The sequence below is a fragment of the Geomicrobium sp. JCM 19055 genome (assembly GCF_000698185.1).
Lineage (GTDB): Bacteria > Bacillota > Bacilli > Bacillales > Marinococcaceae > Geomicrobium_A > Geomicrobium_A sediminis.
This window is the reverse complement of the sequence record NZ_BAXL01000014.1, coordinates 55,857-112,839: the sequence shown is the minus strand read 5'-3', so window position 1 is coordinate 112,839 and position 56,983 is coordinate 55,857. Positions and strand designations below refer to the sequence as shown.

Genomic DNA, 56,983 nt, shown 5'->3' with positions numbered 1-56,983 from the left:
ATGCTGGTCTTAAAAAGATTAGCATGGAACTTGGTGCGAACTCACCGTTTCTCGTTTTTGCAGATGCAGATGTAAAAAAGCAGCGAAAGCCGCGGTTTCTGGGGCGTTTGCAGCAGGAGGACAAAATTGTCTTAGCGTCCAACGAATGCTCGTGAGCGAGCAAGTGGTTGAAGACTTCACGAAGTATTGTTTGGAAGAAACAGCTGCTCTTCAATTTGGAGATAAAAAGAACGAACAAGATGATGTGGGCCCATTAATTAACGAACGAGAAGCAAACCGAGTGATTGAGTGGGTTGATGCAGCCGTTGATGCTGGTGCTACCGTTTTAACGGGTGGAAAGAAATACGGAAATTATGTCGAGCCAACCATTATGCAAGATGTTCCGAGAGATTCGTTATTGTATCAAGAAGAAATTTTTGGTCCTGTAGCGATGATTCAACCGTTTACAACGTACGATGAAGCGATGACACTGGCAAATGAAGTCAATTACGGGTTGCAAGCGGGCGTCTTTACAACGTCGTTGCAAACGGCGCACAACACAATACGTGACTTACACGTTGGTGGTGTCATGATTAATGATAGCAGTGACTTCCGCATTGATGCGATGCCGTTTGGCGGTACGAAAGGATCGGGTGTCGGAAGAGAAGGCGTGTATGATGCAATGGTAGAAATGACTGAACAACGTGTGGTTTGCTTTAACGACCAAGACCAATAACAAAGACTAAACGTCGTAAAGAAGGGTTGTGGGTAGATGTTTTCAAGGGAAGAATATCAACTGCGCATGAATAAGACGAAGCAAAAAAATGTTAGAGTACGGTGTTGAAGTGCTCATTCTTTCGAACCCTTCGAACCTGTGCTATTTAACAGGTTATAATGCATGGAGTTTCTACGTTCATCAAGTCGTTCTCGTACTCATTGATGAAGAAGAACCGATTTGGGTCGGACGTGAAATGGATGCCCATAGTGCAAAAACAACGACGTGGATCGACCATACGAGAATTATTCCGTATCCAGATGAGTTTGTCCAATCAACAATAAAACACCCGATGGATTTTGTCGCCAATATTTTGACAGACCTCGGTCAAGGTCAGCGAAAAGTAGGCGTTGAGATGGACGCGTTTTACTATACGGCGATGTGTCATGAGCGTTTAACGTACGGATTACCAGAAGCGGAATTCAAAAACACAAGTACGATCGTCAACTGGGTGCGCCTGCAAAAAAAGTCCAGCTGAGATTACGTTTATGCGTCGCGCTGCTAAAATTGTTGAGAAAGCCATGCAAGCGGCATATGACAAAGTTGATGTCGGGGTTCGCGAAAATGATGTGGCAGCTGCCATTTATCACGCACAGGTGAGCGGAACAGCTGAATTTGGCGGTGATTACACATCGATTGTACCGATGCTTCCGACAGGGAAAAACACTGCGAGTCCCCATTTGACGTGGACAGATAAACGATACAAAGAAGGCGACTTTTTGACGATTGAAATTGCCGGATGTTATCAACGTTATCATGCACCGCTTGCAAGAACGATGGCAATCAAAAAAGCTCCAAAAGAAATCATTGATGTCGGAAAAGTGGTCACAGAAGGTATTGAAGAAACGCTTAACTTTATGAAACCAGGTGTAACTGCTGAACAAGTAGAGGAAGTTTGGCGAGAATCGATTGGAAAACATGGGTTTATTAAAGCGTCACGTCTCGGTTATTCAATTGGCTTGAGTTATCCGCCAGACTGGGGTGAGCATACGATTAGTTTTAGAAAAGGAGACCGCTCATTATTAGAACCTGGAATGACGTTTCACTTGATGCCAGGTATTTGGTTTGATGAATTTGGAGTTGAGATTACAGAATCTGTGCTTATTACTGACAACGGGGGTAGAAACGTTAACGAATTTTCCTCGTGACGTTTATGAAAAGACGATGTAAACAAATTGACCCTGCACTCGAACATTTAACGAGTGCAGGGTCAAAAGCGTTACTCAGACGTTTTTTTTCTTTTCAGGAGGGACAGGATCAAATCCGCCCTTATGAAAGGGATGACACTTTAGAATTCGAATCACTCCGAGTGAGACACCCTTAAAAACACCGTGAATCAAGACGGCATCCAACATGTATTGCGAACATGTCGGTTGAAATCGACACGTTGGAGGCGTCGCAGGGGAAATGTATTTTTGGTAAAAACGAATGGGAGCGATGACGATTTTTTTTAACATAGTTGCCTCCATCAACACAAAAAGGCAACGTCTCGTTGCTTCATGCGTTAGCCTACGTGAAATGTAGCGTTCGGTTGTAAAATTGAATAGAGCACTTGGCTTTCTTCACTCGTTAATCGAATCATCGGTAAACGAACATCGCCAGAAATAATTCCTTGCATTTCAAGTGCTGCTTTAACAGGTACTGGGTTTGGAGCCATAAACATAGCGTTCATAACGGGTAAAAGTTCACGGTGTTGCTTAGCGGCAACTTTCGTATTGCCGTTCTCGAATTGTTGTACCATTTGCAGCATGTTCTTGCCGATCACATGTGAAGCAACGGATACGACACCTTTTGCACCAATACTCATAAGCGGTAAGGTCATGCTATCATCGCCACCGTATAGCTCGAAGCCATCTGGAGAGTTCTCAATAATCATTGAAGCGGCATCTAAATCACCACTTGCTTCTTTAATAGCAACGACATTCGGTAAATGAGACAGTCGAATTGTCGTCTCAGGAGCAAGGCTTACAACCGTACGACCAGGTACGTTGTAAAGCATGATTGGTAGAGCTGTTGATTCAGTAATCGCTTTGAAATGCTGGTACATTCCTTCTTGAGAAGGTTTGTTATAGTACGGTGTTACGAGCATAATGCCGTCTACACCAGCTTCTTCAGCGGCTTGAGTCAATTCAATTGAGGCATTTGTATTGTTGCTACCTGTTCCAGCAATAATAGGAACTCGGCCATCTGTGACTTTAATGACATGTCTAAAAAGTGCTAACTTCTCATCGCTTGATAACGTTGGTGATTCGCCTGTAGTACCAGCGACGACAAGAGATTCACTACCATTTGTAATTAAATGGTTCACTAGTTTCGTTACAGCTTGAAAATCAATCTGACCGTTCTCATTAAATGGTGTTACCATAGCTGTTGCAATTCTTCCAAAATCCATCTTCTCATCACCCTCAATGTTTGTTATAAGAATTTCGTGTTTAACGAGGGGCTTAACACAACTATACTATGTGCTTTTCGCTGTTTCGTGCTGTATTAACCCACACAACGGGCGGTTACCTAAGCATTTTGTACGAACAAAAAAACAACAATGAGAGGACTCATTGTTGCATGGTAACCTTTCTCATCAAGAAAAGCACTCCATGCGTGAGATAGCCCTCCATATAGCAAATGCTATATGACAGCCATACACTTGTTCAGTGTATAACCAGCCTCAAAAGCGTGAGCTCTCTTTAGCTTCGGCAATTTCCCCTTTCAGAATACTTCATAGGCACTCACGTACCTCCGTAATCGTACTAATGGTTATTGCTCCTCTACTCCCAGAAGAAGTTTGTATTGAACTACCTACATACTAACAAAGGATTGGCTCGTATGCAACCAAAAATAAACATCCTGTATATGGATTGCTTATCTCTTTTTCCCGGAAATAATCCTATCCAAAAAGAGAAAGTATAACAAGTAAGGAGGTGCAAAGGGTCCATGCGAAGAATTATCTATAGTGCGCTTACGTTAACGATTCTTTTGACGGGATGTACGGATGCCACCGATGAAGCTGCAATGAACAATCATCCTGAACTCGACCGACCAGAGTATTTGACGTTAAATTCTATGGAAAAAGATAGTCAAAGAGACTACGGTTGGCATAAAAACCGTTTAAGTACGTCGAGTACGGGGAAGTTCAAAGATAGAGGACACGGCGACAGCCCATATGCCCTTCAACACGAAGCAAAAGAAATCAACGACAGTCAAGCTTTTGATCATGTGGAGTTAACAGAAAGTGTAAAGCGAAAGATCGAGCAACTAAGGCCAGTAAATGAAGCTTACGTCGTAAACTTAGGCGGGATTTTGTATATCGGTTTAGAAAGTGACACGGTGAATGAAAGAGACCTCAATAAAGCCATCAAAGACATTGTCGCAAACAGTAGTAGCAATCATAAGTATCAACTGTTTACTGACCGAGCAAGCGTAAATCGAATACGTGCAGCTGAAAAAGCAGAGCATCCGGAATACCGGGAAGATTTTATGGATTTCTTAAATGACATGGAATATGAAATACAAAAAGGAGGCAATGGATGGTTGCAATAACCATCTACTGCCCTTCTTCTTAATTTGTAATTCCTAAATCATATAAGCTTTCTTCATATGTGTCTTCCATTACTTCAAGCCAAGTTGTTAAATTTTCGGTATGAATTTGCGCACGATCGCATCCTACTCGTGATGTTTCACAACGCTTAATGTTTTTCATGACACCACGAAGATCTGTTTTCGTGCCAGCGATAAGTTCTTTCGTTAACTCGAATGCTTCAGGAGTCGCATCAGCCTCATGTTTCTCTGTGAGGTCATACAAAGCTCTCGTATGGGTTTTGGCATCTTGAAAATCGGAGCGGTCCATTGCACTGTATAGCGCTTCAAGGTGATCGTGGAATTGTGTTAAATAATGGCCGTGTTCATCGCTATACATTAAGATGTCATCACTAGGCTTCTTGTTTTTATGGTTTACATACAACGTATTTGGTTCTCGACCTTCATTGTAAGGCTCACGATCTTGAGCTTCTAAATCTTGCTGTAAATCTTGTCCATATTGATTGCAACCAGTAAGTAGCACGAGAAGGATTAAAGAACTGGTCAGCTTTTTCATAAGTTCACGTCCTTTTTGTAAGTAAGTTTATGAAAGGTAGTATGCTTTTCGATTGTTTTGAATATGCATGAAGGAAATGGATTTCGGTCACCCTTACACTATATAGCTATAAATCTTGTGTAAAAGCATTTATTCCATTGCTACTTTCACTTATAATAGTTAGGGAATACATGGCTGGGGGGCTAAAAGGATCATGCATTCAGAGAAAATAGCGATACCGCTTTCTGAAGAACTTTTTAGTGAGATCAAGCATTTGACTGAGAAAGAACAGGATCAACTGTTCTTTAAAATGGTTCAACAATACGTTGAACGCAAAAAGAAAGAACAACTCATTCAGGAATTAAAGCAAGGTTATGAGGAAATGGCTGTGATTAATCGCGGACTATCTGAAACCTTTGCATACTGTGAATGGGAGGCCCAAGAGCGGATCAAGGCGATTCGAAAGGTCTCACATTACTAACAAGGAGGTGAATGGATGAGGTGAGCAACCAAAAAGAATCTCAACATCCAGCTGCAAAGAAAAGCGTCAAAAGAGGTGATGTTTTCTTTGCAGATTTATCTCCAGTTGTAGGGTCTGAGCAAGGGGGGTAAGGCCGGTCCTCGTCATTCAAAATGACATCGGGAACCGGTTTAGTCCGACCGTTATCGTTGCTGCGATCACTGCACAGATTAAGAAAGCTAAGTTGCCCACACACGTAGAAATCGATGCGAACAAGCACAAATTTGACCGTGATAGCGTCGTACTCTTAGAACAAATACGTACGATTGATAAACAACGCTTAACGGATAAAATTACACATCTAGATGACAATATGATGAAAAAAAGTCAACGAGGCACTTGAAATTAGCATCGGATTACGCGATTTGTAGTAGCTACATAGTTGTAAAACCGACTTGTCCCCCCAAGTCGGTTTTTTTATCGCCTAATTATGTAAAAATGTGTGATAAAATAAAAAAAATAACGCAACATTTTCGCGATCTTATGATATACTATGAAAAACATACATGAAAATAAAGGTAAAGTGACATAAATAAGCATAATACGACTCGAAGGGGAGCGATCACACCTTGAACAAGTTATCTTCTAAGACGTGGGGTTTCATTGTGATGATGTTAAAACTAACGATTGGCTTTGGTATGATCCTTTCGAGTTTTGTAAGTGGATGGTCGAATACGTCTGAAGGCACGTTGCCAGCAAAAACGGGCGTTGTGTTGCACGCCATTAATAACCAGCTGATCGTTCCGAGTGAGAACTTAAAGGCACCGGAATTTCTGACAAGACTAACGGGTACGTCAAATGTTAGGCCGTCGTTTTATCGTGAAGACTTGACCATTCCAGTTAGTGACGGCGAGTTTTTGGATGCGAGAATGTACGCGCCAATTCAGAGTGAAGATGCGCCGATTATCGTTTATTATCACGGTGGCGCATTTATGGAAGGGTATGGAAGCATTCAAACGCATGACAACATCGTACGAGCACTGGCGAGCCGTTCAGGGGCAATTGTCATTAGTGTTGGTTACCGACTTGCACCTAAGCACATTTTTCCTAAAGCAGTTGAAGATGCGTATGACGCACTTTTATATATTGAACAACAAGCTTCTGTTTGGGGAGGAGATCCGGGCAACATTACCGTTGCAGGTGATAGTGCAGGTGGTAACATTGCAACCGTCACAGCGATGAAGGCTAGAGATTTTAATGGTCCAGAATTAACTGCACAATTGCTGTATTATCCGCTTACGACGTTTCATGATTATCCGTTAGAAACGAGAGAGCAATATAGCAGCGGACAGTATTTGTTATCTCGTTCTGTTATGGAAAAGGCTAGAGCGACGTATACGCCAGGGGAAGACATGTGGGAGAATCCATACGTTTCGCCACTTGATGCAAAAACGACGGCAGGACTACCACCAGCATTCATCGCTACTGCAGAATTTGATCCGCTAAGAGATGAAGGAGAACTGTATGCGGAGAAGTTATTCTCAGATGGTGTTTACGTTGAGAATTTGAGGTACGAAGGCGTTATGCACGGGTTCTTATCATTTTATGAAGTAATGACGACAGGGAATCTTGCAATTGATGATAGCTTGGCGTTTTTATCGTCACAGTGGGAAGAAGAAGAGCGAGTTATGGTCGGCTTTCAAGTGATCGATCGTGAAGCACCTTCTGGTTTTTCCAGGGTGCGTGAAGAGATTGAAGCACATGTAGCGGCGGCGTATTTGTTGTCGATTCAATTTACGCAACTGTTTCACACGTTTGTTGAACAAGCAGATGGTTTCTTTCAATCAGAGATAAGTAATGAAGCTGAATAAGCTTAGATTTTTAAATAGAAGAGAAGGGTAAGGATTAGCAATCCTTACCCTTTTCTTGTTCTTGAACACCTTCTTTATTTTGAATCAATGGATAATGACCACGAGTGTCTGTGAAAACATGACCCGTGACAGTTTATAAGTGAATGGATCCGATTTATCGATAAATATAGCGATATTTAGGCAAATACGTCTGTTTAATTGGATGAGTTGTGAATAGAAGTCAATAATTTCGTTAATTCTTTTGTTTTCTCTATTTTATTTTAGTATGGGGTGTGGTAGACTACTTTTTGGATAGAGGAATATGTCGAAAGGGGGCTCTCTGATGCTTACCAATTTTACGCAACGACAACGTGATAAACGTCGTCAACTTACGTACCATTCAGACAATAATGATGTGGTGGAGTTTCTTGAACAGAAGGTCGATGAATTTGTGAAGAAAACAAAGCCGGTATTTTTACTAGATGAAAGTGAACTGCAATCACTAAAACGCGCATTGCAATCACGAGAAAAACAACGAGGTTGGCGTGTGCGTTCAAAAACAACGCGTCAGAAAGCTCTCTTTTATAATAAAGATTTGCGAAAGTTTGTGCAGGACTTAGAAAGAGAAAATGATTTCCGACTTGAAGGAAATGAAGCTTTGTTCGTTCAACTTCTCACAACGACGATTCAGCTATGGAATATGTCGGAAACGTATCGTAAGTACGGCAACTTCGTTACGAATGGAGATACAATTGCTACTGTATTTAATCGTTACATTGAAGTAGTTGAAGTGGAGGAACAATTTAGTCCATCAACGATTGAAAGCTTACGAAAGCAAATGATTTGTCACAAGTTAGTGAGTGTGACGATCAAATCAGCGAAATTAAAGCACCAATTAATGCTTTATAAAAAGCGCCAACAGATGATTTCAGTAAGCCCAGTGTAAACTGGGCTTTTTCTTTGTGTACAAAAGTCGTGAATGAATGAACTGAATGAACGTACGCACAAGTAATTGAGTAAAATGGAACGAATAAACGAAGCAATCTTTTGCAACGTTATAAAAAGAGAAAAGAAGAAATTGTCGAACAAAAGAAGTATGCGCTTACAACCTGAAGGGTATTGAGTTTGATTTTAGTGAATGTCTATTCATTTATATCGGAAACACTAGCCACTTACAGGATAGTCTGTGGTATGATAGGACAAGGACGAGAAACATCTTTTGCTGTTACTTTAATGAGGTTTATTAAAGTAACTAAACATTTAATGAGTAAAAGGGAAGGTTTTTTTATGACGAGCAGACAAATAGAAACCGATGTGGTTTTAATCGGTGCGGGTATGATGAGTGCCACACTTGGAGCGTTACTTAGAGAATTGGCACCGAACATGGAAATCACGGTCTTAGAAAAACTAGGAGGCGCAGGGGAAGAAAGCTCCAATGAGTGGAACAATGCTGGAACAGGGCATGCGGCACTTTGTGAACTCAACTACACTTCCGAAAAACCTGACGGTTCAATTGATACGAAAAAAAGCGGTTAACGTAAATGAGCAGTTTCAAATTTCAAGACAATTTTGGTCGTATTTAGTCGATCACGGTTTATTGAAGAATCCAGAAAGCTTTATTATGTCGATTCCTCATATGAGTCTTGTGCACGGCAAAAAGAACGTTGAATTTCTTAAAAAGCGTTATGATGCACTTGTAGATATTCCTTTATTTGAAGGTATGGAATACTCAGAGGATCCTAAGCAGTTAAAGCAGTGGCTCCCACTCGTTATGGAGAATCGCTCTGATAGTGATCCAATTGCGGCAACTAAGATTGACACAGGTACTGATGTGAATTTTGGTGAGTTGACGCGTATTTTATTTAATCAACTTGAAGGTGAGAACTTTCATATCCACTACAAGCATAAAGTAATGAACTTAAAGCGGACGATTCGAGACAACAAATGGGAAGTAAAAGTTGAAGATATGCGTACAGGTGAAGTGTACATCTATACAACAAAGTTCGTATTTATCGGTGCAGGTGGAGGAAGCTTATCATTACTTCAAAAAACTGGTATTCCCGAGTCACGAAACGTCGGTGGCTTCCCAGTAAGTGGATTGTTTATGGCTTGTCATAACCCTGAAATCGTTGAACAACACCATGCGAAGGTGTACGGAAAAGCTAAAGTCGGTGCACCGCCAATGTCAGTGCCTCACTTAGATACGCGCTATATTGATAATAAAAAGTCATTATTATTCGGACCGTTTGCAGGCTTTTCTCCGAAATTCTTAAAAGAAGGGTCGAATATGGATTTAATCAATTCCGTTCGCCCGTCTAATGTGATGACGATGCTTTCAGCAGGGGTAAAAGAGTTATCGTTAACTCGTTATCTCATTCAACAAGTGTTATTGTCAAAAGAGAAGCGTATGGAAGAACTGCGTGAATTCGTTCCAAACGCCAAAAGCGAAGATTGGGATATGGTCGTTGCCGGCCAGCGTGTTCAGGTAATAAAAGATACAGAAGACGGCGGCAAAGGAACCCTTCAATTCGGTACGGAAGTGATTACGAGTGAAGACGGTTCTGTAGCTGCATTACTCGGTGCATCTCCAGGTGCATCTACGGCTGTTCACGTAATGCTTGAAGTGTTAAAACGTTGTTATCCAGATCAAATGGATGAGTGGATGCCAAAGATTAAAGAAATGGTACCATCATACGGGCAGTCACTCGCTGAGAATCGTGAGCTGTTCAAGCAATTAGAAGCATCTACAGCAAAAACGCTTAAGTTGTCTGCAGAACAAACAGACTTAGCGATGAATTAATCAATATCAAGGCATTGAGAGGGGAAACTCGTTCAATGCCTTTTTTAGTTGTATAACAATTCGTGCCTTGAGAATAGCTTGAATTCGGCAAAAAGAAAAAGTGTACGTGGATTGAACACATCCCACGTACACTTTTTTTACACAAACATAAATACGATATGAGCACATAAAACGATAATCGGTAACGTAATGATCGTACGCAATAAGAAGATCATGACAAGGTGCATGAAGTTAACAGGGATTTTTGAAGCAAGTAACAATCCACCGACTTCACTCATAAAGATCAACTGTGTGACAGACAAACAACCAATAATAAAACGTGTCATTTCACTTTGAATTTCTGCACCAATTAATGCTGGTAAAAGCATATCAGCAAACCCGATCAGTATCGTCTCAGATGCTGCTTGCGCTTCAGGAACTTGCATTAACTCTAGAATTGGTATGAACGGTGCGCCTAACCAAGTGAAAAGTGGCGTCTGTTCTGCAATGATAATCGTTATTGTACCGAAGGCAAGTACGATCGGAATCACGCCAATCCACAATTCAAGGACATTTTTAAAGCCTTGTTTTCCAGTGCTTACGATATGAACTTGACTCGCTCTCGTTAAAGCGCCTTGCCAAGCGCGTTTCAGTAGTGGTCGACCGTCTTTAGGTTCTTCTTTTTGTGGTGTTGCGTGTTCATAATAATCTTCGCTAAATCGTGAAAGCGGAGGAATTCGTGGCATAATAATGGCTGCCACAAAACCAGCTATGACGATCGTCATGTAATAAGGGAAAAACATATGCTCTAAGCTTAAATAACCCAAAATAACGATCGTAAACGTAATAGAAACGATGTTAAAGGTTGTCCCAAGAACTGCAGCTTCTCTTCTCGTATAATGACCTTCCATATACTGTTGGTTCGTCATCATAACACCAATCGTCGCATCGCCAAACCAAGAAGCAAGGCTGTCGATTGAGGAACGGCCTGGAAGTCGAAATAGTGGACGCATAATTACGTTCATTAATGCACCGGCAAATTCCAGTAAACCGAAGTTCAACAGAAGTGGAAGAAAAATCCCCGCAAATAAAAACACAGTAATGAGTAAGGAGCGAGTTCAAAAATTAAGTCGCCAGTATCTGGTCCCCATACCCATTCCGGTCCGATTTGAAAGATGATTAAAAGACCGAGTGTAAACCCAATGATTCGAACGATTAACCAAAATGGTGTAACGGCAAAGATGGATTGAAAGATTGGCTTTTGTAACCATGCAGCATTTGTGAATGTATATAACAAACTGCCAATCACAGAAATTGCAGCTAACGTAATCGTTAATTCGGCGATGACGGGTGCAAGAATATCACCTGCGAGATTCGAAAGAAATGCGATTGGAATCGTCATTTCTCGTTCCCCATCTACCGTATAAAACACCGGAAAAATAAAGATAAATAGTCCGAGTAATGAAGGAAGAATAAACCAAAGAATTGGCTTAGTCGATTTAGTCGTCATGATGTGCCCACCTTAAGATGTATAAATTGCTAAATAGAGATCCGTTCAAGAACTTCGTTTAGTTCTCGTAAGTTTTTAATTTCAATGGTTGGAATGATGTCCGTATCATTGGAGGTGCCTTCTCGATTAATCCATACTGTCGTTAGGTTAACCCCATTTCCACCGATAATATCCGTATGAAGGTTGTCACCGATCATGACCGCTTCTTCTGGCTTGATGTTTAGCTGCGATAAACAGTGGTTAAATAGTGAAGTATCAGGCTTTCCGACACCAAATGAACCAGATATAAAAATACGATTAAAGAAAGGTACTAATGCAGGTGTCATTTGTAATTTCTTTTGTTGTAGACTTGGTGCGCCATTCGTTAATAGTACGAGTTGAAACGTTTTTTTGAAGGGATGACAGAACATCAAACGTCTCATCGTATACGTAAGGCAGTGTTTCACGATACGTAATAAATCGTTTCGCGAGTTTTCTTGCTAGTGATAAATCTTCATTGCCTACTGAGCGAAGCGACTCCATCCATACGTCGAATTGATATACGGAAATATTGTCACTCATTAGCCGTAATCTGGAATCATTCACATCATTGAATTTCCCCCATAAACCTTCAAACGGGTTAATACCTAAAGCAACAGTGACAGGGTAGAAGTCTTGCTTCTTGTATTCAATAGGTGCAATTTCTTTTACCGCATTAAATAGAAGATCGGCGTCAATTCCAGCTATTCTGTATGCGTCATTACACGTTGCGAGCAAAGCTTCTTTAATACTCTTTTTGTCCCATAAGAGCGTATCATCTAGGTCGAAAATTAACGTATTAATCACGGTACACCCACCTTTCGTCTCGTTGTATAATTACTCGCATTGTAGCATAAAAAGGCAAACTGCGTGTAGTATAAGCTAAAATTTCATTTATTCTAAACAAAAGATGTTCATTCATTGCATGAAAAATAGATATAGGATTAACGAGAGCTATTGCGTGGAATAAAGTAATAAAGACAGAAAATGCAACGTTAGATTGTGGAAAATCGTGTAAAAACAAAGACGGATTTACTAAAAAGAACAACGGCAAGACATTACGGCACAGTAACGTTACTGAGACTCCTATTAAGTAAAGCGGTACAGCAGTAATTGACTGTTATCAAAGAGGAAAGAGGTAGTCTTAAATACCTATAAGTGAATCATGGAACTCGGTAAGTAAAGGGATTTTTTGACGAATCATGTCAAAATCAAACGGTTTACAAGAAAAGGCACAAGGGAAAACAGTAAAAAAAGTTTGTCATTTTAACAAACAAAATCACGACTATCTTTTGTATCCTGTTACTTGACGTGTTAAAATAAAAATGTGAAAGCGTTACGAATTGAAATCGTTTATTTTTTTCTGCGCTGAATTATTCAGGCAAACTTTATAGCCGAGCTTTATGTGTAGTTAGTATCCCCAAAACACGGAATCTATTGTTTTTAGAATGCGTTTTCTTATTTTGGAGATATAATATCGTTCAGATTGATAAGATACATTTAAATGATGAGGTTACATCATTGCTTGAGAATTGGCGATGTTAGTTTTTTTATGAGAAAAGTTCTTGGTCATCAATTCCGAATCGTAAATCGGCAATTGCTCGACCTCAATTCGAACCGTTTTAAGACGAATTTTGTCGATCATGACGTTACAGATTGCAAACAAGTTAGTTGGAGGTAGTAGCAGATGGACAGAAAGGTTTCCAAGCTTGAGAAGTCTTGGGAAACATTTCACGGCCCGAACTTAGGGTATGTGATGGACCAGTATGAACTATACAAAGAAAACCCGAGCGATGTTGAAGAAGATTTAAAAGCGTGGTTCGATGAGTACGGTGCACCATCAGTCGGTTCAACGAATAACGTTTCAGAATCAAGTGACGAAACGGTGAATTCATCATCGATGCACAAGATTGCTGCAGCGATTAAGCTTGCAGAAAACATTCGCACTTTCGGACACTTACTTGCAGATATTAACCCATTGGAAGCACCTGGAGAAGAGTCATCGTTTTTAAAGCCGAGTGAACACGGATTAAGTGACGAGGACTTAATGGCAATGCCAGCAGAGATGCTTTGTAAAGATGCACCGTCTTCAGTTGAAAACGGTCTAGATGCGATTAATCATCTTAAGAAGATGTATACAAAATCAATCGCTTTTGAATTTCATCATGTTCACGACCTCGAAGAGAAGAACTGGCTAAACCAAATGGTTGAGTCCGGTGATATCTATGAAGATTTGTCTCCGAATAAACGCAAATCAGTCTTGGAGAAATTAACAGCTACCGAAGGCTTTGAGCAGTTTTTGCACCGCTACTTTGTCGGACAAAACGTTTCTCTATTGAAGGATTAGATAGTATGGTCCCGATTTTAGAGGAAATGACACAAAGCTACATGCAAGACGGTGCGAAAGATATCATGATTGGAATGGCTCACCGTGGACGATTGAGCACGCTTGCTCACGTTCTAGGGAAACCATACAACCTCATTTTCTCCGAATTTAAACATGCTCCACTTGAAGATGAAGCACCAACAGAAGGGTCTTTGAACGAAGGTTGGACTGGGGATGTGAAGTACCACTTAGGTGCGAATAAGCAAATTGGTGAAGAGTCAACGTATACGACAGTTTCCCTTGCTAATAATCCAAGTCACTTAGAATACGTAGACCCAATCGTTGTTGGGTATGCTCGTGCTGCTCAAGAAGACCGTACTCAAGTCGGTTTCCCTGATCAAGAAATGAAGAATGCAGGTGCGATCTTAATTCACGGAGACGCAGCATTCCCAGGTCAAGGAATTATTGCTGAGACATTGAACTTGAGCGTTTGAAAGGATATCAAACGGGAGGCACAATGCATATCATTGCAAACAACTTACTCGGATTTACGACAGATAGTCATGATTCGAGATCAACAACATATGCAAGTGACCTCGCAAAAGGTTACGAAATTCCAATTATCCACGTGAACGCTGATGACCCAGATTCTTGTATTGCCGCAGCGCATTTAGCATCTGAGTATCGCCGTCGCTTCCATAAAGACTTCCTCATTGATTTAGTCGGTTATCGTCGTTACGGACATAACGAGACAGATGAGCCGATGTCTACTCAACCGAAATTGTATGAGAAGATCAAAAAGCATGAGACATCACGTGCTATTTATGCAAAAACACTCATTCAAGACGGTGTTGTAACAGAAGAAGAAGTCGAAACAATGCGTAGTGAGCTTCAAGACAAACTCATGCGTGAGTATGAAAAAGTCGGTGAAGCGAGTCACGAAGTTGCTGACATGAATCCACCAGAAGTTATTGAAAAAGGACTTCCTAAGATGGATACTGCAGTTGCTTATGATGAGCTCAAACAAATGAATGAAGAACTACTTCAATACCCTGAAGACTTTACGGTGTTCCCGAAATTGAAGAAGATTTTACAACGTCGTGAAGAAGCGTTTAATGAAGGTGTTATTGATTGGGGACATGCAGAAGCACTTGCATTCGCTTCTATTATCTCTGATGGGACGCCAATTCGAATGACGGGGCAAGATTCTGAACGTGGAACGTTTAACCATCGTCATTTAGTGCTTCACGATTATGAGAATGGTGAGATTCACTCGCCAATGCATACGCTCTCAACAGCGAACGCGTCGTTTGCGCTTCATAACAGTCCGCTTTCAGAAGCATCGGTCGTTGGATTTGAGTATGGCTATAACGTACAAGCTCCTGAAACGCTTGTCCTTTGGGAAGCGCAATACGGAGACTTCTCAAATGCCGCACAAGTTCAATTTGATCAATTCTTATCTGCAGGTCGTGCGAAATGGGGACAACGTTCTGGTATGGTACTTTTATTACCTCACGGTTATGAAGGTTCTGGTCCAGAGCATTCAAGCGCTCGTCTTGAACGTTTCTTACAGCTTGCGGCTGAGAACAACTGGAATGTTGCGTATTTATCAAGCACATCACAATACTTCCATATTTTAAGACGACAAGCGAAAAGTCTTGAAATGGATGAAGTACGTCCGCTCGTTCTTATGACACCGAAGAGTTTACTTCGTAACAAGTCACTTGCTGATCCGTACGAAGCCTTTACGGAAGGGCGTTTCCACCGTGTACTCGGTGATCCATTAACGCTCGGTAATGAAGATGAAGTGGAGCGAATTGTGTTCTGCTCTGGTAAAATCGCAATTGACCTTCATGAAAGCATCGACGAGACTGTTGATACGAAGAAGCTTCACATCGTTCGTTTTGAGGAACTTTATCCGTATCCACATAAGACGGTCGAGACCGTTCTCGCGAAATATAAAAACCTTAAGGCTGCAGTATGGGTTCAAGAAGAGCCGAAGAACATGGGTGCTTGGAACTACATCGACCCGTACTTGCGTGAAAGCTTACCAGACGATGTACCGTTAGAGTATGTAGGACGTCGTCGTCGTTCGAGCCTTCTGAAGGGAATCCGAACGCACACAAACAAGAACAACAACGAATTATCAACACGGCATTGGGACGTGAAGGGAGCAACCAATAATGGCAGAAATTAAAGTTCCAGAACTCGCAGAGTCGATTACTGAAGGAACAATTGCAGAATGGTTAAAACAACCTGGTGATTACATCGAGAAAGGCGAAACGATCGCTGAACTCGAAACAGATAAAGTAAACGTTGAGATTAACTCTGAACAAGCAGGTGTATTACAAAAGCACTTGCGTGAAGCTGGCGACACAGTTGAAATTGGCGAAGCAATTGCAACGATTGATGAAAACGCTAAAGAAGGTTCTGCACCTGCAGCTTCTGAAGACAGTGCCCCTGCTAAAGAGGAAGCACCAAAAGCTGATGCTCCTAAAGAAGAAGCGAGTAACAAAGCAGAAGAAAGTGACAGCAATGACTCAGAACACGTGATTGCATCACCTGCAGCACGTAAGCTTGCACGTGAGAAAGGCATCAACTTAAACGATATTCAAGCGAGAGATCCACTCGGTCGCGTTCGTAAAGAAGATGTTGAAGCGCACGGCCAAAAGCCAGCTGCACCTGCAAAAGAAAACAAACAAGCTGAGCCTAAGAAAGATGAATTCGGTGGCAAGCCGCACGAGCGCATTAAAATGAGCCGTCGTCGTCAGACGATTGCAAAGCGCCTCGTTGATGTTCAACAAGAAAGTGCGATGCTTACAACGTTTAACGAAGTCGATATGAGCGCTGTTATGGACATTCGTAAGCGCCGTAAAGATGCGTTCCAAGAAGAGCATGACGGTACACGTCTTGGCTTTATGTCATTCTTTACGAAAGCAGTTGTTGGAGCACTTAAGAAATACCCACTTCTTAACGCTGAAATTCAAGGCAACGAAATCGTTAAGAAAGATTTCTATGATATCGGTATGGCAGTTTCAACAAACGACGGTCTAGTCGTTCCAGTAGTTCGTGATGCAGAGCGTTTAAGCTTTGCGGGCATTGAGAAAGAAATCTCAGACCTCGGTAAAAAAGCTCGCGACAACAAGCTTGCACTTTCTGATTTACAAGGTGGTACGTTCACGATTACGAACGGTGGTGTATTCGGTTCACTTCTTTCGACACCGATCTTAAATGCACCTCAAGTTGGTATCCTTGGAATGCACACAATTCAATGGCGTCCAGTTGCGATTGATCAAGATCGTATGGAAAACCGTCCAATGATGTACCTTGCACTTTCTTATGATCACCGCATTGTAGACGGGAAAGAAGCAGTTAGCTTCCTCGTTACAGTTAAGAAATTACTTGAAGAGCCAGAGCAACTTCTTTTAGAAGGATAACGCTTAGAAAGACTCCGTTCATTACGGAGTCTTTTTTTTATAACGTATAGCGTTGAAAAATAGTCTATAGTATGTAAATATCAAAAATTATGAAAAAAAGAGGTTTACTTCTAAGTGATTCGTGATACTATATTAATACATCGTCAGCCCTCATCCTATAAGATTGAGGGTTGATGACGTTTTATTAGTAACGAGCCTCTGCCTGATGGTCGTAAGATGTGTGGAGACGTAAGACGTGACCATGCAAACATTTTTGAGGAGGGATTTTCATGGTACAGACGAAAGCTCAAGAATTGCGTGCGGCGATCCAAATGAGAGGCTGGTCAAACACGACGTTATTATCAACCGATCAAGAAGACATCATTTTGAATAGTCGAACGGGTTGTCGTTCCTGGAAAGGTACGAAATGGGGATTTATTTCAGCAGAATCTCCTGAGCAGTTGAATATAACGATTGACTTGCCGCGTAATCGAGCGAATATTAATGAAATTTGTGAGCAGCTTGAGATGAAGCTCATTTCAAACGAAGAAGTTGGGCTAAGTGGCATTTGGCTAGAGAAGAAAGCAGATCGCGATACATTACACATCCATATTACAAATCATGATTTAAACGATACGGTATTTTCAACGGAATCGAAATTGATTAACTTTTTGAGTGAAGCAAGACGGTGGAATTGCTTGTAATTGATAGACACGAGGCGGTCGACAATTAGACGACTGCCTTTTTTCGTTCCTGTAATTGTCAATAAACGTCGTCCCATGATATACTATTGATAATCAATCTCAACTAACTAACCAGAGCCTGATTTGAAAGGGGACGACATGACATTGAGTCGCAAGCGTTATTTTTACTGTCGCTCACTACACCACTCGTTAGAACCGATGAATTGGCCGAGGATCAAAGAAATAGGTTTTGATTTAAATATAAAGCGAGAAGATTTACCGTTTTTCATCTCGTTTTTCCGTGATCTTGAACAGTATTACACTGACAAATCTCAGCTCGTTCAAGAAAGTTATCAAGTGTACATGGAAGAAGTAGCTTCGTTTTTCAGGGATCAATCCAATGAAATGATTTATTGCTCTTCAATTCAAACAGAAGCAAAGAATTACGTCATTCCATTTACGGATTTTGTTGCAGCATTTATGTTAGCAGACGAAGCATTTGAGCGGATTTTTGATGAGAATAAGAACACGGACCAACAGTTTGATAAAGTACTCACGTATTATAAACGGTTTAATTTATTAGCAGATGCGACAAAGGCACAATTTATATTAGATCATCTACCAGAACTCGTACTACATGATGATTAAAAGGGGAAGTTATAGGCAATGTTACACTTCAAATGGCAAAACAGTGAAACGATCAAAAGCATTCGTTGCGTTCACGCCGATGCAAAGAAATACAAAGTTGATTCGGTGCTAACACCTGGGAAAGATTATGATGTGAAGAATGAAACGGATGAATTTTACTTTGTAATTGATGATACCGGTAAAGTCGGTGGCTTCCTAAAAGACTACTTTGAAGAGAAATAAACTGTCCTTGGACAGTTTATTTTTATTTAATGATTGAATCTTTTGAAAAATAAGAGTAAAATAACGTTGTGTGATAACGCTTACATTAAAGGAGGATACGATGTCTACAATCCAATTTCAATTTTTTTGTAGGAACTTCAGTTGTCTTTCAACGAGATGCAAGTCTTACACTTCATGATCAGTTACAAAAGTTAGGGAAGAAGCGTCCGCTCGTACTTACAGATCAAGGAATTATGGATGCAGGGATTGCAAACGTAATAACGAACCAACTTGATGAGCACACGTATGACTATGAAGTGATGCATGATATTCCTGCCAACCTCCTAGTAAAGTCGTCATGAAAGGTGCTACGTTGATTCAGAATCAGCAGTTTGATAGCATCGTTGCAGTTGGTGGCGGAAGTGTAATGGATGCAGCAAAAGCGATCAGCATCATGTCAGCCAATGATGGAAGTATCAACGACTATGATGCAATCATTGGTAATCGTACATTTGAAAAGCAAGGGCCTCCACTCATTACGATTCCAACCACGTCAGGTACAGGAAGTGAAGTGACTCAGTGGGCAGTTATTACAAATGAAGAAACAGGTCGTAAACAAGCGATTGGTCATCCATTTATGTCCCCTGTTATTGCCCTCGTAGATCCTGTGCTAACGTTAAAGTTACCGAAAGTATTAACAGCAGCTACAGGTAGTGACGCTTTAACACACGCAATCGAAGCGTATACGTCTAAGAATACGATGAACAACAATTCTCCGCTAATTGATCATATTGCGCTAGAAGCGATTGCGATGATTTCTAGAAGCCTAGAGCGCGCAGTTACAAATGGTGAAGATCTTGAAGCGAGAGAAGACATGATGGCTGGAAGTCTTCTTGCGGGCATCGCATTCCAAAATGCTGGACTCGGCAATACCCACGCATTGGCTCATCCGTTAGGTGGGAAATTTAACGTACCACACGGAATTGCAAATGCGAATCTGCTTCCGGTCGTTATGGCTTACAATGTAGATGCCTGTCCGGAGCGATTTGAAACGATCGCCAACATCTTTGAACCAGGTGGTCGCAAAAAGGCGAGTGATGCAGTGGTTTTCGTTGAACAACTCATCGAACGCATTGGTATTCCTAGTCTTTCAGAGTATGAAATGACTGAAAGTGATTACAAAGAGATGGCAAAAGACGCGACGACAGACGTCAGTTCGTTTACGAATCCGAAAGAAACGACTGAAGAAACGTTTTTTTGAGCTTTATTTAAAAGCATCTAAGTTAACTGTATAATTATTATGTAAACAAAAACTCCGCGATCTTTTACATCGCGGAGTTTTTGTAAGTTAAAGAACCGTGCTTTCAATATCACGATCAGCATCATCATTACTTTGAGCTTCGCGCGTTTTAAGATGTTTAATCTCGTATCTAATTGTTTCATCATGTACGCTAATGAATCTTCATTAATCGTGCCATTTTCATCTTTACTGAAGTTCACAGCAACTGGCTTTAATTCATCAAGGCGCTCGATGACTTGATCATAAATGTGCGGGTGTTCTTTTATAATGCGGTGCAATAAATAGGTACCGTATGCAATATGTCTCGATTCATCACGCTTTAAATAACCGACTCCTTCAAGAAGCCCAGGCATCATTCCGGTATGTTGAAGTTGTTCGTAAAACGTATGATAACCAGATTCTGCAAGCACACCTTCTACAAACATGTTATAAATCGTTGCAGCATCAGCGATCGCTTCTGGGGATTGATCCGTTAACAGTCTATCCATTGCATTTGGCAACGTTTCGTTAAATAATTGTTCATACGCAGGATCGTAATGCTTAGATAATGGTTCTGTTTCATCAATCGTGGAGAGGACGAGTTGGAAAAACTCTGTATGTTTGGCTTCTTCGTGAAGAAACGTCGTTAAAAACATTTCTTCTTCAATTCTACCTTCATTAGAAATGACCATAATTAATGGCAATAAATCACGAGTGACGGCTTCTTCCCCGCCTTGGAATTTAGCAATAACCCGAAGGATGGCTTGTTTTTGTTCATCAGGTAAGTGTGGCCAATGAGCTTTGTCGTGAGAATAGTTAATGTCTTCAGGGTTCCAAGTGCCGAAACGATTGGCTTTTTTTGTACAACTTGTAAGGCAAAGATTGTTCGTCTAGGCGACGACTGCTAGTAATGAGCGTTTTTTTTCGTCATATGAGCCTCCCTTAAAATGGTATGTCTTAAGTGTAGCAAAGCAACTTTGTCTATTTTTGTCACTTTTTGTTAGCGCTTACATTTCACTCGATGTATTTGTGTGAATACAGTAGTGGGTGTGGGGGGAGTGGTGATGGGGAGTATCCAGCGCTCATCGGTTCATGGGCACAAGCAATTGGAACTGTAATTTCTGCAATCGGTGGAACGCCAATTCTCGTTATTGGTGATGGGAATCAACCGTATGCAATCATCGGCAATTCCTTACAAGCAGTAGGAGCGGCAGTACTTGCTGATGAAGCGGACAACGTGCTCGATCAATACGGCAACATCATTCCTGCTATTGGCAATGTGATCGTTCTTCGTGGCGTCTTTCTTGATGATTTAGATTTGGCAATTACGGGTGATCTGTTTCAAGCAACAGGTGGCTCATTGTCGATTTATACAGCCATTCAAGACGAAGAACTCGTTGATTTTTATGCAAATGGTCTACAAGTGGTCGGAAACGGAGCGCAGGCACTTGCGGGAATTCAAGAGAAACAAGACATCGATTCCGAGGATTTAGCGATCACAGGCGGATGGATTCAAGCAACGGGTGCGATCATTGCCGCTCTTCAAGAGACGTATGACTATTTAAATCCAAATGAGACAGAAGATGAAGATGTTGAAGATGGCCAATCCAAAGGATGAAAACGGGAATGGGTGACAAATGATTGATAAAACGGTAAATAATTTCACGTACCATAATGATGTGCATAAATAAAGTCGTAATGAAACAGTCTATACGAGATGATAAGCAAAATCCTTGTAGATAGATCGGAATAATGGTAACTTAATAGTGAATTAACAAAGGGAGTGTTGACATTGACAAATCAATCACCGTTAGTAACGACAGAATGGTTACAAGAACACCTAGAAGACCCTAAAGTTCGAATTATAGACGCAACAACGTTTTTAATGCCTTCAACGGAAGAAGGGCGTCCGTATGACGTGAAGTCTGGAAAAGAAGCATATGAAGAAGGACATATACCTGGTGCTGTTTATGGAGACATTGCAGGAGAGCTTGCAGATTCGAACAGTGCTAGCGCATTTACAGTACCTAGTGAAGAGCAATTTAAAGAAGCAATTGAACGACTCGGTGTAAGTGATGACACACATGTCGTTGTATATGATCAAATTGCTGTCGTTGGTACGAACATTAGTGCATCAGATTGGGCTTCTAGACTTTGGTGGCATCTTCGTTTTGAAGGGTTCGAGAACGTTTCAATCTTAGAAGGTGGATTTAGAAAATGGAAACATGAAGGACGAAATGTTGAAACGGGTACAAACGAATACCCGAAAGGAAATGTGACGATCGCTCGAAACACGGAGTTACTTGCTACAAAAGAAGACGTTAAACGAGCAACGACTGATTCAAATACCGTCCTCTTAAACTGCTTGTCACCAGCTGATTTCTCTGGAGAAAAGAACACATACGGCCGCCCAGGACACATTCCAACGAGCCACAATGTCTTCTTTGCATCTCTTAACGATGACGAGACGTTTAAAGTAAGAGAAGAACAGCAATTACGTGACATCTTTGAACCGACTGGAGCGCTTGATTCAAATAAAAAAGTCATCGCATACTGCGGTGGTGGAATCGCAGCCACTTGGAACGCGTTTGTACTTTATCTTCTCGGTAAAAAAAGACGTTGCTGTGTATGATGGTTCAATGACCGAGTGGGCAGGCGATTCATCGCTTCCATTGCATACGAAATAATAAACTGACGTTATGTTTCTTGGTCAAGAGATTGCCTAAGAAACATAACGTTTGGAATACGATCATTTAAATGAATGAATGTCTATTGTGCCGATGTTTAGAAGCTGTTTTTGCACGATCGCTTCTATTCTTTCGTACACGAGCGATTATAATGGAGTTTTGCCATTAATTGATGGGAAAGCGATCATAGTAAACTAGTGAAGAAAACCGGTTTTTATAATGGATTATTGCGCACCTTTACAGGTGCGTCAGGCTGTTGAGAAACTTAAACGGACCAAAAGCCTACTCGTAAATGAGTAAGCGGCTTCTGTGGCTACGCTTGCCGCGGGCGTTGCCTCAGCTATCGTGCTTCGCACGATGATCTTCGGCTAACGCTACTCCCGTAGGCGTCTTCGCCACGACAGCCGCTTTTATACAGCATATTGAGTTTGTAAAAGCAAAAGTAAAATGTATAACTTCAATACTTTAAAATCTACAAGTTCATTAACTCTTTACTTCATTTATATAAGAACAGCACTTTTTCGACAATCTGGCGCACCTTTACAGGTGCGCTTTATTTTTTTGTGAACAGATGTTCTTTATAAATGACCGAACCATTTCATAAATGATATGATGGACATAGTTATTGTAAAAGGGGCTTATTTACGTATGAGACCGCATGATGATGATAAAAAGAACAGCGATCAAGACAATGAAGAGAAAAAAAGAAATTACACTAACGAACATAAAGAACATCCAGTTGATGAAACATTAACGGATCGCGATTTAGAACTGAGCGAAGAAGAAGGAACGAATGAGGAAGAAACGTACATAGACGAAAATATCCCACCAGAAGAACCTCCCCTCGAATATTTTCTAAATGATGAACCTGACGACGAGAAAACTACGAAAAAGAAGAAAAAAAATGAAGCGGTGGCAGAAAATCGGAATCATTTTCGTCTCTTTCTTACTCGTCATTCAAGGGGCGACTGCATTATTTCAATATTTACGGCCGGAAGTGATTGATTTTCTAGCAACGTCTTATGAACTGTCTCAAAACGAGGAAGTTCAAGAGTGGCGAGAGTCGGTCGTAACGATGCAAGTAGAAGGTGAAGGACAATCTTCAAGAGGAACAGGTTTTTTCGTGAATGAAGACGGATTACTTGCGACAAATCGGCATGTTATCGAAGGTGCATTTCAAGTCATTGCAACGTTGCATGATGGTTCAGCGTATCGAGGCGAAGTCGTAATGGAATCTGAGGATCACGATTTTGCACTCGTTCAACTAGAAACCGATGTGCCAGTTGAGTCGTTGCCTATAGCCACAGATGAATCATTTGATACAGGAACGGATTTAACGATTATCGGCAATCCTTTGACATTTACTGGTATTGCGAATGAAGGAGAAATTATTGAGACGGGCACACCAACGTTAATATCCGCACCAACGTATAGCGGGAATTCTGGGAGTCCAGCGATTAATGAAGATGGTGAAGTGATTGGTATTATTTATGCGACACGAAGTCATGATGACGGCAGAGTTGGCTTAATGATTCCATCGTATGAGTGGATTGAAGATGTTAACGAACAAAAGTAAAGGAGGGAAGCGACGTTGTTTACTTTTTATGTAGGAAGAAGTGGTAGTGGAAAATCAACTGCACTCGTTGAGAAAGCAGTCGAAATGCTAGATGCGAGTCCGAAATCGGGCAAGCCGTTAATTTTTATCGTACCAGAGCAGATGACGTTTCAAATTGAAGATCAGTTAGCTCGTAAAGTAGGTGGGATGACGCGAGCGCACGTGCTTAGTTTCTCGAGGTTAGCTTACCGTGTGCTACAAGAAGTTGGCGGGTTTACGAGAGATCGGCTACATAAACCTGGCATGCACATGCTACTAAAAAAAGTCATCGAAAAAACAAAGCCAGAACTGCGTGTATTCCAAAAAGCAGCGAGTACGAATGGATTCATTGAAGAAATGGAACGACTGTTAACCGAGATGCGGCGCCAAGCGTTAACCGCGGATGTAATAAAGCCAACTGAAGACGCAAATCGGACGGCATTTATCGATAAACAACACGATTTGCATTTGATCTTCCAAGAATTTGAAAACCAATTCGACGGTGTGTACTTAAATCAAGAAGAAATGCTGAAGTTAGCGCTCGTTTATCTCCCACAATCTGAGTTGTTTAAAGGGGCAACCGTTTTTATTGATGGGTTCCATGATGTGAGTCAACAAGAACAAAATGTCTTATTTGAGCTTTTAAATCAAGTCGATGAAATGACGATGGCTCTTACTTTACCGAAGGAACCGGCAACGATGGAAGCGAATGAATTGGACCGCTTTTATTTGCCAACTAAAACATTTATACAGTTTGCTGAGCGACTAAAGCAACAACATGTACCATTTGAATCTGTTGAATTTCTTCCCGGAAAACGATATCGAGCAAGTGGCGTTGCCTTGATTGAACAAAATCAAGACTATAGCAAGAAGTCCAGTAAAGAAAGCAGCGACGGAAGTATTGAAATTGTGGAAGCAGTTAATCGACGTGTTGAGATTGAAGCTGTCGCCCGCTCGATTCGTGAAAAGGTTCGCGTTAACGATTTACGTTATAAAGACTTTGCACTGTTACTGCGTGACATTTCTCCGTACGAAGACTTGATCAAACAAATTTTCAAACGCTACGATATCGCCTTCTTCCTCGATGATACTCGGACGATGATGCACCATCCGGTCGTTGAATTAATCCGATCATCACTTGAATCAATCATTCAAAACTACCGTTATGAACCGGTATTTCGAGCGTTTAAAACAGACTTATTTAATCCGCTAGACGTGCATACACAAGTATACCGAGAGCGTATTGATGAGCTGGAAACTACGTTTTAGCTACAGGTATTTATGGAAAGAAATGGCGTGTGGATGAACATTGGTCTTATTCTCGTTCACGGCATGCGTTGGAAAGCCGAGTGCAAACAGATCAGGAACGCGACATTGAAGAACGACTTAATGATACGAAAATCACAGTAGTAACTCCGTTAGTAACGCTTGAAAAGCGTCTTAAAAAGAGCGAAAACGTCGAAGACATGTGTAAAGCATTGTATCAATTTCTCTTGGACGTAGACGTCGACCAGAAGCTTGAACGATTAAGTGCATCTGCTAGTGAACGTGGGGATTTAGAACAGAGCAGTGAACACGACCAAGTGTGGTCGAACGTCATTGAAGTGCTCGAACAGTTTGTTGATGTTTCAGGAACAGAAAAGATGAGTGTTAAAGACTTTGCGAGCATGATGGATGCAGGTCTTGAGAGTATGAGCTTTCGTCTCGTTCCTCCTGCACTCGACCAAGTCACGATTGCTGATATGGAACGTTCTCGTCTACCGGATATTGAAGTGACGTATATTGTTGGGTGTAACGAAGGGGTGATCCCAAAGCGCCCGCAAGATGATGGTCTTTTAACTGAAGCAGAGCGCACACAATTTGAATCCATGGGTGTCACACTTGGACCGTCGGCGACAAACCGACTTTGGCATGAACCGTTTTATATTTACATGGCTGAAGCGAGTCCAAAATCGCAGCTGTTGTTCACGTATGCCTTGGCTGACGAGGAAGGCTCTAGTTTGTTACCGTCATCGCTCATTCGCCAAGTGAAAGAGCGTTTTCCAGATGTGAAGCACGAATTGGTAGAACACGAAGCAAACGGTGTTGAATTTGAAACGCAGCTGCAACATATCGCCCATCCAACCCAAGTCATCGAAGACTTAGCGAGGCAATTTCAAAAGTACAAGCACGGTGAAGAAATTTCAATCGCATGGTATGACGTGTACCATTGGTTACTCGATGCGAAAGCTTATGAACCTCAACTTCGTACCGCATTAGATAGTTTGACGTATAAGAATGAAGCCGTTCCTATTTCAGAAACGCTCACGAACCAACTGTACGGCGAACAGATTGAAGCCAGTGTGAGTCGCATGGAACTGTTTGAGCAATGTGCGTTTCGTCATTTTAGCCAATATGGATTGCAATTAAGGGACCGAGAAGTGTTTCGCCTAGAAGCATTTGATATTGGTGAACTGTTTCATGCAGCCTTAAAAGAAATCTCTGATTATCTAAAAGCAACAAACCAATCGTGGAAAACAATTCGAGCAGACGAATGCCGTGATATAACACAGAAAAGCGTCGAGCGCTTATTGCCAAAAATTCAGCGCAACATTTTAGAAAGTACGAATCATTTTCGTTACGTTAGTCAAAAATTACTTGCAATCGTTCAAACCGTTACGCAAACGCTTCGACAACAAGCTCAATTATCTAACTTTGAGACGATTGATTTAGAAGTGCAATTCGGTAAAGGAACCTCCCTTCCTTCACCGGTCTATCCGTTAAGCAACGGTACAAATATGCTGCTTCGAGGCCGAATTGACCGTGTTGATCGCTCGCAAACAGATTCAGGATCATTTTTACAAGTGATTGACTACAAATCGAGTAAAAAAAACGTTATCATTTTCCGACGTCTTACACGGTATTTCTCTGCAAATGCCTGTTTATCTTGATATTGTCGTGAATGGTTCAAAAAGCTGGCTCGGTATTGAAGCAGACGTGGGCGGAATGTTTTATTTTCATATTCACAACCCGGTCATTGATATCGCTGAAAGTATTGACGATGAAACGTTACACCTTGAGCGGTTTAAACAGCATAAATTATCTGGATGGCTTCAAAAAGACTCGACGATTGCAAGCTTAATGGATGAAACATTACCTGAGTACGGCAAATCACATGTTGTACCTGCAACACTTAAAAAAAGACGGTGGATTTCACTCAAATTCCAAAGTCATCGAAAAAGAACAGTTACAAGCGATGCATGAATTTCTAAACGATAAGATTACAGAGATTGGCAATGAGATGACGAGCGGAAAGACTGCAATTGATCCGTATAACAAAAACCAAGAACAGATCGCTTGTACTTATTGTCCGTTTAATTCTGTATGTCAGTTCGACCCAACATTACCAGACAATGAATACAAACCTGTTATGAGTCTTTCGGACAAAGACGCCCTTTCATTAATGGTCGAAAGAGTGAAGAAGAATCGAGGTGAAACCAATTGAGCTCATGGTCAATAGACGCTAAACCTGCACATGTCCATTGGACAGACGCGCAGTGGCAAGCAATCTCATTAAAGGGTGGAAACATTCTCGTCGCAGCAGCAGCTGGAAGTGGAAAAACAGCTGTGCTCGTTGAACGAATTGTAAGGCGAATTATGGACCCACTCGACCCTGCAGAAATTGATCGCCTACTGATCGTTACGTTTACGAAAGCCGCAGCGGCAGAAATGAAAGAACGAATTGGCGAGCGAATTGAAGAACAGTTGCAGACGAACCCGTCGCTTTACTTACAACGTCAAAGGCAGTTATTAAACCGTGCGAATATCTCTACCCTCCATTCTTTTTGCCAGGAATTAATTCGCAATTATTATTACGATATTGACGTAGATCCGAAAGTTCGAATTGCAAACGATACGGAACGAGAGCTATTAAAAGAAGAAGTGTTAGAAGACGTATTAGAACGGTATTATAGCCAACCTGTAGAAAACGCAGAATCTTTTTTTTGAACTCGTTGAAGCGTATAGCAATGATCGAAGTGATGATGGTTTTCGTTCCCTCGTATTTGAAATGTATACACGTTCAAGAGCGCATCCTGAACCGAACGTGTGGCTTGAATCATTAGTGACGATGTATAACGATGCGTATACTCACCCAGAAGAAACGATATGGGGAACGCATTTGTTACGTGCAATAAAAGAGAAAGTACATGCTGCTAAAAACGCGCTAGCAAAAGCGCTTGAACTTGCATTGGAACATAACTACGAGTATTTCCAATCGAAACTCCATGCCGTACAAGTGATGGATGAATATGAACGTTGGGATAGCATTCGCGAGGCAGTGGAGCAATTTACGTGGGGCCGAATGCCGGCAAAACCAAGAAACCAAGACATTGATGAAGATACTTTGGAAAGAGCAAAAGCATACCGTGATCAAAGTAAAAAGTTGCTCGAAGATGTCGCTGAACTGTTAAAGCCAGACCCAACGTCGTATCTTGAAGTTATTGAGGCGATGAAACCGAGAATCGTTCAACTTGTCGAGATCGTTCAAGCGTTTTCTGAGCATTATCGAGCGATGAAGCGTGAGAAAACACTCATTGATTTTGATGACCTCGAACATTTTGCTTTAGAAATATTGAGTAGTGAATCGATTCGAAAGCCATCTGAAGCAGCACTTTTCTATCAAGGTCACTTCGAAGAAGTATTAACGGATGAATACCAAGATACGAACCAAGTGCAAGAAGCGATCTTAGAATTGTTATCAAACGGTCGTAACCGCTTTATGGTCGGTGATGTAAAACAGAGTATCTATCGATTCCGTCTGGCTGAACCAGCATTGTTTATTCATAAACATGAAACGTATGCAAAAATTGATGATTTGAATGTAGAGAGCGCATCGACCGAAGGCATTAAAATTGACCTTTCGAGTAACTTCAGAAGTCGACGTACGGTGTTGGATGGCGTCAATTACTTATTTGAGCAGACGATGGATAAAGAAGTAGGCGATGTAACGTATGATGAAAGCCAATCGTTGCAATATGGCAATATCCATTACGATGATCAAGCAAGTGATTATGATCCAGAAGTATACGTCGTTGAGGCACCAAGTGATGCGAATGATGAAGAAACGTTAACGAAAGTTGAACAAGAAGCTCAACTTGTAGCGAACAAAATTCAGCGACTGATCCACGAAGCATATCCAGTGTTCGATAAACAAACGAAGGCAACGAGACCTGTGGAGTATCGTGACTTTGCCATTTTAATGCGTTCATTACCTTCGGCACCGATCTATCTCGACGTGTTTAAGCGAGCGGGCATTCCGGTGTACTCAGATCGAGATGAAGGTTATTTTAGACGTGTAGAAGTACAAGTCATGTTATCGCTACTCCGGGTGATTGATAACCCATACCAAGACATTCCATTAGCCTCGGTGTTGCGCTCACCGATCGTTGGGTTGCGTGAACATGAACTAGCTGAAATTCGACTGCAAGCGGTAGGACAACCGTTTTTTTGAAGCGGTTAAGGCAATGATCGCCACGTTACCAGCATTAGATGCAAGCACTGAAAGCAGTTTTCTCGTTGAAAAAGCACATCATGAAGATTGGAAACGACGATTGCATCTTTTTTATGTGCATTTACAAAGCTGGCGTGTTCGGGCAAGGCATACGTCACTTGCGACATTCATTTGGGAGCTGTTTGAAGAAACCGGTTATGATGCATATGTTGGCGGGTTGAGTGGTGGTAAGCAACGCCAAGCAAACGTTCAAGCGTTGTACGATAAAGCGAAAACATTTGAGAAAACGTCCTTTCGGGGCATTTTCCGCTTTTTACGATTCGTAGATCGTATGGAAGAACAAGGAGATGACCTTGAAAGTGCCCGGACGTTAAGTGAAAAAGAAGATGTCGTAACGATTCTTTCAATCCATAAAAGTAAAGGGCTAGAGTTTCCGGTCGTTTTTGTCGTTGATATGATGAAGAACTTCAACTTGTCCGATAGCAGGCGGTCAATACAAATCCATCAATCACTTGGATTTGGTTCGTCGTACTTTGATACGAAACGTCGAATTAAACGAAAGACGTTGCCCGAACTTGCGATTAAAGAGGCGCAAAAACGTGAACAAATGTCAGAGGAACTTCGAATCTTGTATGTGGCATTAACGAGAGCGAAAGAAAAGTTATTTCTCATCGGATCATCAAAAGGTGTTGAGAACAGTTTGGCAGGTACAAGCTTTATGCCGAAAGTGATCAAGTGCTTTTACCTGTTCATGTGAGATCGAACGCGAAGCACTTTTATGACTTTATTATCCCTGCATTGTTGCGTCATCCACAAATGGAGAATGAGCACCCTGATTATGTTGCTTATTCCCGGTATCCTCACGATGCAACGTTTACACTTAACGTCATTGAAGAGCAAAAGCGGGAGCATGAACAACTCGAAGTAGAGGCAATTGAAGAAACACTGCAACAGATGAAACAATTAAAACCGATCGGTGAGAAAAGTGAGTACTACGACTTTATATCTGAGCGATTACGTTTTGACTATCCGTACAAACAAGCAACGGATTCATTTGCGAAACAGAGCGTTTCAGAGTTAAAGCAAACGCTACAAGAAGAGGACCCTTATAGTCAGCATACGATGAAGAACAATAGTTTTACAACGTCCAATGCAAGGCGTCCGAAATTCATGCAGCAACAAAAATTGAGTGGAGCGGAAATTGGCACGGCGACGCATACGGTTATGCAGCACGTGTCATTTGCAGAGACTCACGAAGATGAGATCAGTTCATTAACGAACACCTTAAAAGAGAAAGAATTACTAACAGCACAAGAAGCAGAAGTTGTTGACACAACAGCGGTTCTTAAATTTATTCAAAGTGATCTTGGCACTCGTATTCAACAAGCAACGGAAATTCATCGTGAAATTGCGTTCTCTTATATTCGCAAAACCGAAGCGGAGAATGCTGTGCTCGTGCAAGGAATGGCCGATCTTGTATTTGTCGATCACGCAGGAAAAAATATTTTAATTGATTATAAGACTGACCAGATTACAAGCCGTTTTACTAATGGTTTTGACGAAGCAGAGTCAGTCATGCGAAAGCGCTATGAACAACAATTGCGACTGTATAAAGAAGCATTAGAACAAATATGGAACGAAGAGATTACCGAGAGTTGGCTCTATTTCTTTGATGGAGGACATGCTCTTAAGTTGTGATCAAGAAAGGATGAAAACCGATGCGCTTATTGCATACGGCAGATTGGCATTTTGGTCGCACGCTAGAAGGTAGAGATCGGACGAGTGAGCATGTAGCATTCATTGATGAACTCGTTAACATTGTTGACGAAGAAGCGGTAGACGCAGTGCTCATAGCTGGTGACGTATACGACAGTTCCAACCCACCTGCTGTCGCTGAAGAACTATATTACGAGAGCTTAAGTCTCTTTCAGACGGAGGGAAGCGGGCGGTTGCTGTTATTGCCGGAAATCACGATCAACCTGAGCGATTAGCAGCTGCAAGACCTCTCATTCGAAATGAACGCATTCATATGCTCGGCTTACCGAATGAAGCGCCGATGAGTATTTGGATTCCTGCACATTCCGAAACGCTTAACATCGCTGCACTTCCTTACCCTTCCGAATCAAGGTTAAAGATCAGTTTCACAGAAACTGGGGAGTCGGTAACTGAGGATGTTGCTTATCAACAAACATACGATCAACGAATTAGGGAATTGTTTAACAAGCTAAGCAAGTCATTTTCAGCAAACGACGTCAACGTTGCGATGAGTCACATTTACGTAAGTGGCGGAGCATCAACGGACAGTGAACGACCGATTGAAGTTGGTGGTGCGTACACCGTTAAGCCTCAATCGTTGCCGAGTAATGTTTCGTATACAGCACTAGGTCACTTACACCGTCCCCAGTGGGTGCATCACGCTCCTACACCTACGCGTTATTCGGGTTCGCCACTCGCGTTTTCTTTTAATGATACGGCCGTCTCCAAATCGGTCACAATTGTCGATGCGAAGCCTAACACTGAGGCGACGATTAAAGAGGTACCGCTCTCTAGTGGTAAGCCGCTCGTAAAAGTACGTGCAAAAAAAACGGTCTAGAAGAAGTGTACAAATGGTTAGAGGAAACGAACAAACTTGATGAATGGGTAGATTTGTCCATTCATAGCGACCATACATTAAAGCCTGATGACATCGGCAAGATTCGCCGTGCTCACCTGGAATTGTTACAATTCGTGCGGTGTTGCCAGAAGAAAGCATGCACCATTATGAAGAACGTAAAGACGTACCGATCGATGAGTTGTTTCGGCAGTTTTACGTTAAGCGAACCGGTGGTGCAGAACCAGAACAAGAAGTCATGCAACTATTTCTGTCGCTACTCGATGATGAATCGACTGAACATCGAAAGGCGGGACCATCATGAGACCAATCTCTTTAAGTATTTCAGGGCTTCATAGCTTTAGAGAAAAGGTAACGATTGACTTTAATGCCCTCTGTGAAGGAGGGGTATTTGGGATTTTTGGACCTACAGGTAGTGGGAAATCGACGATCTTAGATGCAATGACCTTTGCGCTTTACGGGAAAATGGGGCGAAATAGTGCGGTTGGTGTAAGTATGATTAACCAAGCTGAAAAGGAAGCGTCTGTTTCTTATACGTTCCAAATCGGTGGAAGAACGTACCTTGCTGAGCGTAAAGTAAAACGTTCAAATGAGGACAAGTTGCAAACATCACGATCACGATTTGTGGACTTAACCGAAGAGCCAGTCGTACTCGCTGATAAAGTTGGCGATATGAATGACTATGTTCAAGAGTTAATTGGCCTGCAGTTATCAGATTTTACCCGTGCTGTAGTGTTGCCCCAAAACAAATTCTCAGAGTTTCTACAGTTAAAAGGAACTGACCGAAGAGTCATGTTGCAACGTTTGTTCAACTTGCATAAATACGGCGATGAATTGAATGACAAAGTTCGAGAAGGCATTCAAGCACACAAACAAGAAATTCTTATGATCGAACGCGAACAGCAAGGAATGGGCGATGCATCTAAACAAGCGCTAGAAGAAGTCAGGCAACAAGCTGAAAAAGCAGGTCATGACGTAAAGAAAGAGAGTCAAAACAATGAAGAACTCGACCGACAGTTTAAAAAGGCTGAGTCACTAATAAGTTTGCAAAGAGAAAAAGAAGAGATGGAAAAAGAGCGTACGAAGTTCGTTGAGGAGAAACAATCACTTCAAGAGTCCGTGGAAAAGAAGCAAATTCATGAACTCGTCGTTCTCGTTCAACCTTTTTTTAGAAACGCTTGAGGAAACGACAAACACACTCAATGAACTTCAACAACAACAAAAAGAAATCGACGAACGTGTTACGAAACGTTCAGAGCAGCATAGACAAGCGGTGATGCGCTATGAAACTGCAAAAAAATGAACGAAACAAACATGAACCTTCATTAATGATGAAACAACAACAAGTGGAACAGCTGTTGCAAGAACAACAGACCTTTCAAGAGATTCATCGTAAATTAAACGAATTCGACCTTGAAATCAAAAAGCAAGCGCAACAAGTGATCGAAACAACTAACCAAAAAGAAGCAATACAACGGACGATTCGCGACCGTTCATCGCAAATGACAACGGTCGAAGATCAACTTATGACACTACTTGAGCGAGAATCTCATCATCAACACGTGCGTGACGCGAGTGAAGCTGCTATGCCTCTTATTCAGCAACGATCCGCGCTTACAGAATATGAACAAGATGTTAAAAGCGAAAGAAAAAAAAGCGGGACGAAGAGCAACAACGATATGATGAAGTCGTCAAAGAGCGGGACAATCGTGCAGAACGGTTGCAAACGGCCTATGAGTATATTGTGAACTGGTACAACGCGCTACATGAATTAGAGCGTTACCGAAAAGAGCATATCAAAACGGTCAAACAAGCTATGTCATCTGAGCAAGATCAACTTATTGCGAGCTTAGCGGCTCACCTAGAAGACGGTGCTGCATGTCCTGTATGTGGATCAGTTGACCACCCTAACAAACATCATCATCAGCATAAAGGAAGCCATGAAGATCTAGAGCCTGCATATGAGAAACTACAATCATTATACGAAGCAACCTCGTATCAACGGACGCTAGAATCGTTGTCTGAGCGAGTGAGAGCTGTGATCACAGTTCAAGATGTCCAAGTGGAAAGCGACAATGTTGAACACGTATCATTGCAACGAGAAACGATGCTAGAATCGTTACAACAATGGATCACAATGTTTGAGAAAAAAAGTACAAACGGTCGCTCGAATTGAAGCAAAAACGGAAACGTTACTTCAAGAGTTTAATCACCTGAATCAAAGCGTTAAAAACCAAACACAAACGGTAAATGATTATAAAAAGCAATATGAGGAAGCACAACAACGCATTGAAACGAAGCGCAACGAGTATATTCAACTTCGTGATCAATGGTACGTACAATTTGCGCCTTTGACATTGGATTCACTTGAACGAGAGAAAACGAATGTCAGGGACGAAGAAAAGCAAATGCGTTCGTTAAGGGAAGCACAAGCGGAGTGGCACAAAGAACGAGAGCAACTCCAACGTGATGAGCGAACGCTTGAACAACGAGCGTCAGAGTTACAAACAGAGCAAATAAAGCTTGAGCATCAACGTGAGTCTTTAAAGAAAGAAACCGAGAGCTTTACGAAAAAAAGTACGCGACCTCGTAGGAAGCGAAACGTTAGAGAACGTTCAGGCTGACGTTGTGAAACAACGAAATAATCTCGAACACAATGAAACAATGACGGCGAAAGAGGTTGAAAAGTTAGCTTCAGACTATGAAAACGTCAAGAATGAACAGTTAACGAATCAAACGAAACGAGAAGACGCCGTTTCAAGAAAACAAAAAGCAGAACAAGATTGGGAAGAACAGAAGAAAGGAAATGCATATCAAAAACTCGATTCACTCATCTCATTTGAACGAGCGGACAATTTACAGTCATATCGATTGACAGAAGCAGAAGTAGAACAGATTGATGAAGCCGTTGAGCGTCTTCATCAACAACTTTCGAAGGTAGAACTTCATCTTGAACGATTAAACGAGCAAATCGGGAAGGATACGATTTCAACCGAGCAGTACGAGTGGATTGTTTCTAAGTTACAACAAAGTAATGAACGACTCGAGCAGTTAAAAGAGAAGCGAACGAATGCGCAAACTGCGTTAGAACAATTAATAGAAAAACATGAACGCTACACAGAGCTTGAAACGCTTTGTAACGAATATGAACAGAAATTATCTCATTTTGAAGAGCTTGAACGGGTATTTCGAGGTAAGGAATTCGTAGATTTTTTTAGCAGAAGAACAACTTGTGCAAGTCACAAAGCATGCTTCTGAGCGACTGCACACGTTAACACGTGGTCGGTATGCACTCGTATTAGATTCTTCGGGTGGATTTATGATTGCTGACTACTTTAATGGTGGAGAAAAGCGTCCTGCATCGTCGTTATCTGGAGGAGAAACCTTCTTAACATCGCTTGCTCTCGCCTTATCATTATCGGCTTCAATTCAATTAACCGGAGAAAAAGCATTAGAATTCTTCTTCTTAGATGAAGGCTTCGGGACCCTTGATTCAGAACTTCTTGATACGGTTATTCATGCTTTGGAGCAACTTCAAACCGATCACTTAGCCGTCGGTGTTATTAGTCACGTACCAGAGTTACAAGAACGATTACAAACGAGGCTAATCGTTACCCCTGCGACAGCTGAAGGTAAAGGTTCTGCTGCATACATTGAATATTAAATCGAGCATGCTCCCCTGGGAACGGAATTCTCAGGGGAGTTCAATCTTTTTTTTATTTTTTTAAAAGTTTTTTTCGTCAGTTTTATTCGCTCAACCGTTACATAAGTGTAGACAACAAATTGAAGGGACTTCAAATGCACATGGATTCAAAACATTATGAACAATTGTATCCGCACTTGTTGCCATTTGCGAACAAAATCGCACGAGACAGTCACGAGGCCAATGATTTAATTCAAGAAGCGTGGCTACGCTCAATGAAGCACTCTTACATTTTTGAATTAGAATTACCGAAACAACGTGCTTGGTTTTTCAAAACGATGAAACGAATGCTCATTGATGAACGAAGAAAACATAGTCGAGAACAAAACGAGTGGGCTGTAGACGATGGGCATTCTGCTGGAGAGTTGTTCTCGGATTATAGCAAAGTGGAAGTGTCACTGATGATGACCGCACTTCCTGAAGACTTATATGACCTTGTGTATAAGACATACTGGCTTGGGATGTCTAGTCTAGAAATTGGACGTTTACAAGGGGTGCCAGCCTCAACGATACGTTCGAAGATCAAGAAGGCACTCGTGTTATTACAAAAATCGATGTAAGGAGAGGGAATTATGAAAACATCAATTATTGGAAATGTAGGGATTTTGGATTTGCGGAATAGTACAGAGAAGTCCATTCAACAAATTAAGAGTATAGGAAATGTCGGTATTGCCATCGTTTCAACGTCGACGTTGCCACTTTTACATCAATTGCCTTTAGGGAATTTAGGCATGGTTATAGAAATAAAAGAAGGCTATCAGCTCTATACAGAAACGTTAGAAATTAATCAAGCATTTTTGGAAACACTTGATCCATCATTACGTGCTTTAACGGCTGATGAAGTGGTCATTGCTTATGATGTAGAAGCCGAATTGCTCAAAGAGAAGATTGAAGATATTGAGTATTATGGCGATGTGAGCGTTCCTCACCATTTATACGGAGCCGTTCAAAGCGTCATGACGAGTGGCGGCGGTAAAATGAAAACGTATGATCAAGACGCTGAAAAGCCGATCAACAAAAAGGGTGTCTTTAAACTAACTCCGTCATTTCTTGAAAGCTTAAAAAAACCAACAACACTATATGTAAAAGGGATCTTACAAGTTGATGAACGTGTTACAGAAGATCAACTCGTTCATGTGAAAGAGCTACAAGTGAAAGGGGTTATTGAATTACGAGAGCATATGGTTGCGCATCTATCGCCATTGATTAGTCAATCTTCTTCAGCCCAAATGACAGTTATTCCAGATGATTACACGGTCATCGATCGTGCACTACGCATGAAAGAAAAACAACTGCAAAGCTGGAAACAAAAGAAGTTATATACAGAACATCCGCTTTACATGAATGCACTAAAACGTGACACGATTGAGCGTTCCATTCGTAATATCCATTCATCTTCTTTTATCGTGACTTCATCTGAAAGTGAAGATTTACTGTATGAAATTGTCGATACGCTCGATACTGAGATTCTAGCTATAGACGAACCTTACCTTGTCGTTGAGAAAAATGAGTTGTGGGATGAAAAAGCATTTTTGAATTTGCAAGAAGCAGTCGTTGTTATTGTTGTGAATGGAGGAGAGTTAACATTCGCTGAAAATGTCACTGCCGACATGATACGCGAACGAATTGATACGATCTATCATTTTGGGACACTCATTGCTCCAAAAGAGATACAGCTAACGATTAAGCAAAAACTTGAAATAAACGAAGGCAAACTGCAATCCGAGAAAGAGGAAGGCACAGGAAACGTGGGGGTGTTAAAGCTATGAAAGACTTTCATGAAGAACTACGCAACCATTTTCGCAAACAATCAAAAGAAGAACAAAAGCGCCATTACCATTTAGCACAGTGGCACCGTGAACAGAAGCGTAAGCGATCGTAAGTTCATTCATTTGAGTTACAGGTCTAGCATAAAAAAAGGAGTCCATTTGGGCTTCTCAGGCTGTTGAGAAACTTAAACGGACTAAAAGTGTACTCGTAGATGAGTAAGCGGCTTCTGTGGCTACGCTTGCCGCGGGCGTTGCCTCAGCTATCGTGCTTCGCACGATGATCTTCGGCTAACGAATAAAGGAAGTTCAACAGCCATTGCTTATAGCAATGGTGTCGAACCAACCTGCTTTGCAGGCCGCCGCAGGCGTCTTCGCCACGACAGCCGCTTTTATACAGCATATTGAGTTTGTAAAAGCAAAAGTAAAATGTATAACTTCAATACTTTAAAATCTACAAGCTCATTAACTCTCTACTTCATTTATATAAGAACAGCACTTTTTCGACAATCTGAGGAGTCCATTTGGACTCCTTTTTTAATAGTCGTTTTTCTTTTTATCAGGATGAGTAGCGTAGCTACTCCAACATAGATTTTTAAAAGCGCTTGGAAGAAATCACATCTAGGTATTCCAAGCATAAGGACAAAAAAAAGAAAAAGTGTATTCATCAATTAGTCTAGTCGTTGCTACGTCTTTGAATTTTAATGGCTAAGTAACCCCCATATACAACAATTGCTAGAGCGATTGCCCCAATAAAAACAAGGATCTCAAATGCCGTAGATTGTACGGCTCTGAATGCTCCTAAGAGGAGAATAGATCTTATGACAAGGTATGTGGAAGCCAGGATGAATAATGTTCTTAATAGTTGTTTTACGGTCATTTGAGTAGCAACCCCTCATTTGAAATTCCGTACCTTTTTCTATGTGTTGGTACCCGTTCACTGCAAGATCATTCTACGGATTTACGAAACGAAGTCGTGGTCTTAATGATGTAGCGATAAAGACAGATAACCAATAATGTTAGCTTAAGGTAGAATGAGCTTAAAACATTTCGTTTTGATTTCTTCATCGTTTGCATTTTGGCGTTGAATATTTTCTAGCTTAAATCGAAGTGCTACATGGTGGCTCGTCATCTGCAAAATTGTACTTACGAGGAATCCACCTAAAATAGCAACGAGTGCTCAGGTCGTTGTAATGATGGTCGATACTAAACTTTCAATAATGATCACTCCAGATTTATCCATTAATATGACTAGTATAGTCGTTTATAGTTAGAGTAGAAACCATTAAGGAATTGTCAACGGGTATGGTTTCATCATTCGCAGTTGAGCAGCACATCCTCGTCTCAATGAACCGGACGAATTCTCTCTTATATGGAGCCAAAAACTGTTTGCAGTCATACAAAAAAACTAATGCTGTCGCTATAATGAAATGTTTTTCATTCACTTACAAAGAAGATAAGTGTATTGTGTGAGTGCGTTATAGGCGCAGGCTATTGTTTGTGCTAATGTCAGGGTGTTCTTTAAGGCAGACGAAGATGAGACTTCCTTGGAGACAGAGTTGTACAGAGCATCTAGAAAAAGGAAGGCGACGTAGACAAACTCAAATACACAGGCTTAGAAGCTAATCTCAAGAAGTGAAGGTTTAATACAGTCTGAAAGTAGGGTAATTTTTTTTGTAGGAGGTGGTTCAAATCGCTTACAGAAGGATTCTCAATAGTCTCTTTTTTTGCGATATCCGCATTTGCACTTATCTTAACAATTCCTTCTCTAGCTTTGGCAAACGACGACGAAGAAGCCACGGATTTCGATGGCATCGTGAATGAGAACTTGGATTTACCTGATCTTCATGAGAATACAGTCATTTACAATGGAACGATGAATCCTGACTTAACACTCATACTTTTTTTTGACGGCACGGAAGTTGATCCTTACGTGAATGATAACGGTGAGTTTCAATGGTTATACCTAGTTATGCTGAATTGGAAGCTGGCGACACGTTAGACTTTTTATTTGCTGGAAGTGGTTTGCCTCGTGAGACACCTTTAACTGTAGAAGTTCAACCATCAGACCCTGAAAAGGATGTTGTTGGATCAGACATCGGCGACGAAACCATCAAGAAGGCCATTAAGGACGAAACAACGTTAGACTATAGAAGAAATGCGACTGCAGATGGCGAAGATGTTGTTACATTAGACGTTGAAACAGTGGGTGATGTAGACCAAGTATTTGCGATCCTAGAAGGAGACACCATCGACAATGAAAGCAATCGACTTGAACATATCTCTGGCAATACCTTTAGGCAATACTTCCCGAACTCCTCTGCTGGGGATGTGATTGAGGTTTATATCGTTGCCTCAGGCGTTACAGCAATGATTGAAGATGAGGTACCGAGCGACGACACTGAAAGCGGTGCGGATCACAGCGAGGTAAATGATGGTAATGACGTTGATGAAGGTGCAGCGACAACTACAGGCAATGCAGATTCTGATGACGCTGCGGTTGCGACGACTGAAGAATCCGTGCAAGCAGCACCTACGAGCGATACTACAATGAGTACTAGTGGATTTGCATGGGGGCTAGTTGTGTTACTCGTTGTAGGCGGTCTTATCGGTAGCATTTTTGCAATCAAAAGAAAATCAACATAATAAGATAATAGAGTCTAGACAAACTGCTTTTTTTGCGTCTTTTAACGGTTTAAATGATTCTACTGATGTAGTGGGTTCAAGATCAGGTTCATCGCAGGTGCATTTTCCTGTGCTTGTGAGAGCGGCTTTGCTAATCTATTGGATACAGTGATGGTTTAACAGAATTTTCCATGCCAGAAAAGGGAAAGGGTCTGAGAACGAACAAGGTAAACGATATCGAGCATGAGCACCAATAGTGAACATGCATTTTTAGTATTCAGAGTATTGGCATTGCAAAAGAGTGTAGGTATTATGATTGAACAATTAAAAAGACAAATAGGAGTCGTTTGCTTGTACGCTACAGGTGACGGCTTTTTTTTGACTTTCTTTTAGTAAATCAAAGGAGGAATAGACATGTAATATCATTATGGAAGCTCGAATGAAGAGATGCATTAAAAGATGACTATTCAACTTTAGTTCTTTAATTGAAACGATGATTGATCGCTTATTCATAAAGCAACTCTTTTATAGATTAGCCTACAGACCTTTACTAAACTATAAAACATAGTAAACTTATAAGAATTATATTGACTGTCTGTTTTATTGTTTATATACTATCTGTATTCAAATAATTCAAACGAAAGCTGGGATCGTTATGGGAAAACGTCACATCTATTTAGGATTACTTGCAACCTTAATGCTTGCTGCTTGCGGCAATAATGATGAAGCAACGACGACAGAAAGTGAGCAAGAAGGGGGTACGATTAATATTGCGTACGGCGCAAATCCGCAAACATTGGATCCTCACTTAACAACGAATCAAGCAACTCGAGACGTTTCTAGACAAATTTACGAGCAATTACTCGTTTTGAATGAAGACTATGAAGTTGTTCCTTCACTAGCTGAAGACTATGAAGTGAGTGATGATGGTCTTACATACACATTCCAGCTACGAGAAGGTGTGTTGTTTCACAATGGTGAAGAGATGGTTGCGAGCGACGTAGTCGCTTCCATGCAAAAGTGGTTAGACCATTCCACACAGGGACAAGCAAATTGCAAAATGCAAGTTTTGAAGAAGTTGATCCGTATACGGTTACACTAACCATTGATGAGCCTTCGATTTTAGTGCCAAATATTTTAGCAGATACGGCTCCGTTCCCTGGAATTATGCCGAAAGAAGTAGCAGATGCTGCAGGTGCTGATGGTATAGATGAGCATATTGGTACCGGACCTTTTCAATTGGAAGAATGGCGAATGGACCAACACACACATTTAACGAAGTTTGATGACTATCAATCTCGTGACGAAGAACCGAGTGGTTTAGCAGGGCGAAAAGAAGCACTCGTTGACGACGTCTATTTTCATTACATCACCGATGAATCAACGAGAGTTTCTGGAATGATGACTGGAGAATATGACATCGGTTTTAGCATTCCCGCAGATAGTATTGATCAAATTGATGGAGCAGATGGAGTTCAATCGTTTTTTTAGTGATGGTGGCATTTATTCATTCGTGTTTAACAATAAAGCAGGTATTTTCACAGACCTTGATTTACGACAAGCGTTTAATATGGCGATCGACTATGAAGATTTACTAATTGCATCCTATGGAGACGATCGTTTCTATGAGTTAGATTCGGCACTAGCATTACCAAGTCAAAGTGATTGGTATTCTGAGGAAGGCTCAGATAGTTATGACGCATTTGATGTTGAAGCAGCTAAAGCGCTCGTTGAACAATCGAGCTATGATGGTGAGGAAGTCGTTATTTTAACGACGAGAGACTATCCAGAACAATACAATATGGCAGTCGTTGCTCAACAAGCCCTTCAAGATATCGGTCTTAACGTATCATTGGACGTATATGATTGGCCGAGCGTACAAGAGTTACGAACGGATGAGAATAACTTCGACGTATTTGCGGTAAGCTTTGCCGTTCGACCGACACTTCATCAATATCCGTTTTTAGCATCGACTTCTGATTACCCAGGTTGGACGAACAATGAAACAATTGATGAGAACTTAGCCCTTATTACAGAAGCAGAGTCATTACAATCTGCGGCTCCTTACATTGATGATTTGCAACAAGAAGTGTGGGACGATCTGCCTGTCGCAAAGATCGGCAACATTCAAGCGTTACTCGCGATTTCTGATGATGTATCGGGCTATTCAGATCTAATCGGTCCAATTCTTTGGAATGTAAGTATTGATGAGGATTAAGACAATCGAACACAGTGAGAAAGTGGGGGAGAAACATGACAACAAATGGGATGTTACATCGGTTAGAAACACTCGTGAATCAAGAAAGCGGTACGTACAATAAGCAAGGTGTTGATCGCGTTGGTGAGACGTTAACGAAATGGTTTTCCGATTTAGGTTTTGTCATAACTGAAGATGTACAACAAGACCGAGGGAACAATCTAATCGGGTACTATAAAGGTGCTAAAGACGCTAAAATCATCGTACTTGCGCATATGGACACCGTCTTTAAAGAAGGAACTGTGAATGTTCGTCCATTTTCTAAAGATGAACAGTACGCATATGGCCCTGGAGTTTTTGATATGAAGGCGAGCATCGTTGTTCTTTATGAAGCTTTAGTAGAGCTAAAAAAATGAACATCAAGAAGAATTGCTAGAAAACGTGGCAATCTTATTCAACAGTGACGAAGAAGTCGGTTCTATTCATTCCCGCGCTTGGATAGAAGAGCATGCTCGAGAGAAGTCGTTTGCACTCATCTTAGAGCCAACACGTGATAAACAACGTGTCTGCAATGCACGCAAGGGTGGGGGCAAATACTATTTACATTTATATGGAAAAGCATCACACGCAGGCATGGCCCATCGGCATGGTGAAAGTGCTGTAGAAGAGTTGGCTTTATTAATCCCGAAGCTACATGCACTTACCGATTATGATGAAGGTGTAACTGTCAATGTAGGATTAATAGAAGGAGGAACATCGGTAAATACGATTGCTCCGTATGCTTATGCTGGCATTGATTTGCGGATGGAAACAATTGAACAAGCGGAGCAGTTCGACAAACTCATTCGAGCGCAAATTGAAAAAAAGAGCCAATTCAGAGATTACTTATGAGCTCGAGTCCAGAAGTGGAATTTCTCGTCCACCTTTCGTTCCTGACGAAGGCTCAGAACAATTACTTCGTTACGTGCAAGAAGTAGGCAAAAACATGGGGTGGGACATCGAAGCCGAAAAAAAACAGGCGGAGGTTCCGACGGGAACTTAACGAGTTATATTGGCATCCCTACAATTGATGGACTTGGTCCAGTCGGTGGCAATGCCCATCAAGAAGATGAATACGTGGACATTTCATCGCTTGAGGAAAGAAAAGAATTTCTTAAAGCTCTGCTTCTGCGTTTAACTGATGCAGCTAAGAAGTAGTGATGAACTCTGTAGGCTTAAAACGACAATGAGGCGGGGATGAAACTGAAATGATCATCACTAAAGATGGATGATCACAGCTTTTAAAGTACTCGAATAGAAAAAACCGAACTAAACCACCAGCCTATTATTAGATTGGTGAATGTAGTTCGGTTTTCCTTGAGCCTTTGTATCGTTGAATACTTTAAAGGGCAGGAGCTTAGCGACGATTAACCGTTTCTGCTCACAAATAAGTGTCTATTTGAGTAACGCTTGTTGCTACACGAATGACGGACAATGACAGCTTTTAAAGTAGTCCAGCACCTTACCTATTTCGAGCGATGTGGACTTTTAATTGTTTTCCTTTAACCGTTGTATGTTTCATTTCATCGAGTACAATGTGACCTTTATCATTTAAGATTTCTACAAAGGTTGCCGTATCTTCAATCGTAATAATGCCAATATCCTCAGCGGTTACACCTTCGATTTTGGCAATGGTTCCGACAAAGTCTACTGCTCTTAATTTCTTTCTCTTACCGCCATTAAAGTATAGTTTTACTATATTTTCATTCAGCTTATCGTTTTTAGCCTCTTTTATGCTCGGCTCGCTGTTAAGCTTATCAAGAAATTGTGGCTTTGCTTTTACGACAGCTTCTTTTGAAGGAACCATGGACTTTGAGATTTTAAAGCCGATGTACGTTTCGATTTCTTTGAGGTATTTGCCTTCAAACGGTGTGACAAATGAAATTGCTTTGCCTGTATGTCCTGCTCGTCCAGTTCTACCCGTACGGTGAACATAGCTTTCTTTTTCTGATGGCAGGTCGTAATTAATGACGTGGCTAATTTGATCAATATCAATGCCCCTTGCGGCGACATCGGTTGCAATAAGGTAGCGGAATTCACCTCGCCTGAAATCTTCCATCACATCTAGCGATCGTATTGTTCCATTCCACCGTGAATTTTATCGCTGTCATAGCCTTGATCTGCTAATTGATCACAAAGTTCGTTTACGCGTTCTTGTGTGCGGCAGAAGATGATTGCGCTATCTGGATTCTCAATGATCGTCACATCTTCTAATAACGAATACTTATCGTCTTCAGAGACTTGATAGAGCGTGTGGTCGATTGATGATGTAGTTACACCGCTCGTTTTGATCTCAACATCAGTCGGTGTGTTCATATACTGAACCGAAAGATCTTTCACACGCTCTGGTAGCGTCGCGGAGAATAGCATCGTTACTCTTGATGTAGGCATCTCCTCAATGATAGCTTCGACTTGCTCTATAAAGCCCATATTTAGCATTTCATCAGCTTCATCAATGACGACGTACTTTACTTCTTCAAGAGAGATCGTGCCTTTTTCAATATGATCAAGCATACGGCCTGGTGTACCAGCCACAACGTGTGTTTTTTGCTTTAGTTCATTTTTCTGTTTATAAAACGGCTGTTTGCCTACAATCGCCGCAGCTTTAATTCGTTTATAACGGCCAATGTTAATAAAGTCTTCTTTCACTTGTACGGCTAATTCTCTCGTTGGGGTTAGTACAATGGCTTGAGGTTTATTTTCTTGCCAATCCACAAACTCACAAATTGGAATACCGTAAGCAGCTGTCTTGCCACTCCCTGTTTGAGAACGTACGATCAGGTCTTTTTTTTGTTGAGCGAGTGGGATCACTTTGCTTTGAACGTCTGTAGGGGTATCATAATTCAACTGATCGAGCGCTTGAATGATTTCATCACTTAATTGATAATCTGTAAACCGATGCTTCGTCATGTACATGCCTCATTTATTTAAGTTATTGGTTGTATTATTCTTCTCACGAAACCTTTATTATACCTTATCAATACGTGAAAGGAAGACCTGTTGGCACTTATGCCACGGAGAATTGTAAATCAAGTCCCAAAGGTTCAGGCAAAATCATTCTTCCATCGTGAACGTGATCGTTCATAAAGTTGCCATATAATTAATTTTTTCTTAATATTTTATCTTTAATAAAGGTTAACCGTTTAGTAAACTTAAAGTAAGCTTTTTAGGACGTAAATAATTCCTTAAAGAGGTGTGAGTGATGAAAAGATTTTTCATTCCTGTCGTCTCGTTCGCGTTTTTAGGTTATTTGTGGTTCTTGTTTGCAACGTCAACAGTTGACTTAGTAAACGCCTCATCATTTCCAATTATACTAGGTATCCTTGCTTTTATAGTAGGCAGTCTTCTTTTCTTTTACATTATGAGTAGGTTAAAGCCGGTGTCGGAGTTGAAATTAACGCACCCGGTACGCTTAAGCAGTTATGGTACATTTATTTGTGTTGTAATGATGTGTGCAATTTTTATTTAACAGTATTTTAGTTTTAGGTGGTGAAAAGGATGATTACAGCGTTTCATGGTCAAAAAGCAACATTGACTCGAACATTTACGAAAGAAGATGTTAAGAGAAGTAGTGAGCTTACCAATGATTATTCCCCGGTGTACACGATGGAAGGCAACCGTTGGACATCCCAGTATCCAAAGCCAATCGTTCCCGCTTTATTAACAGAGAGCTTGATTACACAATTAATTAGTGAACGGCTTCCTGGAACGCCGTGTATTCTCGTGCAAAAAGACCTCGTTTATTATTCACCAGTGTACGTCGGAGACGCAGTTACTGCGGAACTTGTTGTCATTGATATTCATGAGAAGCGGAATTGGATTACTGAAAAAGTGACGTGCTATGATTCAGACGGTAACGAAGTAATTAAAGGACAAGTGGTCGTCTACGTTCTGGAAAATTCGTAAAAGGGCGTGATTCGTTTGAAACGTCTTGAAACATTTGCGATCGTTATTGTAGATGGTGATCGTAAAATTACCGATGTGAATGATTTTATGTACCAACCGTTTTCAGATCATAAATATAATCATTTTTTTAAATGAAAGTGTTGATGTTGCTCATGAAGAAGACGAGCTTTGTCTCGTTAACATTTCTGGAGAGCGGTACCTCGTTAAACGTAAGGATACAAACGGGCGAGAGTCATTTTACATACTTGCTGTGATGAGTCGTGTCACACAATTAACGTCTCATACAAATCACAAGGAGCATTCGTCTGACGAGTTAAATCATATCATTGGTACGAGTCGAGCGATGAATCGAATTAAAGATTTGGCAACGAAAGTCGCGACGAGTGATTCGACGGTGTTGTTAACTGGTGAAAGTGGGACTGGAAAAGAACTCTTTGCAAGGGGCATTCATAACAACAGTGCGAGAAATAAGCATCCATTTGTGGCAGTGAATTGTGTTGCCATACCAGATGAGTTATTTGAGTCCGAAATGTTCGGTTATGAAGCTGGAGCGTTTAGTGGGGCTAGACGAGACGGCAAACCAGGAAAAGTAGAGCTTGCGCAAAATGGAACGCTTTTTCTCGATGAAATCTCAGAGCTGAGTTACGCTTCACAAGGGAAGTTGTTACGTGTATTGCAAGAACGAGAAGTGGACAGACTTGGCGGTGTGAGAAGCAAAACTGTGAACATCCGCGTCGTTGCAGCGACGAACAAGAATTTAAAGCAGCTCGTCACAGAAGGTAAGTTTCGTGAAGATTTGTATTACCGGTTGTACGTATTTGACTTGCATGTGCCGCCACTACGAGAGCGAGAGCGTGATGTGTTAATCTTAATCGAGCATTATATCCATGAATTTAATCAGAGTCTCGGTAAGCAAGTGATTGAAGTGGCAGATGATTTAAAAAAAGTGGGCAATGTCTTACAGATGGCCAGGGAATGTTCGGGAGTTGAAGTCTAGTATCGAACGAGGGATGAATGTTGTTGAAGGCTCTCGTTTGGCTCAAGAAGATTTAGGTCGTTATGACGATGTTCATTTAGAACATACGGCACAAAAGGAACGGTTCCACGGCACGCTTGAAGAAGCAATGAATCGCTATGAGAAAACGATCATTGAAAAAGCGGTCTTGGAGGTTGAAGGTGATCGAACAAAAGCAGCAGCATTGTTAGGCATTCATCTTTCAAGCCTTTATCGGAAATTATCGAAATATCAGATCTGAGGTGTTCTCATGAGAGAATGCCTATTTATTATGCATTTCATAAAAGGAGCTTAGGAGTCTGTTATGTTAATGTGTATTAAAAAAAAGGGTATTTGCCTATTTTTATAATTTTAATGATCCATTTGATGAATTCGTTCGTTTACTTGTTATAGCCGAGCGAAGTTAATGTTAGCTTTTCTAGGGAGATGCGTGTAAAATCAGGCACAGCAATTATTCCGATTTTTATACCTTTAAATCGAGATCGAATTAAAAAGGAGAATCGCATGTCTGAACGAGATGCAAAAACCTATGCTAGACTAAAGCTTGGTGATAAAGAAGCATTAGCGCAACTGTATGACCAATACAGCAAACTTCTTTACTCGTTTAGCTTTAAGATGATGAACGACCAACAAGTCGCTGAAGAGATTGTGCAAGAGGTTTTTATAAAAATTTGGACACAAAAAAAGTGCATACGATGAAACGAAGGGAAAGTTTTCAAGTTGGTTGTTGACGATCACTCGAAACACGGTCATTGACCACCTTCGTAAACGAAAAGAAACAGCATCTGAAATGGTCACGAAGGAAATGACTCAAGATCCTGATCCGAGTATTGAAGATCAGATTGAATGGAAAGAAAAGCGAACAACGATCGATCAGGCGATCAAGCGCCTAAAACCAGAACAAGAAAAAGTGATCGTTTTGTTTTATTATCAGGGGTTATCGCAACAAAAAAATCGCGGACGCTTGTGAGATTCCTTTAGGGACTGTTAAAGGAAGGATTCGTCTCGCTTTAAGGCATCTAAAAGATACAATAGAGGACATTGAGCAGAATGGGGGATCATTCATGAGTAACCATTGTGATCATTTAATTGATTATTTTAATGGCCAGTTATCAGATGAAGAAAAGCGTTCATTTGAAGAACATCTAACGACATGTGGGGATTGTCGTGAAGAGTTGCGTGAACTACAAGAACTTACGGATGATTTAGGGTTCAGTGCTGAACCAATTGAACCTCCATCGGCGTTAAAACAGCAAGTGCTAGAAGCGGCATTTAATGAACGAACACCGAATGATGTGAAAGAAGATGATGATAACGTTCACAGCTTTACGACCGATCAAGAGAGTCAAAACTCAGTAGTGGTGCCAAAAAAAATCGTAAGAAACTAAGCTGGGTAGTACCGTCTTTAGCTGCAGCATTATTGTTGTCGCTCGTTGGAAACGGCTATGCTTTTAGTCAGTTATCGACGCAAGAAGAAGTAGCTCCTGAAGAAGTAGCACCTGAAGAAACAGCGCCAGTAGAAAGTATCTCGATTGATTCTCTGGCACAACAACTAAGTCTACAACCGTCAGAAGAAAGTATTCCATTTGAAGCGAGAGCTTCAATTGTAAATAAAGACCAATACCAACAACTCATCGTTGAAGCTAATCAGCTCACACAGACAGAAGATACACAAGTCTATCAAGTATGGCTGTTAAAAGAGGGAGACCCGTACCGAGCGGGTACGTTTACACCTGCTGAAGATGGCAGTGGGATGTCCACCTTTGATATTGACCCAGAAATGGGATTCGATACGATTGCGATTACGATTGAACCAGATGAAACGAGTGAAGTTCCAGAAGGCGAGATCGTTTTATTAGAGGAATTGTAAGTTTGTATGTGTAATAAAAGGCTCGTCAACACCATGTGTTGGCGAGTTTTTTGCGTTCCTGACGTGTTTTTCTTTATTGCTAGAGAAAGCTTTTAAAAAAAAGTTTGAAGAAAAGTGATCCAAATTATTCTTCGCTTCGTTAGCTCTAGTGAAATCAAAACATAAAGGAGTGCCACCATGAAAAAAATAAAAAAAGCATTTATTCCAGTATTGAGTGTTGCCCTGTTAACTCCAACGTTCGCACAGACGATTCATGCCGAAGAAAGTATGTCGCAAGTGAATACACCTGCTATTGAGCTTAGAGGAACTCTTGATCATTTGTTATCTGAACACTTTGCGCTCGCTGTCTTGTCGATGCAAAAGCAATATGACGGTGATGAAGGAGCACAAGCGCTCAAGAAGCACTTGAGCAAAACGCCGCGGACATGAAACCAGCCATCGCTTCACTCTATGGTGATGAAGGGGCTGAAGAATTCGATCGGATTTTCTCAGCACATAACGATTACACTGCCGATTACGTGCAAGCTGTAAAAGATGGAGACACTGAAGCCCAAGAAGAAGCGTCTGCTATGCTTGATTCCTTTTACGTTGAGTTCGGGGAGTTTTTAGAAACAGCAACGGAAGGCACGCTACCGAGCGATGCGGCTATTGAAGTGTTAGACGTACATGAGCAACAAGTTGAAGATGCGTTTATCGCATACGTTGACGGTGACTATGAGACGGCTTATATGACTTATCGTGAAGGATTATCGCACATGTTTGATATTAGTGCAGCCTTATCCGATGCAATTGTTCAGCAAAACCCTGATCAATTCGAAGGAAGTGTACCATTGACAGCAGCTGGTGATCTTCGCTCGGACTTAAGTAATTTAGTCGCTGAACACTTTGCACTCGCAACATCATCGATGTCAAAAGAATTTAAAGAAAGTGAAGACTTCGACTTTGTAAGTTGGGCTGAAGATGAAAATACAGCGGATCTGAAAGCAACAATCTCTTCTGTTTACGGTGAAGAAGGCGGAGAGCAATTTGAACAAATTTGGCAAGGAAATCACATTCTTGCACAAAGTGACTATGTGAATGCAGTCAAAAACGACGATGAAGCGGCAAAAGAAGAAGCACAAAACCGTTTAAGTACATTTGCTGATGAGTTTGGTATGTTTTTAGAAACCGCAACTGATGGAATTTTACCAGCAGCTGATGCGACTGAACTTGTGAATATGCATGAAGAACAAGTATTTACGACGTTTGATCGTTATATCGAAGGTGACTATGATGGTTCATTTGAAAAGTATAGAGAAGGGTACGCGTTTACCTTTGATATTGGGGCAGGTTTAGCCGATGCGATCGTTACACAAAACCCTGAATTGTTTGAAGAAGAAGCAGCAGTTCCAGAAATGCCTCAAACAGGTATGGGTGGTACGAGTGATTCAGGTATGACGCTACAATGGTTGGCTTGGATTTTAGCTGGTGCTACAGCTGGATTTGTTGGCTACTTTGGTGTTCGTCGCTTCCGCACGAATGGGTAAGTCGAAGTAAAAGGAGAGGAGACTTCCTCTTCTTTTACGTTTTGGATAAGGAGTGATGATTTCATGAAAGGCTTCGTAGTTATTGCCTTGTCGTTACTAGTTATCGGTTGTAGTACGACGGATGCTCAAGATCGTGACGGATCACTAGCCGATGAAGGTGTTCAATTAAAAGAAAATGATCAAACAATCGAGCCTTATACAGAACAGACAATCGCTGAAGAATTTAACCTTGATCAAGAAATGATTGATCAAGCCGAATACGAAAGAAGCAAAAGCAGTGAAATCAATCCAACGAGCATTTCAATTCCTACATTAAATATCGACGCGCCAATTGTGGAAGTCGGTCAGCTAGATAATGGCCAAATGGGTGTGCCTGACAACGGAGATGATGTAGGTTGGTACGAACCTGGTACGAAGCCTGGTGGAATTGGGAATGCAGTATTAGCAGGTCACGTTGATGATCGTACTGGACCAGCCGTATTTTTTTGATTTAGACGAGCTAGAAGAGGGCGATTCGATCTTGGTTGCGGGTGAAGACGGAGAGGAACTGGAGTATGTTGTTGAACGGTTAGAAAGCTATCCTTTTGATGATTCTCCGGTTGATGAAATCTTCGGTTCAAGTGATACGAAGCAATTAAATTTGATTACGTGTGCAGGAATCTTTGATCGTGACGTTGGTACCCATGATGAGCGCCTTGTCGTGTACACATCACTAATCGACGACGAGGAAGATGAAGAGTTACAACCGTCATCGCCAACAGAGTTAACGGTGCAAGGAACATTGCTCACTTGGCATGCTGTTCGTGAAGATCATGTCGCTGGTTATCGCATTTACTCCGTTGATGCTGAAGGAACAGAAGCGTATGTAGCTAGCGTTTCCCAAACAGAAAGAAAAGCGATACAAATGACAGATGAACAAGAGAATTACATCATAAAAACGATCGATTACTTCGGAAATGAATCAGATGCTGAGAATGTAACGGTGGCAGAATAGCCATCGTTTTCTAAAGCCCAAAGGTTTGGTTCCTTTTTAGTTGAAAATGTTTTAGTTAGCTTTTTATGTACTCCGTACTTGTACAAAGAAACTTTTGATCGGTATGATTTTCCTCTTTTTACAATAATATCCATGCCATCATTCTTTTGCAATCCGGAGATAATTTTGCTATTATTTCAAAGGAGTTTTATTTTGTTACTAAAGTTCAGTCACCTGAAACTCAGTATCAAAAATTTGATAAAACTTTCGTATCATAGATTCAGTTTAATAGTTTAGAAATCGGGAGGAAAAAGAATGACGAAAGTTTCGTGGTCAAGATTAATGACTTTTACAATGCTGATCTCTGTATTGACTTTGGCAGCATGTGGCAATGGTGATACTTCAGACGAAGAATCAACGGATGACTCGGATGTTGAAACAGAAGAAAGTGCTGACGAGGACGCTGATGAAAGTTCAGATACAAGTGCAGAATCTGAACCAAAAGTTACTGAGTTTGAACCAGCATTTCCAGAACAAACAAGAGCACCTGAAGTAGAGACTGAAGCAGAACTTGATGTGGAAGTTGTTGCTGAGGGTCTTGACGTGTCTTGGGGTATGGAAGAGTTTGAGACAAACCGCTTACTTGTTACGCAAAGAGATTCAGCAGAACTTCTTATTGTAAACCTTGAAGATGGCTCTGTTTCAGATCCAATCGAAGGTACACCAGAAGTAAATAACGAAGGTCAAGGTGGTTTACTTGATGTAACCATTGCACCTGATTTTGATGAATCAAGATTAGTATTTATGACGTTTGCTCAAGATCTTGAAGATGGTACTGTAACTGCTGTCGGTAAAGGTGTTTTATCAGAAGATGAAGCCTCACTTGAAGATTTTGAAGTAATCTTCCAAGCAGAACCAGCGTATGATGGTGACTTACACTATGGTGGACGTATTATCTTTGATGATGAAGACAACCTATTCTTAACAACTGGTGAGCGTTCAGATGATCCAATTCGCGAACGTGCACAAGACTTAGATGCTTACTTAGGTAAAGTAATTCACATTACACAAGACGGAGAAGCAGTAGATACGAATCCATTTATCGAAGATGAAGACGCACTAGATGGTATCTACAGCTACGGTCATCGTAATATTCAAGGTGTGGACTTCCACCCTGAAACTGGAGACTTATGGATTGTTGAATTCGGTCCACAAGCTGGGGATGAACTGAATATTATTGAGCCAGGTAATAACTATGGATGGCCAATTGTTTCTTATGGGATCGAGTACAGTGGTGATTTAATCAACGATGGTATTTCAGAACACGATGCGCAAGGCTTTGTTGAACCAGTATATTATTGGGATCCAACAAGTGCACCAAGTGGTATGTCATTCTATGATAACGATGCAATTCCTGAATGGGAGAACAACTTGTTCATCGGTGGCTTAGCGCCGAGCTATATTGTACGTGTCGTTATTGAAGATGACCTCGTCGTTGGAGAAGAACGTCTATTAACAGAAGAAGGCGAACGTTTCCGTGATATTCTTGTAACTGAGGATGGCTCGCTTATTGCAATCACTGATGGCGGTATGATTTATAAGGTTACTGCAGCAGGTGAAGGTGAAACAGTTGAAGACACAGAAGAAGACAATGTTGAGACTGATGAAGACGACGCTGAATAATTTATTATTCTCTAAAAGCATCTAACCTTATGTCAATGTCATTAACTTAAAGCGCTTGACAATATTAAAAAAGCAGGCATTCATGGATTTCCATGAATGCCTGCTTCTTTTTTTTGATATGATTATTCCTGTTTTCTTACGATTACGTTCGTTTTAAGTAAAACACGGGTATACCGTTGTATGGAACCTAATATAATTAGACGGGTGAAGCGAGGCATCATTTTCTCATTATTGCATGCGTTCATCATGTTTGTCGTTGGCATGCTACTTGGTGGTGAACCGTACTGGATTGGCGTGATTGGCTTTGCCATTGGTGGATTTGTCATCGGTTTTTTTTCTACTATCAAAAGGAAAGGAAAAGCATGAAAAAGAAGAACAGGGCTGATAACCCTCACACAACGTAGATCGATGAATTGACGTTCTCAAAGGAGAGCGTTTTTTTGTTGATCTATGAAAGAAATTCTTAATTTGTATTCGCAATGATAATAATGATTCTCGAAATTGCGAAAAACGACGTTCAATTTTCCTGCCAATGCGCAATCGTACGTTGGCATAGCATTTGCAATGAGTAGTAGTAAGCGAAAGGAGGCAACGAACATGTTAGATTTTTCATTTACAGAAGAGCAAGAGGATTTTAGGCGAACGCTTAAAAAGTTAGCAACAGAAGAATTGTTACCCAGTTATACAAAATGGGATAAAGAAAAGAAACTGCCAAGACACTTATGGAAGCGTCTAGGTGATGTAGGAATTACAGGTCTTCGGGTCCCTGAACAATTTGGAGGTAGCGCGGCCGACTGTGTCACGACAGGAATCGCGGCAGAAGAAATTGGTCGTGGCGACTTTAACTTAACGTATGCGGTTATGCTTAATGCACTCATTGGAGAGATTATTGCTACGCATGCGAGTGAAGAGTTAAAAGAGGAGTTCTTGCCAGCGCTTGCTTCTGGTGAACAAATTTTTGGGATTGCGATTACAGAACCGGATGCAGGCACAGATGCTGCAGGAATTAAAACGTCAGCGGTCGATGAAGGCGATGTGTATGTACTTAATGGTGAGAAATCAGGCATTAGTGTGGCTACAGAGGCAGACGCATTTGTCGTTTTTGCAAAACCGATCCAGCACTAGGAAATCGCGGAATTAGCGCGTTTCTCGTGCCATCAAGATTGGACGGGGTTGAGAGCTCAAGTTATGACGATATGGCAATGTTGCCATTAGTCGAGGGTCTGTCTATTTTCATGACGTTCGCGTTCCAAAAAAATTATTTGATTGGTGAGTTAAACGCAGGATTTAAACAAGTGATGAACGGCTTTGATCTTAGTCGGTTATTAATTGGTCTTCAATGTGTTGGTGCAGCCGTTCAAAGCTTGATGAGACGATTCAACACGTGAAAACGAGACAATCATTTGGTCAACCACTCGCTACGTACCAAGGGGTATCGTTTCCTATTGTGACGCACTATCAACAACTCGAAATGCTTAAATGGCAAGCCTACCGAGGCTTATGGCTCCGTGATCAAGGGCGTAGTCATACAAAGGAAGCGGCAACCGTTAAATGGCTCGGTCCGAAATACAGTCAAGAAGCGATTCATGAATGTTTACTGTTAAATGGGCATTATGCTTACACGAAAGAGATGCCACTTGAGCAACGTCTACGTGATGTCATTGGTCTAGAAATTGGTGATGGCACCGCACAAGCAAATCAAATGGTCATTGCAAAGCAACTAATCGGCAAAGCATATCGTTCGTACCAACATTCTAATCAAACTGAACGAGTAAAAGGGTGATGAACATGTATTTTGAAGACATTAATTATGAAAAACATGAAGGCATTGCAACGATTACGATCAACCGTCCCCACGTATACAACGCTTTTCGGGGATTAACGATCCGTGAATTGATTGCCGCGTTTCGCGATGCTTGGGATGATAACGCGGTTGGAGCGGTTATTTTAACGGGCGAAGGAGAAAAAGCATTTTGTGTCGGTGGTGATCAAAAGCAAAAGGCTGGTGAAGGTGGTTATGACGACCAAGGCGGACTTGGTATGGGAATCGGTTTAGAAGTAGAAAATCTTCACCAAACGATTCGAAACATCCCAAAGCCTGTGATCGCTGCTGTTAATGGTTTTGCAATCGGTGGAGGTCATGTGTTGCATGTGATCTGTGATTTAACGATTGCGGCTAATACAGCAAAGTTTGGACAAAGCGGACCGAAGGTTGGAAGTTATGACGCAGGGTTTGGATCTGCGTATCTTGCGAGAATTGTTGGTGAGAAAAAGGCACGAGAGATTTGGTATTTATGCGAGCAATATAGCGCTGAGGAATGCAAAGAGATGGGACTTGTCAATAAAGTCGTTCCACAAGACGAGCTCCAACAAGAAGCAAGAAATTGGGCTGAAAAAATTCTCGAGAAAAGCCCGACGGCAATTAAGATGCTGAAATACTCCTTTAACGCTGATTCTGCAAGCATTACGGGAATATCTCAACTCGCGATGGGTAGCCTTGCAATGTTTTATAATAGTGAGGAATCTGAAGAAGGCAAAAACGCGTTCCTAGAAAAACGTTCGGTCGATTTTCAAAAATTCCGTAGTTAAGGGGGCATCATTCGTGACTGAAACAAATCATGTACCTCTAAAGACGTTACAGAAGTATGAGAAGGTTTGGCCTAATACGACGATCTTAGATTATTTGAACCAATGTGTGGAAAATTCACCGAGCAAAGAAGCGGTGATCGACGGTCGTAGTCGGTATACGTACAGTGAGCTTTATAAGAAGGTGGAGCGCGTGGCGCTTGGCTGTATCACTATGGCCTTCGAAAAGGCGATGTCATTAGTGTTCAACTACCAAATTGGAATGAATTTGTGATCGTGCATTATGCGGCGACGATGATCGGGGCGATTACAAATCCACTCATTCCAATTTACCGAGATCGAGAGATCGGGTATATGGTTAAGACTGCAAGCTCTAAAATAATCGTCATTCCTGATCATTTTAGAGGCTTTTGTTACACCGATATGATTGAGCGATTATGGGGTGACTGGCCAGAACTAGATCACGTGTTTGTCGTCGGTGATGATGTACCGAAAGAAATGAAAGCGTTTACTGAATTAACAGAAGTTCGTTTTGAACATACAGAAGACCGTAAAGTGCTCGAGAGTCCACATGATCCAAATGACGTCACTGAAGTTATTTTCACATCAGGAACGACGGGGTTGCCGAAGGGTGTCATGCATACACACAATACGCTTTGTATGTCGACAAACTACTGGATTGAGCGACTGCATCTAACCGATGAAGACGTTATGTTTA

The 56,983-nt window shown here is 41.3% G+C and carries 67 protein-coding genes, 8 pseudogenes and 1 riboswitch (2 of these 76 only partly in view); of the genes and pseudogenes, 65 read left to right on the top strand and 10 right to left on the bottom strand.

The window, feature by feature from the left end; translation table 11 throughout:
• The 3 genes and pseudogenes from JCM19055_RS13390 to JCM19055_RS31895 form a co-directional block, all read left to right on the top strand.
• Positions 1 to 715: pseudogene (locus JCM19055_RS13390) on the top strand (aldehyde dehydrogenase family protein) (it extends 562 nt beyond the left edge of the window).
• Positions 716 to 803: 88 nt separating this feature from the next.
• Positions 804 to 1,232 carry an aminopeptidase P family N-terminal domain-containing protein gene (locus tag JCM19055_RS31900; protein ID WP_370543142.1) on the top strand — a complete coding sequence of 143 codons (429 nt, stop codon included), beginning with the start codon at positions 804 to 806 and terminating at the stop codon, positions 1,230 to 1,232.
• A 10-nt stretch (positions 1,233 to 1,242) separates the two neighbouring features.
• Positions 1,243 to 1,902: a M24 family metallopeptidase gene (locus JCM19055_RS31895; protein WP_370543141.1), complete on the top strand. Its 660-nt coding sequence runs from the start codon at positions 1,243 to 1,245 to the stop codon at positions 1,900 to 1,902.
• A 75-nt stretch (positions 1,903 to 1,977) separates the two neighbouring features.
• Here JCM19055_RS31895 and yidD read toward each other — a convergent pair whose 3' ends face one another.
• The gene (gene yidD, locus JCM19055_RS13380; protein WP_042360071.1) at positions 1,978 to 2,211 is read right to left on the bottom strand and encodes a membrane protein insertion efficiency factor YidD; all 234 of its coding nucleotides are present in this window, start codon (positions 2,209 to 2,211) and stop codon (positions 1,978 to 1,980) included.
• Positions 2,212 to 2,258: 47 nt separating this feature from the next.
• On the bottom strand, positions 2,259 to 3,146 hold the full coding sequence (gene dapA, locus JCM19055_RS13375; protein ID WP_042360070.1) for a 4-hydroxy-tetrahydrodipicolinate synthase: 888 nt from the start codon (positions 3,144 to 3,146) through the stop codon (positions 2,259 to 2,261).
• A 204-nt stretch (positions 3,147 to 3,350) separates the two neighbouring features.
• Positions 3,351 to 3,530, bottom strand: a riboswitch (Lysine riboswitch).
• A 155-nt stretch (positions 3,531 to 3,685) separates the two neighbouring features.
• Here dapA and JCM19055_RS13370 point away from each other — a divergent pair.
• Complete coding sequence (locus JCM19055_RS13370) at positions 3,686 to 4,291, top strand: YhcN/YlaJ family sporulation lipoprotein (RefSeq protein ID WP_042360069.1); 606 nt, start codon at positions 3,686 to 3,688, stop codon at positions 4,289 to 4,291.
• A gap of 19 nt (positions 4,292 to 4,310) precedes the next feature.
• Here JCM19055_RS13370 and JCM19055_RS13365 read toward each other — a convergent pair whose 3' ends face one another.
• Complete coding sequence (locus JCM19055_RS13365) at positions 4,311 to 4,844, bottom strand: hypothetical protein (protein WP_042360068.1); 534 nt, start codon at positions 4,842 to 4,844, stop codon at positions 4,311 to 4,313.
• 193 nt (positions 4,845 to 5,037) lie between these two features.
• Between JCM19055_RS13365 and JCM19055_RS13360 the strand changes: the two genes are divergently transcribed.
• The 5 genes and pseudogenes from JCM19055_RS13360 to mqo all read left to right on the top strand — a co-directional run bounded on the left by JCM19055_RS13360 (position 5,038) and on the right by mqo (position 9,933).
• Positions 5,038 to 5,304 carry a hypothetical protein gene (locus JCM19055_RS13360; protein WP_042360067.1) on the top strand — a complete coding sequence of 89 codons (267 nt, stop codon included), beginning with the start codon at positions 5,038 to 5,040 and terminating at the stop codon, positions 5,302 to 5,304.
• Positions 5,305 to 5,315: 11 nt separating this feature from the next.
• Positions 5,316 to 5,714, top strand: a pseudogene (locus tag JCM19055_RS13355) (type II toxin-antitoxin system PemK/MazF family toxin).
• 237 nt (positions 5,715 to 5,951) lie between these two features.
• Complete coding sequence (locus JCM19055_RS13350; RefSeq protein WP_042360104.1) at positions 5,952 to 7,154, top strand: alpha/beta hydrolase; 1,203 nt, start codon at positions 5,952 to 5,954, stop codon at positions 7,152 to 7,154.
• A 322-nt stretch (positions 7,155 to 7,476) separates the two neighbouring features.
• Complete coding sequence (locus tag JCM19055_RS13345) at positions 7,477 to 8,079, top strand: hypothetical protein (RefSeq protein WP_042360066.1); 603 nt, start codon at positions 7,477 to 7,479, stop codon at positions 8,077 to 8,079.
• A gap of 341 nt (positions 8,080 to 8,420) precedes the next feature.
• Positions 8,421 to 9,933: pseudogene (gene mqo / locus JCM19055_RS13340) on the top strand (malate dehydrogenase (quinone)).
• A gap of 137 nt (positions 9,934 to 10,070) precedes the next feature.
• Here the strand turns inward: mqo and JCM19055_RS13335 are convergent.
• From JCM19055_RS13335 to JCM19055_RS29780, 5 genes are all read right to left on the bottom strand, one after another.
• Positions 10,071 to 10,973 carry a YjiH family protein gene (locus JCM19055_RS13335; RefSeq protein WP_370543140.1) on the bottom strand — a complete coding sequence of 301 codons (903 nt, stop codon included), beginning with the start codon at positions 10,971 to 10,973 and terminating at the stop codon, positions 10,071 to 10,073.
• Complete coding sequence (locus JCM19055_RS31890; RefSeq protein ID WP_370543139.1) at positions 10,970 to 11,422, bottom strand: hypothetical protein; 453 nt, start codon at positions 11,420 to 11,422, stop codon at positions 10,970 to 10,972. The genes JCM19055_RS13335 and JCM19055_RS31890 overlap by 4 nt, the downstream gene beginning before the upstream one ends.
• A gap of 29 nt (positions 11,423 to 11,451) precedes the next feature.
• Positions 11,452 to 11,832 carry an HAD family hydrolase gene (locus JCM19055_RS29785; protein ID WP_265182155.1) on the bottom strand — a complete coding sequence of 127 codons (381 nt, stop codon included), beginning with the start codon at positions 11,830 to 11,832 and terminating at the stop codon, positions 11,452 to 11,454.
• Positions 11,720 to 12,247, bottom strand: a complete 528-nt coding sequence (locus JCM19055_RS13330) for a hypothetical protein (protein ID WP_265182154.1) — start codon at positions 12,245 to 12,247, stop codon at positions 11,720 to 11,722. Before JCM19055_RS13330 ends, JCM19055_RS29785 begins: the two co-directional genes overlap by 113 nt.
• 706 nt (positions 12,248 to 12,953) lie before the next feature.
• Complete coding sequence (locus tag JCM19055_RS29780) at positions 12,954 to 13,085, bottom strand: hypothetical protein (protein ID WP_265182153.1); 132 nt, start codon at positions 13,083 to 13,085, stop codon at positions 12,954 to 12,956.
• Positions 13,086 to 13,127: 42 nt separating this feature from the next.
• On the opposite strand from JCM19055_RS29780, the pseudogene JCM19055_RS13325 reads away from it, so the two are divergent.
• The 6 genes and pseudogenes from JCM19055_RS13325 (at position 13,128) to JCM19055_RS13300 (ending at position 19,975) form a co-directional block, all read left to right on the top strand.
• A pseudogene (locus JCM19055_RS13325) lies at positions 13,128 to 15,950 on the top strand (2-oxoglutarate dehydrogenase E1 component).
• Positions 15,950 to 17,203, top strand: coding sequence for a 2-oxoglutarate dehydrogenase complex dihydrolipoyllysine-residue succinyltransferase (odhB, locus tag JCM19055_RS13320; protein WP_042360065.1), 1,254 nt, complete (start codon positions 15,950 to 15,952; stop codon positions 17,201 to 17,203). Before JCM19055_RS13325 ends, odhB begins: the two are co-directional and overlap by 1 nt.
• 269 nt (positions 17,204 to 17,472) lie before the next feature.
• Entirely contained in the window at positions 17,473 to 17,886 is a 414-nt protein-coding gene (locus tag JCM19055_RS13315) for a hypothetical protein (RefSeq protein WP_042360064.1), read from the top strand.
• Positions 17,887 to 18,030: 144 nt separating this feature from the next.
• Positions 18,031 to 18,513, top strand: a complete 483-nt coding sequence (locus JCM19055_RS13310; protein ID WP_152549888.1) for a hypothetical protein — start codon at positions 18,031 to 18,033, stop codon at positions 18,511 to 18,513.
• Between the two features lie 18 nt (positions 18,514 to 18,531).
• On the top strand, positions 18,532 to 18,735 hold the full coding sequence (locus JCM19055_RS13305) for a DUF6501 family protein (protein WP_042360062.1): 204 nt from the start codon (positions 18,532 to 18,534) through the stop codon (positions 18,733 to 18,735).
• Positions 18,736 to 18,830: 95 nt separating this feature from the next.
• A pseudogene (locus JCM19055_RS13300) lies at positions 18,831 to 19,975 on the top strand (iron-containing alcohol dehydrogenase).
• 17 nt (positions 19,976 to 19,992) lie between these two features.
• On the opposite strand, the gene JCM19055_RS13295 reads toward JCM19055_RS13300, so the two are convergent.
• Positions 19,993 to 20,814: a R2-like ligand-binding oxidase gene (locus JCM19055_RS13295; RefSeq protein ID WP_265182162.1), complete on the bottom strand. Its 822-nt coding sequence runs from the start codon at positions 20,812 to 20,814 to the stop codon at positions 19,993 to 19,995.
• Positions 20,815 to 21,014: 200 nt separating this feature from the next.
• On the opposite strand from JCM19055_RS13295, the gene JCM19055_RS13290 reads away from it, so the two are divergent.
• The 30 genes and pseudogenes from JCM19055_RS13290 (at position 21,015) to JCM19055_RS26515 (ending at position 43,864) form a co-directional block, all read left to right on the top strand.
• Complete coding sequence (locus tag JCM19055_RS13290; RefSeq protein WP_152549886.1) at positions 21,015 to 21,611, top strand: hypothetical protein; 597 nt, start codon at positions 21,015 to 21,017, stop codon at positions 21,609 to 21,611.
• Between the two features lie 174 nt (positions 21,612 to 21,785).
• Positions 21,786 to 22,625, top strand: a complete 840-nt coding sequence (locus tag JCM19055_RS13285; RefSeq protein ID WP_370543138.1) for a sulfurtransferase — start codon at positions 21,786 to 21,788, stop codon at positions 22,623 to 22,625.
• Positions 22,626 to 23,328: 703 nt separating this feature from the next.
• Positions 23,329 to 23,685: a hypothetical protein gene (locus JCM19055_RS27445; protein ID WP_042360060.1), complete on the top strand. Its 357-nt coding sequence runs from the start codon at positions 23,329 to 23,331 to the stop codon at positions 23,683 to 23,685.
• Complete coding sequence (locus JCM19055_RS13275) at positions 23,585 to 24,256, top strand: serine protease (protein WP_193745433.1); 672 nt, start codon at positions 23,585 to 23,587, stop codon at positions 24,254 to 24,256. Before JCM19055_RS27445 ends, JCM19055_RS13275 begins: the two co-directional genes overlap by 101 nt.
• A gap of 15 nt (positions 24,257 to 24,271) precedes the next feature.
• Positions 24,272 to 25,543, top strand: coding sequence for a PD-(D/E)XK nuclease family protein (locus JCM19055_RS24035; RefSeq protein ID WP_052366326.1), 1,272 nt, complete (start codon positions 24,272 to 24,274; stop codon positions 25,541 to 25,543).
• Between the two features lie 80 nt (positions 25,544 to 25,623).
• The gene (locus JCM19055_RS31885) at positions 25,624 to 27,204 is read left to right on the top strand and encodes a PD-(D/E)XK nuclease family protein (protein ID WP_152549885.1); all 1,581 of its coding nucleotides are present in this window, start codon (positions 25,624 to 25,626) and stop codon (positions 27,202 to 27,204) included.
• On the top strand, positions 27,188 to 27,517 hold the full coding sequence (locus tag JCM19055_RS31880) for a hypothetical protein (RefSeq protein ID WP_052366324.1): 330 nt from the start codon (positions 27,188 to 27,190) through the stop codon (positions 27,515 to 27,517). Before JCM19055_RS31885 ends, JCM19055_RS31880 begins: the two co-directional genes overlap by 17 nt.
• Positions 27,399 to 27,758, top strand: coding sequence for a PD-(D/E)XK nuclease family protein (locus JCM19055_RS24020; protein WP_152549883.1), 360 nt, complete (start codon positions 27,399 to 27,401; stop codon positions 27,756 to 27,758). The genes JCM19055_RS31880 and JCM19055_RS24020 overlap by 119 nt, the downstream gene beginning before the upstream one ends.
• Complete coding sequence (locus JCM19055_RS24015; RefSeq protein WP_052366322.1) at positions 27,755 to 28,261, top strand: UvrD-helicase domain-containing protein; 507 nt, start codon at positions 27,755 to 27,757, stop codon at positions 28,259 to 28,261. Before JCM19055_RS24020 ends, JCM19055_RS24015 begins: the two co-directional genes overlap by 4 nt.
• 97 nt (positions 28,262 to 28,358) lie before the next feature.
• Positions 28,359 to 29,765, top strand: a complete 1,407-nt coding sequence (locus JCM19055_RS31875; RefSeq protein WP_265182152.1) for a UvrD-helicase domain-containing protein — start codon at positions 28,359 to 28,361, stop codon at positions 29,763 to 29,765.
• Positions 29,766 to 29,778: 13 nt separating this feature from the next.
• Positions 29,779 to 30,522 (top strand): 3'-5' exonuclease, encoded by a 744-nt coding sequence (locus JCM19055_RS13260; protein WP_042360059.1) that lies wholly within the window; start codon positions 29,779 to 29,781, stop codon positions 30,520 to 30,522.
• Positions 30,519 to 31,463, top strand: a complete 945-nt coding sequence (locus tag JCM19055_RS13255) for a PD-(D/E)XK nuclease family protein (protein WP_265182151.1) — start codon at positions 30,519 to 30,521, stop codon at positions 31,461 to 31,463. The genes JCM19055_RS13260 and JCM19055_RS13255 overlap by 4 nt, the downstream gene beginning before the upstream one ends.
• Positions 31,464 to 31,483: 20 nt before the next feature.
• Positions 31,484 to 32,358 (top strand): annotated as a pseudogene (locus tag JCM19055_RS29765) (exonuclease SbcCD subunit D).
• Between the two features lie 139 nt (positions 32,359 to 32,497).
• Positions 32,498 to 32,680, top strand: coding sequence for a hypothetical protein (locus JCM19055_RS29760; RefSeq protein WP_265182149.1), 183 nt, complete (start codon positions 32,498 to 32,500; stop codon positions 32,678 to 32,680).
• On the top strand, positions 32,677 to 33,558 hold the full coding sequence (locus JCM19055_RS13245) for an AAA family ATPase (RefSeq protein WP_042360057.1): 882 nt from the start codon (positions 32,677 to 32,679) through the stop codon (positions 33,556 to 33,558). Before JCM19055_RS29760 ends, JCM19055_RS13245 begins: the two co-directional genes overlap by 4 nt.
• Entirely contained in the window at positions 33,515 to 33,679 is a 165-nt protein-coding gene (locus JCM19055_RS27440) for a hypothetical protein (RefSeq protein ID WP_193745431.1), read from the top strand. Before JCM19055_RS13245 ends, JCM19055_RS27440 begins: the two co-directional genes overlap by 44 nt.
• Positions 33,660 to 34,124, top strand: a complete 465-nt coding sequence (locus tag JCM19055_RS13240; protein ID WP_042360056.1) for a hypothetical protein — start codon at positions 33,660 to 33,662, stop codon at positions 34,122 to 34,124. The genes JCM19055_RS27440 and JCM19055_RS13240 overlap by 20 nt, the downstream gene beginning before the upstream one ends.
• Positions 34,121 to 34,552 (top strand): hypothetical protein, encoded by a 432-nt coding sequence (locus tag JCM19055_RS13235; protein WP_152549882.1) that lies wholly within the window; start codon positions 34,121 to 34,123, stop codon positions 34,550 to 34,552. Before JCM19055_RS13240 ends, JCM19055_RS13235 begins: the two co-directional genes overlap by 4 nt.
• A complete protein-coding gene (locus JCM19055_RS13230) occupies positions 34,518 to 35,000 on the top strand; it encodes a hypothetical protein (RefSeq protein ID WP_042360054.1) in 483 nt (160 codons plus the stop codon). The genes JCM19055_RS13235 and JCM19055_RS13230 overlap by 35 nt, the downstream gene beginning before the upstream one ends.
• A 4-nt stretch (positions 35,001 to 35,004) precedes the next feature.
• Positions 35,005 to 35,634 carry a hypothetical protein gene (locus JCM19055_RS13225; protein WP_042360053.1) on the top strand — a complete coding sequence of 210 codons (630 nt, stop codon included), beginning with the start codon at positions 35,005 to 35,007 and terminating at the stop codon, positions 35,632 to 35,634.
• Positions 35,609 to 36,040 carry an SbcC/MukB-like Walker B domain-containing protein gene (locus JCM19055_RS13220; protein WP_042360052.1) on the top strand — a complete coding sequence of 144 codons (432 nt, stop codon included), beginning with the start codon at positions 35,609 to 35,611 and terminating at the stop codon, positions 36,038 to 36,040. The genes JCM19055_RS13225 and JCM19055_RS13220 overlap by 26 nt, the downstream gene beginning before the upstream one ends.
• A gap of 140 nt (positions 36,041 to 36,180) precedes the next feature.
• Positions 36,181 to 36,639 carry an RNA polymerase sigma factor gene (locus tag JCM19055_RS13215; protein ID WP_042360101.1) on the top strand — a complete coding sequence of 153 codons (459 nt, stop codon included), beginning with the start codon at positions 36,181 to 36,183 and terminating at the stop codon, positions 36,637 to 36,639.
• 12 nt (positions 36,640 to 36,651) lie between these two features.
• A complete protein-coding gene (locus JCM19055_RS13210; protein WP_042360051.1) occupies positions 36,652 to 37,848 on the top strand; it encodes a hypothetical protein in 1,197 nt (398 codons plus the stop codon).
• Positions 37,849 to 39,619: 1,771 nt separating this feature from the next.
• On the top strand, positions 39,620 to 39,847 hold the full coding sequence (locus JCM19055_RS27435) for a hypothetical protein (protein WP_042360049.1): 228 nt from the start codon (positions 39,620 to 39,622) through the stop codon (positions 39,845 to 39,847).
• Complete coding sequence (locus tag JCM19055_RS13195; RefSeq protein WP_152549881.1) at positions 39,802 to 40,491, top strand: hypothetical protein; 690 nt, start codon at positions 39,802 to 39,804, stop codon at positions 40,489 to 40,491. Before JCM19055_RS27435 ends, JCM19055_RS13195 begins: the two co-directional genes overlap by 46 nt.
• A gap of 634 nt (positions 40,492 to 41,125) precedes the next feature.
• Positions 41,126 to 41,961, top strand: a pseudogene (locus JCM19055_RS31870) (ABC transporter substrate-binding protein).
• Positions 41,918 to 42,688 (top strand): ABC transporter substrate-binding protein, encoded by a 771-nt coding sequence (locus JCM19055_RS29745; RefSeq protein ID WP_265182146.1) that lies wholly within the window; start codon positions 41,918 to 41,920, stop codon positions 42,686 to 42,688. The pseudogene JCM19055_RS31870 and the gene JCM19055_RS29745 overlap by 44 nt, the downstream one beginning before the upstream one ends.
• Before the next feature lie 35 nt (positions 42,689 to 42,723).
• Positions 42,724 to 43,083 carry a M20/M25/M40 family metallo-hydrolase gene (locus JCM19055_RS26525; RefSeq protein WP_052366320.1) on the top strand — a complete coding sequence of 120 codons (360 nt, stop codon included), beginning with the start codon at positions 42,724 to 42,726 and terminating at the stop codon, positions 43,081 to 43,083.
• 25 nt (positions 43,084 to 43,108) lie between these two features.
• The gene (locus tag JCM19055_RS26520) at positions 43,109 to 43,558 is read left to right on the top strand and encodes a peptidase dimerization domain-containing protein (RefSeq protein WP_193745430.1); all 450 of its coding nucleotides are present in this window, start codon (positions 43,109 to 43,111) and stop codon (positions 43,556 to 43,558) included.
• Between the two features lie 99 nt (positions 43,559 to 43,657).
• Positions 43,658 to 43,864, top strand: coding sequence for a M20/M25/M40 family metallo-hydrolase (locus JCM19055_RS26515; protein ID WP_052366318.1), 207 nt, complete (start codon positions 43,658 to 43,660; stop codon positions 43,862 to 43,864).
• Positions 43,865 to 44,168: 304 nt separating this feature from the next.
• Here JCM19055_RS26515 and JCM19055_RS13180 read toward each other — a convergent pair.
• A pseudogene (locus tag JCM19055_RS13180) lies at positions 44,169 to 45,616 on the bottom strand (DEAD/DEAH box helicase).
• 292 nt (positions 45,617 to 45,908) lie between these two features.
• Here JCM19055_RS13180 and JCM19055_RS13175 point away from each other — a divergent pair.
• From JCM19055_RS13175 to JCM19055_RS13120, 20 genes are all read left to right on the top strand, one after another.
• A complete protein-coding gene (locus tag JCM19055_RS13175; RefSeq protein ID WP_042360047.1) occupies positions 45,909 to 46,175 on the top strand; it encodes a hypothetical protein in 267 nt (88 codons plus the stop codon).
• A gap of 29 nt (positions 46,176 to 46,204) precedes the next feature.
• Entirely contained in the window at positions 46,205 to 46,612 is a 408-nt protein-coding gene (locus JCM19055_RS13170; RefSeq protein WP_042360046.1) for a MaoC/PaaZ C-terminal domain-containing protein, read from the top strand.
• A gap of 79 nt (positions 46,613 to 46,691) precedes the next feature.
• The gene (locus JCM19055_RS13165) at positions 46,692 to 47,609 is read left to right on the top strand and encodes a sigma 54-interacting transcriptional regulator (RefSeq protein ID WP_052366317.1); all 918 of its coding nucleotides are present in this window, start codon (positions 46,692 to 46,694) and stop codon (positions 47,607 to 47,609) included.
• On the top strand, positions 47,599 to 47,868 hold the full coding sequence (locus tag JCM19055_RS23995) for a helix-turn-helix domain-containing protein (RefSeq protein ID WP_193745429.1): 270 nt from the start codon (positions 47,599 to 47,601) through the stop codon (positions 47,866 to 47,868). The genes JCM19055_RS13165 and JCM19055_RS23995 overlap by 11 nt, the downstream gene beginning before the upstream one ends.
• A 185-nt stretch (positions 47,869 to 48,053) precedes the next feature.
• Entirely contained in the window at positions 48,054 to 48,326 is a 273-nt protein-coding gene (locus JCM19055_RS31865) for an RNA polymerase sigma factor (protein ID WP_370543137.1), read from the top strand.
• A gap of 25 nt (positions 48,327 to 48,351) precedes the next feature.
• The gene (locus JCM19055_RS31860) at positions 48,352 to 48,597 is read left to right on the top strand and encodes an RNA polymerase sigma factor (protein WP_370543136.1); all 246 of its coding nucleotides are present in this window, start codon (positions 48,352 to 48,354) and stop codon (positions 48,595 to 48,597) included.
• Between the two features lie 94 nt (positions 48,598 to 48,691).
• Positions 48,692 to 49,015, top strand: a complete 324-nt coding sequence (locus tag JCM19055_RS25575; RefSeq protein ID WP_081833696.1) for an anti-sigma factor — start codon at positions 48,692 to 48,694, stop codon at positions 49,013 to 49,015.
• Between the two features lie 32 nt (positions 49,016 to 49,047).
• Positions 49,048 to 49,497 (top strand): anti-sigma factor, encoded by a 450-nt coding sequence (locus JCM19055_RS13155; protein WP_042360045.1) that lies wholly within the window; start codon positions 49,048 to 49,050, stop codon positions 49,495 to 49,497.
• Positions 49,498 to 49,674: 177 nt separating this feature from the next.
• Entirely contained in the window at positions 49,675 to 49,926 is a 252-nt protein-coding gene (locus JCM19055_RS23990) for a hypothetical protein (protein WP_052366315.1), read from the top strand.
• A complete protein-coding gene (locus JCM19055_RS13150) occupies positions 49,923 to 51,023 on the top strand; it encodes a hypothetical protein (protein WP_052366314.1) in 1,101 nt (366 codons plus the stop codon). The genes JCM19055_RS23990 and JCM19055_RS13150 overlap by 4 nt, the downstream gene beginning before the upstream one ends.
• A 63-nt stretch (positions 51,024 to 51,086) precedes the next feature.
• Positions 51,087 to 51,512: a class F sortase gene (locus JCM19055_RS23985; RefSeq protein WP_052366313.1), complete on the top strand. Its 426-nt coding sequence runs from the start codon at positions 51,087 to 51,089 to the stop codon at positions 51,510 to 51,512.
• Positions 51,481 to 52,017 carry a class F sortase gene (locus JCM19055_RS23980; RefSeq protein WP_052366312.1) on the top strand — a complete coding sequence of 179 codons (537 nt, stop codon included), beginning with the start codon at positions 51,481 to 51,483 and terminating at the stop codon, positions 52,015 to 52,017. The genes JCM19055_RS23985 and JCM19055_RS23980 overlap by 32 nt, the downstream gene beginning before the upstream one ends.
• Before the next feature lie 294 nt (positions 52,018 to 52,311).
• Positions 52,312 to 53,679, top strand: coding sequence for a PQQ-dependent sugar dehydrogenase (locus JCM19055_RS13140; RefSeq protein WP_081833687.1), 1,368 nt, complete (start codon positions 52,312 to 52,314; stop codon positions 53,677 to 53,679).
• Positions 53,680 to 53,859: 180 nt separating this feature from the next.
• Entirely contained in the window at positions 53,860 to 54,045 is a 186-nt protein-coding gene (locus tag JCM19055_RS13135; RefSeq protein WP_042360044.1) for a hypothetical protein, read from the top strand.
• A 231-nt stretch (positions 54,046 to 54,276) separates the two neighbouring features.
• Complete coding sequence (locus JCM19055_RS29740; protein WP_265182145.1) at positions 54,277 to 54,804, top strand: acyl-CoA dehydrogenase family protein; 528 nt, start codon at positions 54,277 to 54,279, stop codon at positions 54,802 to 54,804.
• A gap of 38 nt (positions 54,805 to 54,842) precedes the next feature.
• On the top strand, positions 54,843 to 55,067 hold the full coding sequence (locus tag JCM19055_RS29735) for a hypothetical protein (RefSeq protein WP_265182144.1): 225 nt from the start codon (positions 54,843 to 54,845) through the stop codon (positions 55,065 to 55,067).
• Positions 55,064 to 55,462 (top strand): acyl-CoA dehydrogenase family protein, encoded by a 399-nt coding sequence (locus tag JCM19055_RS29730; RefSeq protein ID WP_265182143.1) that lies wholly within the window; start codon positions 55,064 to 55,066, stop codon positions 55,460 to 55,462. Before JCM19055_RS29735 ends, JCM19055_RS29730 begins: the two co-directional genes overlap by 4 nt.
• 5 nt (positions 55,463 to 55,467) lie before the next feature.
• Positions 55,468 to 56,268, top strand: coding sequence for a 1,4-dihydroxy-2-naphthoyl-CoA synthase (gene menB, locus JCM19055_RS13125; protein WP_042360099.1), 801 nt, complete (start codon positions 55,468 to 55,470; stop codon positions 56,266 to 56,268).
• 13 nt (positions 56,269 to 56,281) lie between these two features.
• Positions 56,282 to 56,539, top strand: a complete 258-nt coding sequence (locus JCM19055_RS29725; protein ID WP_265182142.1) for a hypothetical protein — start codon at positions 56,282 to 56,284, stop codon at positions 56,537 to 56,539.
• Positions 56,470 to 56,983, top strand: the 5' end (the start) of a protein-coding gene (locus tag JCM19055_RS13120) for an AMP-binding protein (RefSeq protein WP_370543147.1). It continues 920 nt past the right edge of the window; only the first 514 of its 1,434 coding nucleotides appear in the window; the start codon lies at positions 56,470 to 56,472; its stop codon lies beyond the right edge, outside the window. Before JCM19055_RS29725 ends, JCM19055_RS13120 begins: the two co-directional genes overlap by 70 nt.

Bases quoted from the DNA above. Each gene is read 5' to 3' on its own strand.
- JCM19055_RS31900 (WP_370543142.1), top strand. From the start codon at position 804: ATGTTAGAGTACGGTGTTGAAGTGCTCATTCTTTCGAACCCTTCGAAC.
- JCM19055_RS31895 (WP_370543141.1), top strand. From the start codon at position 1,243: ATGCGTCGCGCTGCTAAAATTGTTGAGAAAGCCATGCAAGCGGCATAT.
- yidD (WP_042360071.1), bottom strand. From the start codon at position 2,211: ATGTTAAAAAAAATCGTCATCGCTCCCATTCGTTTTTACCAAAAATAC.
- dapA (WP_042360070.1), bottom strand. From the start codon at position 3,146: ATGGATTTTGGAAGAATTGCAACAGCTATGGTAACACCATTTAATGAG.
- JCM19055_RS13370 (WP_042360069.1), top strand. From the start codon at position 3,686: ATGCGAAGAATTATCTATAGTGCGCTTACGTTAACGATTCTTTTGACG.
- JCM19055_RS13365 (WP_042360068.1), bottom strand. From the start codon at position 4,844: ATGAAAAAGCTGACCAGTTCTTTAATCCTTCTCGTGCTACTTACTGGT.
- JCM19055_RS13360 (WP_042360067.1), top strand. From the start codon at position 5,038: ATGCATTCAGAGAAAATAGCGATACCGCTTTCTGAAGAACTTTTTAGT.
- JCM19055_RS13350 (WP_042360104.1), top strand. From the start codon at position 5,952: ATGATGTTAAAACTAACGATTGGCTTTGGTATGATCCTTTCGAGTTTT.
- JCM19055_RS13345 (WP_042360066.1), top strand. From the start codon at position 7,477: ATGCTTACCAATTTTACGCAACGACAACGTGATAAACGTCGTCAACTT.
- JCM19055_RS31890 (WP_370543139.1), bottom strand. From the start codon at position 11,422: ATGACGACTAAATCGACTAAGCCAATTCTTTGGTTTATTCTTCCTTCA.
- JCM19055_RS29785 (WP_265182155.1), bottom strand. From the start codon at position 11,832: ATGTTCTGTCATCCCTTCAAAAAAACGTTTCAACTCGTACTATTAACG.
- JCM19055_RS29780 (WP_265182153.1), bottom strand. From the start codon at position 13,085: ATGATCGACAAAATTCGTCTTAAAACGGTTCGAATTGAGGTCGAGCAA.
- odhB (WP_042360065.1), top strand. From the start codon at position 15,950: ATGGCAGAAATTAAAGTTCCAGAACTCGCAGAGTCGATTACTGAAGGA.
- JCM19055_RS13315 (WP_042360064.1), top strand. From the start codon at position 17,473: ATGGTACAGACGAAAGCTCAAGAATTGCGTGCGGCGATCCAAATGAGA.
- JCM19055_RS13305 (WP_042360062.1), top strand. From the start codon at position 18,532: ATGTTACACTTCAAATGGCAAAACAGTGAAACGATCAAAAGCATTCGT.
- JCM19055_RS13290 (WP_152549886.1), top strand. From the start codon at position 21,015: ATGTATTTGTGTGAATACAGTAGTGGGTGTGGGGGGAGTGGTGATGGG.
- JCM19055_RS27445 (WP_042360060.1), top strand. From the start codon at position 23,329: ATGAGACCGCATGATGATGATAAAAAGAACAGCGATCAAGACAATGAA.
- JCM19055_RS13275 (WP_193745433.1), top strand. From the start codon at position 23,585: ATGAAGCGGTGGCAGAAAATCGGAATCATTTTCGTCTCTTTCTTACTC.
- JCM19055_RS31880 (WP_052366324.1), top strand. From the start codon at position 27,188: ATGCCTGTTTATCTTGATATTGTCGTGAATGGTTCAAAAAGCTGGCTC.
- JCM19055_RS24020 (WP_152549883.1), top strand. From the start codon at position 27,399: ATGAAACATTACCTGAGTACGGCAAATCACATGTTGTACCTGCAACAC.
- JCM19055_RS13260 (WP_042360059.1), top strand. From the start codon at position 29,779: ATGATCGCCACGTTACCAGCATTAGATGCAAGCACTGAAAGCAGTTTT.
- JCM19055_RS13245 (WP_042360057.1), top strand. From the start codon at position 32,677: ATGAGACCAATCTCTTTAAGTATTTCAGGGCTTCATAGCTTTAGAGAA.
- JCM19055_RS27440 (WP_193745431.1), top strand. From the start codon at position 33,515: ATGAACTCGTCGTTCTCGTTCAACCTTTTTTTAGAAACGCTTGAGGAA.
- JCM19055_RS13240 (WP_042360056.1), top strand. From the start codon at position 33,660: ATGAAACTGCAAAAAAATGAACGAAACAAACATGAACCTTCATTAATG.
- JCM19055_RS13215 (WP_042360101.1), top strand. From the start codon at position 36,181: ATGGATTCAAAACATTATGAACAATTGTATCCGCACTTGTTGCCATTT.
- JCM19055_RS13210 (WP_042360051.1), top strand. From the start codon at position 36,652: ATGAAAACATCAATTATTGGAAATGTAGGGATTTTGGATTTGCGGAAT.
- JCM19055_RS13195 (WP_152549881.1), top strand. From the start codon at position 39,802: ATGGTTATACCTAGTTATGCTGAATTGGAAGCTGGCGACACGTTAGAC.
- JCM19055_RS26525 (WP_052366320.1), top strand. From the start codon at position 42,724: ATGACAACAAATGGGATGTTACATCGGTTAGAAACACTCGTGAATCAA.
- JCM19055_RS13175 (WP_042360047.1), top strand. From the start codon at position 45,909: ATGAAAAGATTTTTCATTCCTGTCGTCTCGTTCGCGTTTTTAGGTTAT.
- JCM19055_RS13170 (WP_042360046.1), top strand. From the start codon at position 46,205: ATGATTACAGCGTTTCATGGTCAAAAAGCAACATTGACTCGAACATTT.
- JCM19055_RS13165 (WP_052366317.1), top strand. From the start codon at position 46,692: ATGATTTTATGTACCAACCGTTTTCAGATCATAAATATAATCATTTTT.
- JCM19055_RS31865 (WP_370543137.1), top strand. From the start codon at position 48,054: ATGCGTGTAAAATCAGGCACAGCAATTATTCCGATTTTTATACCTTTA.
- JCM19055_RS25575 (WP_081833696.1), top strand. From the start codon at position 48,692: ATGAGTAACCATTGTGATCATTTAATTGATTATTTTAATGGCCAGTTA.
- JCM19055_RS23990 (WP_052366315.1), top strand. From the start codon at position 49,675: ATGAAAAAAATAAAAAAAGCATTTATTCCAGTATTGAGTGTTGCCCTG.
- JCM19055_RS13150 (WP_052366314.1), top strand. From the start codon at position 49,923: ATGAAACCAGCCATCGCTTCACTCTATGGTGATGAAGGGGCTGAAGAA.
- JCM19055_RS23985 (WP_052366313.1), top strand. From the start codon at position 51,087: ATGAAAGGCTTCGTAGTTATTGCCTTGTCGTTACTAGTTATCGGTTGT.
- JCM19055_RS23980 (WP_052366312.1), top strand. From the start codon at position 51,481: ATGATCGTACTGGACCAGCCGTATTTTTTTGATTTAGACGAGCTAGAA.
- JCM19055_RS13140 (WP_081833687.1), top strand. From the start codon at position 52,312: ATGACGAAAGTTTCGTGGTCAAGATTAATGACTTTTACAATGCTGATC.
- JCM19055_RS13135 (WP_042360044.1), top strand. From the start codon at position 53,860: ATGGAACCTAATATAATTAGACGGGTGAAGCGAGGCATCATTTTCTCA.
- JCM19055_RS29740 (WP_265182145.1), top strand. From the start codon at position 54,277: ATGTTAGATTTTTCATTTACAGAAGAGCAAGAGGATTTTAGGCGAACG.
- menB (WP_042360099.1), top strand. From the start codon at position 55,468: ATGTATTTTGAAGACATTAATTATGAAAAACATGAAGGCATTGCAACG.